This is a genomic window from Pseudomonas sp. GD03944, from assembly GCF_029839275.1.
GTDB lineage: Bacteria > Pseudomonadota > Gammaproteobacteria > Pseudomonadales > Pseudomonadaceae > Aquipseudomonas.
On the sequence record NZ_JAOCAH010000004.1, the window covers coordinates 283,302 to 329,802 of the forward strand.

At 64.2% G+C, this 46,501-nt stretch carries 45 protein-coding genes (1 of these 45 running past the window's edge); 22 read left to right on the forward strand and 23 right to left on the reverse strand.

Translation table 11 applies throughout. The annotated features are described in order from the left end of the window. The 11 genes from N5C28_RS09470 to N5C28_RS09520 form a co-directional block, all read right to left on the reverse strand. Positions 1 to 334, reverse strand: the 5' portion of a protein-coding gene (locus tag N5C28_RS09470; protein WP_279821834.1) for a multifunctional CCA addition/repair protein. The gene continues 899 nt to the left of window position 1, outside the view; only the first 334 of its 1,233 coding nucleotides appear in the window; it begins with the start codon at positions 332 to 334; the stop codon falls past the left edge of the window. 112 nt (positions 335 to 446) lie between these two features. Continuing rightward, on the reverse strand, positions 447 to 2,027 hold the full coding sequence (locus tag N5C28_RS09475; protein ID WP_279821835.1) for a SpoVR family protein: 1,581 nt from the start codon (positions 2,025 to 2,027) through the stop codon (positions 447 to 449). Beyond that, positions 2,024 to 3,295: a YeaH/YhbH family protein gene (locus tag N5C28_RS09480; protein WP_279821836.1), complete on the reverse strand. Its 1,272-nt coding sequence runs from the start codon at positions 3,293 to 3,295 to the stop codon at positions 2,024 to 2,026. Before N5C28_RS09480 ends, N5C28_RS09475 begins: the two co-directional genes overlap by 4 nt. Before the next feature lie 77 nt (positions 3,296 to 3,372). Further along, positions 3,373 to 5,295 carry a PrkA family serine protein kinase gene (locus N5C28_RS09485; RefSeq protein ID WP_279821837.1) on the reverse strand — a complete coding sequence of 641 codons (1,923 nt, stop codon included), beginning with the start codon at positions 5,293 to 5,295 and terminating at the stop codon, positions 3,373 to 3,375. A 281-nt stretch (positions 5,296 to 5,576) separates the two neighbouring features. Beyond that, entirely contained in the window at positions 5,577 to 5,906 is a 330-nt protein-coding gene (gene glpE, locus N5C28_RS09490; protein WP_279821838.1) for a thiosulfate sulfurtransferase GlpE, read from the reverse strand. Continuing rightward, positions 5,903 to 6,727 carry a symmetrical bis(5'-nucleosyl)-tetraphosphatase gene (locus N5C28_RS09495; RefSeq protein ID WP_279821839.1) on the reverse strand — a complete coding sequence of 275 codons (825 nt, stop codon included), beginning with the start codon at positions 6,725 to 6,727 and terminating at the stop codon, positions 5,903 to 5,905. The genes glpE and N5C28_RS09495 overlap by 4 nt, the downstream gene beginning before the upstream one ends. After that, positions 6,727 to 7,107, reverse strand: a complete 381-nt coding sequence (gene apaG / locus N5C28_RS09500; protein ID WP_279821840.1) for a Co2+/Mg2+ efflux protein ApaG — start codon at positions 7,105 to 7,107, stop codon at positions 6,727 to 6,729. The genes N5C28_RS09495 and apaG overlap by 1 nt, the downstream gene beginning before the upstream one ends. A gap of 30 nt (positions 7,108 to 7,137) precedes the next feature. Then, positions 7,138 to 7,950 (reverse strand): 16S rRNA (adenine(1518)-N(6)/adenine(1519)-N(6))-dimethyltransferase RsmA, encoded by an 813-nt coding sequence (rsmA, locus tag N5C28_RS09505; protein ID WP_279821841.1) that lies wholly within the window; start codon positions 7,948 to 7,950, stop codon positions 7,138 to 7,140. 120 nt (positions 7,951 to 8,070) lie between these two features. After that, positions 8,071 to 9,069, reverse strand: a complete 999-nt coding sequence (pdxA, locus tag N5C28_RS09510; RefSeq protein WP_279821843.1) for a 4-hydroxythreonine-4-phosphate dehydrogenase PdxA — start codon at positions 9,067 to 9,069, stop codon at positions 8,071 to 8,073. Between the two features lie 102 nt (positions 9,070 to 9,171). Then, a complete protein-coding gene (locus tag N5C28_RS09515; protein ID WP_279821844.1) occupies positions 9,172 to 10,464 on the reverse strand; it encodes a peptidylprolyl isomerase in 1,293 nt (430 codons plus the stop codon). After that, complete coding sequence (locus N5C28_RS09520) at positions 10,445 to 13,231, reverse strand: LPS-assembly protein LptD (RefSeq protein ID WP_279821845.1); 2,787 nt, start codon at positions 13,229 to 13,231, stop codon at positions 10,445 to 10,447. Before N5C28_RS09520 ends, N5C28_RS09515 begins: the two co-directional genes overlap by 20 nt. 125 nt (positions 13,232 to 13,356) lie before the next feature. Here N5C28_RS09520 and N5C28_RS09525 point away from each other — a divergent pair, with 125 nt between their 5' ends. From N5C28_RS09525 to N5C28_RS09535, 3 genes are read left to right on the forward strand one after another with little or no spacing between them, the layout of a single operon-like run. Then, positions 13,357 to 14,382, forward strand: a complete 1,026-nt coding sequence (locus N5C28_RS09525) for a phosphotransferase (protein ID WP_279821846.1) — start codon at positions 13,357 to 13,359, stop codon at positions 14,380 to 14,382. Further along, on the forward strand, positions 14,379 to 15,050 hold the full coding sequence (murU, locus tag N5C28_RS09530) for an N-acetylmuramate alpha-1-phosphate uridylyltransferase MurU (protein ID WP_279821847.1): 672 nt from the start codon (positions 14,379 to 14,381) through the stop codon (positions 15,048 to 15,050). Before N5C28_RS09525 ends, murU begins: the two co-directional genes overlap by 4 nt. A gap of 1 nt (position 15,051) precedes the next feature. Continuing rightward, positions 15,052 to 15,813, forward strand: a complete 762-nt coding sequence (locus N5C28_RS09535; RefSeq protein ID WP_279821848.1) for a DnaJ domain-containing protein — start codon at positions 15,052 to 15,054, stop codon at positions 15,811 to 15,813. Between the two features lie 4 nt (positions 15,814 to 15,817). Here N5C28_RS09535 and N5C28_RS09540 read toward each other — a convergent pair whose 3' ends face one another. Next, positions 15,818 to 16,837 (reverse strand): alpha/beta hydrolase family protein, encoded by a 1,020-nt coding sequence (locus N5C28_RS09540; RefSeq protein WP_279821849.1) that lies wholly within the window; start codon positions 16,835 to 16,837, stop codon positions 15,818 to 15,820. A 144-nt stretch (positions 16,838 to 16,981) separates the two neighbouring features. On the opposite strand from N5C28_RS09540, the gene N5C28_RS09545 reads away from it, so the two are divergent. The 12 genes from N5C28_RS09545 (at position 16,982) to trpC (ending at position 30,158) form a co-directional block, all read left to right on the forward strand. Beyond that, positions 16,982 to 19,366, forward strand: a complete 2,385-nt coding sequence (locus N5C28_RS09545) for a PAS domain S-box protein (protein ID WP_279821850.1) — start codon at positions 16,982 to 16,984, stop codon at positions 19,364 to 19,366. Between the two features lie 37 nt (positions 19,367 to 19,403). Further along, positions 19,404 to 20,033: a response regulator transcription factor gene (locus tag N5C28_RS09550; RefSeq protein ID WP_279821851.1), complete on the forward strand. Its 630-nt coding sequence runs from the start codon at positions 19,404 to 19,406 to the stop codon at positions 20,031 to 20,033. Positions 20,034 to 20,162: 129 nt separating this feature from the next. Continuing rightward, positions 20,163 to 21,287 carry an ABC transporter ATP-binding protein gene (locus N5C28_RS09555; RefSeq protein WP_279821853.1) on the forward strand — a complete coding sequence of 375 codons (1,125 nt, stop codon included), beginning with the start codon at positions 20,163 to 20,165 and terminating at the stop codon, positions 21,285 to 21,287. Between the two features lie 41 nt (positions 21,288 to 21,328). Beyond that, positions 21,329 to 22,363, forward strand: a complete 1,035-nt coding sequence (locus N5C28_RS09560) for an ABC transporter substrate-binding protein (RefSeq protein ID WP_279821854.1) — start codon at positions 21,329 to 21,331, stop codon at positions 22,361 to 22,363. A gap of 68 nt (positions 22,364 to 22,431) precedes the next feature. Beyond that, positions 22,432 to 23,679, forward strand: coding sequence for an ABC transporter permease (locus tag N5C28_RS09565; protein WP_279821856.1), 1,248 nt, complete (start codon positions 22,432 to 22,434; stop codon positions 23,677 to 23,679). 15 nt (positions 23,680 to 23,694) lie between these two features. After that, positions 23,695 to 24,522, forward strand: a complete 828-nt coding sequence (locus N5C28_RS09570) for an ABC transporter permease (protein WP_279821858.1) — start codon at positions 23,695 to 23,697, stop codon at positions 24,520 to 24,522. A gap of 71 nt (positions 24,523 to 24,593) precedes the next feature. Then, positions 24,594 to 25,262 carry a ribulose-phosphate 3-epimerase gene (gene rpe / locus N5C28_RS09575; RefSeq protein ID WP_279821860.1) on the forward strand — a complete coding sequence of 223 codons (669 nt, stop codon included), beginning with the start codon at positions 24,594 to 24,596 and terminating at the stop codon, positions 25,260 to 25,262. Positions 25,263 to 25,264: 2 nt separating this feature from the next. Continuing rightward, on the forward strand, positions 25,265 to 25,954 hold the full coding sequence (locus tag N5C28_RS09580) for a phosphoglycolate phosphatase (RefSeq protein WP_279821861.1): 690 nt from the start codon (positions 25,265 to 25,267) through the stop codon (positions 25,952 to 25,954). A 235-nt stretch (positions 25,955 to 26,189) separates the two neighbouring features. Next, positions 26,190 to 27,674, forward strand: a complete 1,485-nt coding sequence (gene trpE, locus N5C28_RS09585; protein WP_279821863.1) for an anthranilate synthase component I — start codon at positions 26,190 to 26,192, stop codon at positions 27,672 to 27,674. A gap of 11 nt (positions 27,675 to 27,685) precedes the next feature. Beyond that, positions 27,686 to 28,282, forward strand: coding sequence for an aminodeoxychorismate/anthranilate synthase component II (locus N5C28_RS09590; RefSeq protein WP_279821864.1), 597 nt, complete (start codon positions 27,686 to 27,688; stop codon positions 28,280 to 28,282). Next, the gene (gene trpD, locus N5C28_RS09595) at positions 28,279 to 29,325 is read left to right on the forward strand and encodes an anthranilate phosphoribosyltransferase (protein WP_279821865.1); all 1,047 of its coding nucleotides are present in this window, start codon (positions 28,279 to 28,281) and stop codon (positions 29,323 to 29,325) included. The genes N5C28_RS09590 and trpD overlap by 4 nt, the downstream gene beginning before the upstream one ends. Further along, the gene (trpC, locus tag N5C28_RS09600; RefSeq protein ID WP_279821866.1) at positions 29,322 to 30,158 is read left to right on the forward strand and encodes an indole-3-glycerol phosphate synthase TrpC; all 837 of its coding nucleotides are present in this window, start codon (positions 29,322 to 29,324) and stop codon (positions 30,156 to 30,158) included. The genes trpD and trpC overlap by 4 nt, the downstream gene beginning before the upstream one ends. Positions 30,159 to 30,210: 52 nt before the next feature. Here trpC and crp read toward each other — a convergent pair whose 3' ends face one another. After that, entirely contained in the window at positions 30,211 to 30,855 is a 645-nt protein-coding gene (crp, locus tag N5C28_RS09605; RefSeq protein ID WP_279821867.1) for a cAMP-activated global transcriptional regulator CRP, read from the reverse strand. A gap of 239 nt (positions 30,856 to 31,094) precedes the next feature. Here crp and N5C28_RS09610 point away from each other — a divergent pair, with 239 nt between their 5' ends. Further along, positions 31,095 to 31,523 carry an OsmC family protein gene (locus N5C28_RS09610; protein WP_279821868.1) on the forward strand — a complete coding sequence of 143 codons (429 nt, stop codon included), beginning with the start codon at positions 31,095 to 31,097 and terminating at the stop codon, positions 31,521 to 31,523. Positions 31,524 to 31,601: 78 nt separating this feature from the next. On the opposite strand, the gene coq7 is transcribed toward N5C28_RS09610, so the two are convergent. The 3 genes from coq7 to N5C28_RS09625 form a co-directional block, all read right to left on the reverse strand. Further along, positions 31,602 to 32,249 carry a 2-polyprenyl-3-methyl-6-methoxy-1,4-benzoquinone monooxygenase gene (coq7, locus tag N5C28_RS09615; RefSeq protein ID WP_279821869.1) on the reverse strand — a complete coding sequence of 216 codons (648 nt, stop codon included), beginning with the start codon at positions 32,247 to 32,249 and terminating at the stop codon, positions 31,602 to 31,604. Between the two features lie 92 nt (positions 32,250 to 32,341). Further along, positions 32,342 to 33,157, reverse strand: a complete 816-nt coding sequence (locus N5C28_RS09620) for a formylglycine-generating enzyme family protein (protein ID WP_279821870.1) — start codon at positions 33,155 to 33,157, stop codon at positions 32,342 to 32,344. After that, positions 33,157 to 33,495: a histidine triad nucleotide-binding protein gene (locus N5C28_RS09625; protein WP_279821871.1), complete on the reverse strand. Its 339-nt coding sequence runs from the start codon at positions 33,493 to 33,495 to the stop codon at positions 33,157 to 33,159. The genes N5C28_RS09620 and N5C28_RS09625 overlap by 1 nt, the downstream gene beginning before the upstream one ends. Positions 33,496 to 33,572: 77 nt before the next feature. Here N5C28_RS09625 and N5C28_RS09630 point away from each other — a divergent pair, with 77 nt between their 5' ends. Beyond that, positions 33,573 to 35,054 carry an AAA family ATPase gene (locus N5C28_RS09630; protein WP_279821872.1) on the forward strand — a complete coding sequence of 494 codons (1,482 nt, stop codon included), beginning with the start codon at positions 33,573 to 33,575 and terminating at the stop codon, positions 35,052 to 35,054. 1 nt (position 35,055) lies between these two features. Here the strand turns inward: N5C28_RS09630 and N5C28_RS09635 are convergent, their stop codons facing one another. From N5C28_RS09635 to hemJ, 5 genes are all read right to left on the reverse strand, one after another. After that, the gene (locus N5C28_RS09635; protein WP_279821873.1) at positions 35,056 to 35,847 is read right to left on the reverse strand and encodes an SDR family oxidoreductase; all 792 of its coding nucleotides are present in this window, start codon (positions 35,845 to 35,847) and stop codon (positions 35,056 to 35,058) included. An 87-nt stretch (positions 35,848 to 35,934) separates the two neighbouring features. After that, the gene (locus N5C28_RS09640) at positions 35,935 to 36,930 is read right to left on the reverse strand and encodes a DUF805 domain-containing protein (RefSeq protein ID WP_279821874.1); all 996 of its coding nucleotides are present in this window, start codon (positions 36,928 to 36,930) and stop codon (positions 35,935 to 35,937) included. A 101-nt stretch (positions 36,931 to 37,031) separates the two neighbouring features. Next, on the reverse strand, positions 37,032 to 38,294 hold the full coding sequence (locus tag N5C28_RS09645; protein WP_279821875.1) for an alanine racemase: 1,263 nt from the start codon (positions 38,292 to 38,294) through the stop codon (positions 37,032 to 37,034). After that, entirely contained in the window at positions 38,291 to 39,253 is a 963-nt protein-coding gene (locus N5C28_RS09650; protein WP_279821876.1) for a nitronate monooxygenase family protein, read from the reverse strand. Before N5C28_RS09650 ends, N5C28_RS09645 begins: the two co-directional genes overlap by 4 nt. Positions 39,254 to 39,280: 27 nt before the next feature. Continuing rightward, entirely contained in the window at positions 39,281 to 39,709 is a 429-nt protein-coding gene (hemJ, locus tag N5C28_RS09655; RefSeq protein ID WP_279821877.1) for a protoporphyrinogen oxidase HemJ, read from the reverse strand. Positions 39,710 to 39,840: 131 nt separating this feature from the next. Here hemJ and argC point away from each other — a divergent pair, with 131 nt between their 5' ends. The 4 genes from argC to erpA all read left to right on the forward strand — a co-directional run bounded on the left by argC (position 39,841) and on the right by erpA (position 42,455). Further along, complete coding sequence (argC, locus tag N5C28_RS09660) at positions 39,841 to 40,875, forward strand: N-acetyl-gamma-glutamyl-phosphate reductase (RefSeq protein WP_279821878.1); 1,035 nt, start codon at positions 39,841 to 39,843, stop codon at positions 40,873 to 40,875. A gap of 125 nt (positions 40,876 to 41,000) precedes the next feature. Continuing rightward, the gene (locus N5C28_RS09665) at positions 41,001 to 41,606 is read left to right on the forward strand and encodes a DUF6776 family protein (protein ID WP_279821879.1); all 606 of its coding nucleotides are present in this window, start codon (positions 41,001 to 41,003) and stop codon (positions 41,604 to 41,606) included. Positions 41,607 to 41,615: 9 nt separating this feature from the next. Then, the gene (locus tag N5C28_RS09670) at positions 41,616 to 42,026 is read left to right on the forward strand and encodes a polymer-forming cytoskeletal protein (protein WP_279821880.1); all 411 of its coding nucleotides are present in this window, start codon (positions 41,616 to 41,618) and stop codon (positions 42,024 to 42,026) included. A 78-nt stretch (positions 42,027 to 42,104) separates the two neighbouring features. Further along, a complete protein-coding gene (gene erpA / locus N5C28_RS09675; RefSeq protein WP_279821881.1) occupies positions 42,105 to 42,455 on the forward strand; it encodes an iron-sulfur cluster insertion protein ErpA in 351 nt (116 codons plus the stop codon). A 55-nt stretch (positions 42,456 to 42,510) separates the two neighbouring features. Here the strand turns inward: erpA and N5C28_RS09680 are convergent, their stop codons facing one another. Both N5C28_RS09680 and N5C28_RS09685 read right to left on the reverse strand, forming a co-directional pair. Next, the gene (locus N5C28_RS09680; protein WP_279821883.1) at positions 42,511 to 43,602 is read right to left on the reverse strand and encodes an anhydro-N-acetylmuramic acid kinase; all 1,092 of its coding nucleotides are present in this window, start codon (positions 43,600 to 43,602) and stop codon (positions 42,511 to 42,513) included. 5 nt (positions 43,603 to 43,607) lie between these two features. Beyond that, positions 43,608 to 45,041: a peptidoglycan DD-metalloendopeptidase family protein gene (locus N5C28_RS09685; protein WP_279821885.1), complete on the reverse strand. Its 1,434-nt coding sequence runs from the start codon at positions 45,039 to 45,041 to the stop codon at positions 43,608 to 43,610. Between the two features lie 213 nt (positions 45,042 to 45,254). Between N5C28_RS09685 and tyrS the strand changes: the two genes are divergently transcribed. Next, positions 45,255 to 46,454, forward strand: coding sequence for a tyrosine--tRNA ligase (gene tyrS, locus N5C28_RS09690; protein ID WP_279821887.1), 1,200 nt, complete (start codon positions 45,255 to 45,257; stop codon positions 46,452 to 46,454). Positions 46,455 to 46,501: the final 47 nt, after the last annotated feature.

Below are 46,501 nucleotides of genomic sequence, written 5' to 3' on the forward strand. Positions count from 1 at the left end.
CGCCATAGGGGTCGACCAGGTTGCCGTGGTCGTCCTCGGCGATGGCGTTCACCGTCAGGTCGCGGCGGATCAGGTCGTCTTCCAGGGTCACGTCCGGGCTGGCGTAGAAGGTGAAGCCGCCGTAGCCGCGTCCGCTTTTTCGCTCGGTGCGTGCCAGCGCGTATTCTTCGCCGGTTTTCGGGTGCAGAAACACCGGAAAGTCGGCGCCCACCGGGCGAAAGCCCTGCGCCAGCATGTCTTCGGCGCTGGCGCCCACCACGACCCAGTCGACTTCCGTCACGGGTCTGTCCAACAGGCGATCGCGTACCGCGCCGCCCACCTTGTAAATCTTCATGCGTACCTCCGTTGCCGCAAAGGATAACGGTTGTCCGGCGCTCAGGGAAAAGGCGTGTGCGGCGCCGCCAGGGCGAACGGGTAGCTCGGCCCTGGCATGCTGGCGGTAGGGGTCAGATAGGCGGGATGATCAGGTCCAGGCGAGGGTAGTCACCGTCCGGTTCGCTGTCGCCCTTGGGCGGAACGTGCTGGGTGCTGATCAGTTGTTCGCCCTGCAGGGTTTCCAGGTGGATATCGAAGCCCCACAGGCGGTGCAGGTGTTTCAGTACTTCTTCGGTGGAGCCGCCCAGTGGCTTGCGATCGTGCTGCTGGTGGCGCAGCGTCAATGAGCGGTCGCCCCGGCGGTCGATGCTCCAGATCTGCACGTTGGGTTCACGGTTGCCCAGGTTGTACTGCGCGGCCAGCAGCTCGCGGATGGTGCGGTAGCCCGGCTCGTCGTGGATGGCCGGCACCACCAGTTCGTCCTTCTGGTCGTCGTCGAGAATGCTGAACAGCTTGAGGTCGCGGATCACCTGGGGCGACAGGTACTGCAGGATGAAACTCTCGTCCTTGAAGCTCTTCATGGCGAACTTGATGGTGGACAGCCAGTCGCTGCCGGCGATGTCAGGGAACCAGCGGCGGTCCTCCTCGGTGGGGTTTTCGCAGATGCGCCGGATGTCCCGGTACATGGCGAAGCCCAGGGTGTAGGGGTTGATGCCGCTGTAGTACGGGCTGTCGAACGGCGGCTGATACACCACGCTGGTGTGCGACTGGAGAAACTCCATCATGAAGCCGTCGGTCACCAGGCCTTCGTCGTACAGGTCGTTCATCAGGGTGTAGTGCCAGAACGTCGCCCAGCCCTCGTTCATCACCTGGGTCTGGCGCTGCGGGTAGAAGTACTGGGCGATCTTGCGCACGATGCGGATGATCTCGCGCTGCCAGGGTTCCAGCAGTGGCGCGTGTTTCTCCAGAAAGTACAGGATGTTTTCCTGGGGCTCGGCGGGGAAGCGCTTGTTATCGGCATCGCCGCCCTTGCTGGCACCCTTGGGAATGGTGCGCCAGAGGTCGTTGATCTGCCGCTGCAGGTGTTCCTCGCGCTCCTTCTGGCGCCGGCGTTCTTCTTCTGCCGAGATCGGGTAAGGGCGCTTGTAGCGGTCGACCCCATAGTTCATCAGGGCGTGGCAGGAATCGAGCAGATCTTCCACGGCGTCGATGCCGTGGCGCTCCTCGCATTGCATGATGTACTGCTTGGCGAATACCAGGTAATCGATGATCGAGCTGGCGTCGGTCCAGGTGCGGAACAGGTAGTTGCCCTTGAAGAAGCTGTTGTGGCCATAGCAGGCGTGGGCGATGACCAGCGCCTGCATGCAGATGGTGTTCTCTTCCATCAGGTAGGCGATGCACGGATCGGAGTTGATCACGATCTCGTAGGCCAGGCCCATCTGTCCGCGCTTGTAGTTCTTTTCCGTGCTGAGGAAGTGCTTGCCGTAGGACCAGTGGTGATAACCCAGGGGCATGCCCACCGAGGCATAGGCGTCCATCATCTGCTCGGCGGTGATGACCTCGATCTGGTTCGGGTAGGTGTCCAGCGCGTAGCGCTCGGCGAGGCGGCTGATTTCCTTGTCGTAGGAACGGATCAGGTCGAAGGTCCACTCCGAACCGGTGGAGATCGGCTGGCGTTTCCTGTCGCGCGATGCACTTTCATGGGAAGTCATGTCACGAGCCTCCGCTGGAACAGTTCGCGGAACACCGGGTAGATATCGCCGGCCGACACCAGTTGCTGCTGGGCGAAGGTGTCGGAAAACGCCTCGGCCACCTGTTCGTACTCGAACCACAGGGCCTGGTGTTCGCGCGGGGTGATCTCGACGTAGGTGAAGTACTGCACGAACGGCATGATCTGATTGATCAATATATCCCTGCACACGGGGGAGTCATCGTTCCAGTTGTCGCCATCCGACGCCTGGGCGGCATAGATATTCCACTCGTTGATCGGGTAACGCTCGGCCATGATCTCCTGCATCATTTTCAGGGCGCTGGAGACGATGGTGCCGCCGGTTTCCCGGGAGTAGAAGAACTCCTCCTCGTCCACTTCCCGGGCGCTGGTGTGGTGGCGGATGAATACCACTTCGATCTTGTCGTAGTTCCGCTTGAGGAACAGGTACAGCAGGATGAAGAAGCGCTTGGCGATGTCCTTGGTGGCCTGGGTCATTGAGCCGGACACGTCCATCAGGCAGAACATCACCGCCTTGGAGCTGGGATTCGGTTGTTTGACCAGCAGGTTGTACTTGAGGTCGAAGGTGTCGAGGAACGGCACGCGGTTGATGCGTGCGTGCAGCCGGCTGATTTCTGCTTCCAGCGCCTGAATGTCGCCGAAGTTGTCCGGTTCTTCGCGCTTCAGCCGCTCCAGTTCGGCCTGGGCGGCCTTGAGCTTGGCGCGGCTGCTGCCGGACAGGGCGATGCGCCGGGCATGGGCCGAGCGCAGGGTGCGGATGATGTTGATGCGCGACGGGTTGCCTTCGCTGCTGATGCCGGCGCGCACGGTCTTGAAGGTGTCGGCGCCGGTCAGGTGGCGTTTCACCAGGTTGGGCAGTTCCAGCTCCTCGAACATGAAATCGAGGAACTCTTCCTGGGTGATCTGGAACACGAACTCGTCCATGCCTTCGCCGGAGTTGCTCGCCTTGCCGGCGCCCTTGCCCGCGCCACCGCCCTGGGGCCGGGGAATGCGTTCGCCTGCGGTGAATTCCTTGTTGCCGGGGTGGACGATGGTCTGCTTGCCGCCACGGCCGTGGTGCAGCACCGGTTCGTCGATGTCGCGGCCGGGAATGCTGATCTGTTCGCCGTGTTCCATGTCGGTGATGGAACGGCGGCTGACCGCGTCTTCCACGGCCTTCTTGATGTGATCACGGTAACGCCGCAGGAAGCGCTGGCGATTCACCGTGCTCTTGTTCTTGCCGTTCAGACGCCGGTCGATCACATAGCTCATAGGCTCCTCCGGGGAACTGCAAGCTCAGGCCGCCCCGGCGCAGGGCGCAAGGGCGGCGTGGCGCTCAGCTGCCTGCGTTATTGAGACTTGCGGACCCGCAGGTACCACTCGGACAGCAGGCGCACCTGCTTCTCGGTGTAGCCGCGCTCGACCATGCGTTTGACGAAGTCGTTGTGCTTCTGCTGATCCTCCTTGCTGGCCTTGGCGTTGAAGCTGATGACGGGCAGCAGGTCCTCGGTGTTGGAGAACATTTTCTTCTCGATGACCACGCGCAGTTTTTCGTAGCTGAGCCAGGTCGGGTTCTTGCCATTGTTGTTGGCGCGTGCGCGCAACACGAAGTTGACGATCTCGTTGCGGAAGTCCTTGGGATTGCTGATGCCGGCGGGCTTCTCGATCTTTTCCAGCTCTTCGTTCAGCGCCACGCGGTTGAGGATTTCCCCGGTTTCCGGGTCCCGGTATTCCTGGTCCTGGATCCAGAAATCGGCGTACAGCACGTAGCGGTCGAAGATGTTCTGCCCGTATTCGCTGTAGGACTCCAGGTAGGCGGTCTGGATTTCCTTGCCGATGAACTCGATGTAGCGCGGCGCCAGGTATTCCTTGATGAAGCGCAGGTAGCGCTCGCGGATTTCCGCCGGGAACTGTTCCTGCTCGATCTGCTGTTCCAGCACATACAGCAGGTGCACCGGGTTGGCGGCGACCTCGTGGGGGTCGAAGTTGAACACCTTGGACAGGATCTTGAAGGCGAAGCGTGTGGACAGGCCGTTCATGCCTTCATCGACCCCCGCCGAGTCGCGGTATTCCTGGATCGACTTGGCCTTGGGATCGGTGTCTTTGAGGTTTTCGCCGTCGTAGACCCGCATTTTCGAATAGATGTTGGAGTTTTCCGGTTCCTTCAGGCGCGACAACACCGAGAACTGGGCGAGCATCTTCAGGGTGTCCGGCGCGCAGTGGGCCTTGGACAGCGAACTGTTGATCAGCAACTTGTCGTAGATCTTCACCTCATCGGTCACGCGCAGGCAGTACGGCACCTTGACGATGTAGATGCGGTCGATGAACGCCTCGTTGTTCTTGTTGTTGCGGAAGCTGTGCCATTCCGATTCGTTCGAGTGGGCCAGCAGGATGCCGCTGTAGGGAATGGCACCCAAACCTTCGGTGCTGTTGTAGTTGCCTTCCTGGGTGGCGGTGAGCAGCGGGTGCAGGACCTTGATAGGGGCCTTGAACATCTCGACGAATTCCATCAGGCCCTGGTTGGCCCGGCACAGCGCGCCCGAGTAGCTGTAGGCGTCGGCGTCGTTCTGCGGGAATTCTTCCAGCTTGCGGATATCCACCTTGCCGACCAGTGCGGAGATGTCCTGGTTGTTCTCGTCGCCCGGCTCGGTCTTGGCCACGGCGATCTGGTTGAGGATCGAGGGGTAGAGCTTGACCACCCGGAACTGGCTGATGTCACCGCCGAATTCGGCCAGGCGCTTGGTGGCCCAGGGCGACATGATGCTGTTCAGGTAGCGCTGCGGGATGCCGTATTCCTCCTCGAGGATGGCGCCGTCCTCGGCCACGTTGAACAGGCCGAGGGGCGATTCGAACACCGGCGAACCCTTGATGGCGTAGAAGGGTACTTTTTCCATCAGGTGCTTGAGCTTTTCCGCCAGGGAGGATTTGCCGCCCCCCACCGGGCCGAGGAGGTAGAGGATCTGCTTCTTCTCTTCCAGGCCCTGGGCCGCATGGCGGAAGTAGGAAACGATCTGGTCGATGCACTCTTCCATGCCATGGAAGTCGGCGAAGGCCGGGTAACGGCGAATGACCTTGTTGGAGAAGATCCGCGACAGGCGGGAGTTGGCCGAGGTGTCGAGCAGTTCCGGTTCGCCAATGGCCATCAGCAGGCGCTCGGCCGCCGAGGCATAGGCGCTGCGATCCTGTTTGCACAGTTCCAGGTACTCCTGCAGGGAGCACTCTTCCTGGCGTGTCGCCTCGAAACGTTGTTGGAAGTGACTGAAAATGCTCATGACTTCACCTCGCTCGATGCTGAGAGTCGGCTCGGGATCGGTCGGGCGGGTGCTGGGCAGCCCCGGTATGCAGCCACCGGGATGAGTCCCCCGAACACCTAAAGGTCGTTGCCGATGGCCCGAATGCCGGTTATCCGGCTCTACCGTGGTTTTGGATGGCCTGAGCTAAAGGATAGTTCGTTATCGGGAGGGTCAAGGCGGGATCAACGATAACTTGATGTTACCGCCGAACGGTAGAGAGCGGCAGGCCAGAGCTGGTGCGGCCTGCCGGGGGAGAAAATTTATTCGTCGCCGCCCTGGGCGGTTTCCTGGGGGTAGGTGGCGCGCCACAGCTCGAAACCGCCGTCCAGGCTGTAGACCTCGGTGAAGCCCTGGCCGACCAGGTACGCCGCTGCGCTCTGGCTGGAGTTGCCGTGGTAGCAGGAGACGATGAGCGGCGCATCGAGATCGGCCTTGGCGATGAAGTCCACCAGGGAGTGGTTGTCCAGGTGCTGGGAATTGGCGATATGGCCGAGTGCAAAGCTCTGCGGGTCGCGGATGTCGACGACCACGGCGCCCTGTTCACGCAGGGCCTGGGCCTGTTCCGGGGAAATGCGTTTGAACTCGCTCATGCGGGATCCTCGTTGCATTCGCAGCGGTGGCGTTCACCGCTGTCGACGTTCAGTAGTGTCATGGCGCCGCCCCACACGCAGCCGGTGTCGAGGGCGAACAGGCCGGGTTCTTCGCACTGGCCTTCCAGGGCCGCCCAGTGGCCGAAGATGATCTTCTGGCCGCGGGTCTTGCGCTGTTTGTGGCTGAACCAGGGCGCGTAGCCGGGTGGTGCGCTGCCCAGGCCTTCCTTGCTTTTCAGGTCAAGGGTGCCATCGGCCTTGCAGAAGCGCATGCGGGTGAAGTAGTTGGTGATGACCCGCAGCCGCGTGACGCCGGTCAGGTCCTTGTCCCACAGCGCCGGTTCATTACCGTACATGCCGTCGAGGAACAAGGGGAAGCGGGCGTCATCACGCAACGCTTCTTCGACTTCGGCCGCCCGGCGCAGGGCCTTGGAAATCGACCATTGCGGGGCGATGCCGGCGTGCACCAGGGCAATGTCGCGCTGTTCATCGTAATGCATGAGTTTCTGTCGGCGCAGCCAGTCGAGCAGGTCGGCCCGGTCCGGGGCGTCGAGGATCGGCTGCAGGGTGTCGGCTTTTTTCAGGCGTTCGATGTTGTGCGCGGCGGCGAGCAGGTGCAGGTCATGGTTGCCCAGCACGCAGGTCACGGCCTCGCGCATGCCATAGAGAAAACGCAGGGTGCCCAGCGAGTCCGGTCCACGGTTAACCAGGTCGCCGACCAGCCACAGGCGGTCACGGGCCGGGTCGAATTCAACGCGCTCCAGCAGGCATTGCAACGGTTTCAGGCAACCTTGCAGGTCGCCGACGGCATAGGTTGCCATCAGTGCAGGGAGCCCGGTACGGCGAGACGGAAGGGGGCGATCTCGGCCTCGAAGCGCTTACCGTCCTCGGCCAGCATCTGGTAACTGCCCTGCATGGTGCCCACGCGGCTGCTCAGCACTGTGCCGCTACTGTAGTTATGGCTCTGCCCGGCGGCGATCAAGGGCTGCTGGCCGACCACGCCGGCGCCGCGGACCTCTTGCACTCGGCCGTCACCGTCGGTGATCAGCCAGTGGCGCGACAGCAGTTTGGCCGGCAACTGGCCGTTATTGGCGATGGTCACGGTGTAGGCAAAGGCGAAGCGGTTCTGCTCCGGCTGCGACTGTTCCGGCAGGTAGCGGGTGGTGACGGTGACGTCGACCTGGTAACGAGGATCTGACATGCGCAAGCACTCGGTTAGCATTCGGCCAGTTTAGCTGGGCTCGTTCTGGACGGGCTGGTCCGCCAGCTGATCGGCCAGACGGACGAAGGCAGCCAGGTCCAGCTGTTCGGGGCGCAGGCTGCCATCTACGCCGGCGGCTTCGATGGCGCTGGCCGGCATCAGGGCCTTGAGCGTATTGCGCAGGGTCTTGCGGCGCTGGTTGAACGCCTCGCGCACCACGCGCTCGAGCAGGCGGTGATCCTTGGCCGGGTGCGGCAGGACCTCGTGCGGCACCAGGCGAACGATCGCCGAGTCGACCTTGGGTGGCGGGTTGAAGGCGCCAGGACCGACGTTGAACAGGTGCTCGACCCGACAGTGGTACTGCACCATGATCGACAGGCGACCCCAGTCGCCACCGCCAGGGCCGGCGGCCAACCGCTCGACCACTTCCTTCTGCAGCATGAAGTGCATGTCGCGGATCAGGGCGGCGTTGTCCAGCAGGTGGAAAATCAGCGGCGTGGAGATGTTGTAGGGCAGGTTGCCCACCACGCGCAGGCTGTGGGGCGCCGCTTCCAGCCGGTTGAAGTCGAACTTCAGGGCGTCGCCCTGGTTCAGGCGAAAGCGTGGCTCGCTACCGAACTTGGCCTGCAGGATGGGGATCAGGTCGAGGTCGAGCTCAATCACGTCGAGTTGCGCGCCGCTGCCCAGCAGCCCCTCGGTCAGGGCGCCCTGGCCCGGTCCGATTTCCAGGATGCGTTCGCCCTCGCGGGCATGGACCGCACGCAGGATGCGGTGGATCACGCCCGCGTCATGCAGGAAGTTCTGGCCGAAGCGCTTGCGCGCACGGTGCTGGTATTCGGACATAAGCGGCTCCACGCTTCAAGCCGCACGCTCAAAGCAAATAAAAGAGCGGCAGTTTAACAGTATTGTCACCCTAACCCGAGTGCCGGAGCGGCTTCCGGCAACGGGCAGGGCCTGCTGGGATCAGGTGCGGGCCTGGCTGGTGGCCATTTCGTAGGCCGTTTCCAGGGCGACCTGCAGGCTGCCGCAATCGATCTTGCCGCTGCCCGCCAGGTCCAGAGCGGTGCCGTGGTCCACCGAGGTGCGGATGATGGGCAGGCCCAAGGTCACGTTGACCGCGGCGCCAAAGCCTTTGTACTTGAGCACTGGCAGGCCCTGGTCGTGGTACATCGCCAGCACGGCGTCGCAGTGGTCGAGGTGCTTGGGAGTGAAGAGGGTGTCGGCGGGCAGCGGGCCGATCAGATCGATGCCCTCCGCTCGGAGCAGGTCCAGGGTCGGCTCGATGACGTCGATCTCCTCGTGGCCCAGGTGGCCGCCTTCACCGGCATGGGGGTTGAGCCCGCAGACGAGGATGCGCGGACGCTCCAGGCCAAACTTGTCGCGCAGGTCGTTGTGCAGAATGCGCGTGACCCGGGACAGGCGCTCCGCCGTGATGGCGGCGGCCACGTCTTTGAGGGGCAGGTGGGTGGTCACCAGCGCCACCCGCAGGCCACGGGTGGCGAGCATCATCACCACTTGTTCGGTGTGGGTCAGATCGGCGAGAAACTCGGTATGGCCGGAAAAGACGATGCCTGCGTCGTTGATCACGCCCTTGTGCACCGGCGCGGTGATCATGCCGGCGAAATCGCCGTCCAGGCAGCCTTGCCCGGCGCGAGTCAGCGTCTGCAGGACGTAGGCGGCGTTGGCCTGATTCAGCTCGCCCGGGGCCACCTTACCGGCAAGGGGGGTGTCCCACACGTACAGCTGACTTGGCTCTGCAGGCTTTTCCGGCCAGTCAGTCGGGTCGGTGGCGATCAGTTCGATAGCCAGGCCCAGTTGCTGGGCGCGTTCGGCCAGCAATGCCCGGCTGGCGACGGCGATGATCGTGTGCGGGTGGGCCTGTCGAGCCAGCAGCAGGCTCAGGTCAGGGCCGATACCAGCGGGCTCGCCGGGGGTCAGGGCGAAACGGAGGGGGGCGGTCATGGCAGCTGTTCTCACGGTTCAGGCGTTATAGCGTAGGCGTTAACGAAAAAGCCCGGCGCTGCAGGTGCAGGACGCCGGGCTTCGAAGTGCAGCCAAGAACGATCAGATCTTGGTTTCGACGTAGGCTTCGTCGCGGATCTGACGCAGCCAGGCCTGCAGTTCTTCATCGTACTTGCGGTTGCGCAGCAGGTTCATGGCCTGTTGCTCGCGGAACTGCACGCTGCTGTCGGTTGCACGGCGGCCCATGACCTGCAGGACGTGCCAGCCGAACGGGCTCTGGAAGGGCTTGGACACTTCACCGCTCGGGGTGTTGTTCATCACTTCGCGGAACTCGGGCACCAAGGCTTCCGGGTCGATCCAGCTCAGTGTGCCGCCGTTCAGTGCAGAGCCCGGGTCTTCCGAGAAGCTCTTCGCCAGCTCGGCAAAATCTTCGCCAGCCTGGATGCGGTCGTAGAGGCGCTCGGCCAGACGCTTGGTTTCGGCGTCGCTGCGAATTTCGCTCGGCTTGATCAGGATATGACGGACGTTGACCTCGTCACGTACCTGGGTACCGCCGCCGCGTTTTTCCAGCAGCTTCAGCATGATGAAGCCGCCAGGGGTGCGCATCGGCTCGGTCACCTGGCCCACTTCCAGGGCACTGATCATCGCGTCGAAGGGTGGTGGCAACTGGGCGGCCTTGCGCCAGCCCATCTCGCCGCCTTCCAGCGCGGTTTCACTGGCCGAACTGGTGATGGCCAGCTGGGCGAAGTCTGCACCTTGCTCCAACTGCTGGTAGATGTCCTGGGCCTGGCGGCCGGCGGTCTGGATGGCGTCCGGGGACGCGCCTTCCTGAACCGGGATGAGGATGTTGGCCAGGCGGAACTCTTCGGAGAGCTGCATCTTGCCCAGGTCAGAGGCGAGGAAGTTCTTCACTTCCTGATCGGTGACCTGGATACGCTCGGCGACGCGACGCTGGCGCACGCGGCTGATGATCATCTCGCGGCGCACCTGGTCGCGGGCTTCGACATAGGAAAGGCCGTCCTGGGCCAGTGCCGCGCGGAACTGCTCGATGCTCATGCCATTGCGCTGGGCAATGGTGCCGATGGCCTGGTTCAGCTCTTCATCGGTGATGCGAATGCCGGAGCGTTCGCCGATCTGCAGCTGGATGTTCTCGACGATCAGGCGTTCCAGCACCTGCTGGGTCAGCACGCCTTCAGGTGGCAGGGCAGCGCCCCGCTTGGCGATGGTCTGCTGGACTTCGCGCATGCGCGCGTCCAGCTGACTCTGCATGATCACATCACTGTCGACGATGGCCACGACGCGGTTGAGCGGTCGTACCTCGGCGTGTGCCAGGGTACCCAGGAACAGTGCGCCCAACAGCAGGGGGCGCACGCAATCAGAAAGCTTTGTCTTCACGTTCACGATAACCTTGAATGCCTTGGTCGAGGAAAGTCTCGACGTTGCTGCCTGTCACGCCGCCCAGGCCCTTGAGCACGATCTGCAGGAAGATACCGCGATCCGGCTCGTCGTTGCGCGATGGGTTGAGGCTGACTTCGTCGTAGTCGACCCAGTAGCGGTTGATCAGGCGCAGTTTCCAGCAGCAGCTGTCGTACTCGAAGCCACCGAAGGCTTCCAGAGTACGGTTGCGTGCGTAGTCATACTGCCAGCGGGAGACCACGCTCCACTGCGGCACGATTGGCCAGATGACCGAGAAGTCGTGCTGGCTGATCTTGTAGTAGTCCTTGATGTAGTTCGGGTTCTGCGAACCGTCAGCCAATGTCGGACTGCCGTAATCCGGGTTGGACGTCCAGGTACCGGTGTCCTGGTCGTAGCGGATGGTGTCGTTGCGGTAGCGATAACCGACGTTGACCACCTTGTTCGGGTTGTCTTCCGGCTGGTAGTGGAACATTGCGCTACCCGAACGGGTGCGGTGGGTATCCGGGTCCCAGTTGAATTCGGAGCTCAGGCGCCAGTCGCGGTTGAAGCGATACAGGTACTGCATCGCGTACGGCGACTGCGACGCCTGGGACTCCTCGCGAAGGCGGTAATCGATACCTGGCATCTGCACCTTGCGGTCTTCGAAATAGAAGGCCTGGCCGATGCTGAAGCGCTGGCGCTCGAAGCCGTTGGCTTCGAACCAGCGGTTGGTGATGCCCAGCGACAGGCGGTTCTCGTCACCGATGCGGTCCTTGCCCGAGAAGCGGTTTTCGCGGAACAGCGACGCGTAGTTGAACAGGCTCTCGCCGGTATCGAAGACCGGAATGTCTGTCTGGTCTTCCTCGGGCACATAGAGGTAGAACAGGCGCGGTTCCAGGGTCTGACGGTAGTTATTGCCGAACAGCTGTGTCTCGCGGTCGAAGTACAGGCCGCTGTCCAGGCTGAACATGCCGACGCTGCGGCTCTGGCTGCTGCTGTAGTCCTGCTCGGCGAGCAGCGTGGCTTTGCCCTGCTGGTCGAGGTCGAGATCGTAGTTGGTCTGCAGGTACTTGACCTTCGGCGTGACGAAGCCCCAGCTCCAGTTGAACGGCATGCTGACTGCCGGCTCCAGGTGCAGCCGGTCGCCGTTGGCGCGGTCCAGGCCCTGTACGCGGGTGTCGTACCAGGACTGTTCGACGATGCCGTCTTCATTGATGAAGTTGCCGTCACGCAGGTCGCGGTCGAAGCGGACCAGTTCGGTCTGGTAGCTGAAGTTCAGGCCGCCCGGCTGGAAGGGCAGGGCGCCGTCGAGGGTGATCTGCGGCAACCGGTTGTACGGAGTGATGTCGGTGATATTGGCCAGCTCGTACGCATGCGCATTCAAACGTGCGGTGTAGCTGTCGCCCCGGTAGGTCAGGGTACCGCGCTGGTCGACATAATCGGTGCCGCCAATACCCAGGTCGGTGCTCAGGTCCTGGAAGTAGTAGGGATCGCTGATGTCGGTGTAGTCGACCTCGGTCATCAGGCGCGAGTCCAGACCACCTTTGTGCTGCCAGCTGTACATCCAGCGCTGGTCCTTGTAATCGGACTGCAGCTTGCGGTCGTCGTTGCTGTCGTCGAGGTAGGCGGCGCCGAACTGGCCTTCGCTGCTCTTGGTCAGGTAACGGAATTCGCCTTCCATCAACAGGCCGCGGTCCGCCATGTAGGTCGGGTACAGCGTGGCGTCGTAGTTGGGCGCCAGGTTGAAGTAGTACGGCGTCTGCAGGGTGAAGCCGTTGTCGCTCGAGGAACCGATGCTGGGCGGCAGGAAGCCGGACTGGCGACGGTCGTCGATCGGGAAATAGATGTACGGGGTGTAGAACACCGGGAAATCTTTGACCCGCAGGGTCACGTTGGTCGCGGTACCGAAACCGGTTGCCGGGTTCAGGGTGACGTTGTTGCCCTTCAGGTGCCAGGCGTTGCTGCCCGGTTCGCACGTGGTGTAGGTGCCGTCTTTCAGGCGGATGATCGCGGTTTCTTCGCGCTTGGCGTAGAGCGCGCTGCCGCGCACGCGGCTGGTGTGCAGCACGTACTCGGCGTTGTCGACGCGGGCTTCACCGTTGTCCAGTTGCAGCTCGGCCTTGTCGCCCACCACCAGCATGCCCTGGTCGCGCAGGCGGACGTTGCCGATCAGCTCGCCGCGGTTTTCCGCTTGCAGCAGGTTGGCCTCGTCGGCCTCGACCTGCATGCCGGCCTGGCGCAGGACCACATCGCCGGCCAGCGTGGCGACCTGTTCTTCCTGCTGATAGCGCGACGCCTTGGCCGAAACGAACATCGGCGCTTCGCTCATCGGGGTCTTGTCGTTCATGCCCGGGCGCGTCGGCTCGACATAGGCACCGGCGCAATAGGGGCCGGTCTCGGCCAATTGGGCGGCGGTCAATTGCTCGCGCGGAACCCAGTCCAGATGGCTATAGTCGGCACTGCGCGAGGCCAGAGCCTTGCCACCGCTTTCGGTGACCAAGGTGGTTTTGGCAACCTTGCTCTCGCTGCTGCTGGCAGCAGTCGTACCGGCAGGGGAGCTGATGCTGGTGCCGCTGTGCACCGGGCGGGCTGGAAGCGCAGCACCGCTGGTCTTGGGCGCGCAGGCCCAACCCCCGGTGTCCGATGCCCGGCAGTCGAACTGCTCGGCTGCTACAGCGAATTGACCGGCGAGAGGCTGAAGGGCCAACAGGCCGCCAGTTACCAGAAGTGGGAATTTTTTACGAAACGCGGGGTATTTTACTGCCATCTTATTTTTCCGGGCTTCCTGCGCGCCATTGGCCCAGGGGCCGCACGCCACTCGATGGGCTGAAAAAGATGCTGGATAATAAAGCATGACCCGCGCAACGGCTAGCGCCGTCGGAGACCCTTGTAATGCCTGATGAAGATGTACGCCTGCAACGCCTCGTTAATTGGCTCGATTCATTGCTACCGGCCCTGTTCGAAACGCGCGGCTGGGGCGCCGTGCCGGCCGCCACGCTGACGCCCGCCAGCAGCGACGCGAGCTTTCGCCGCTATTTTCGCTGGCAGGCCGGCGAGCGCAGCCTGATCGTGATGGACGCGCCACCGCCCCAGGAGGACTGCCGCCCCTTCGTCAAAGTGGCCAATCTGCTGGCGGAAGCCGCGATCAACGTGCCCGAGATCCTGGCGGCTGACCTGGAAAACGGCTACCTGTTGCTCAACGACCTCGGGCGCCAGACCTACCTGGACGTGATCGATGCGCAGAACGCCGATGCGCTGTTCGCCGATGCGATCCAGGCGTTGCTGGCCTTCCAGCGACTGCCCATGACTACGCCCATGCCGAGCTACGACGACGCCTTGCTGCGTCGCGAGCTGCAGCTGTTTCCCGAGTGGTACGTGCAGCGCCACCTGGGTGTGACCTTCGATGCCCGGCAGCAGGAGGCCTGGCAGCGCGTCAGTCAGCTGCTGATCGACAGTGCCCTGGCCCAGCCCAAGGTGCTGGTGCACCGCGATTTCATGCCGCGCAACCTGATGCTCAGCACACCCAACCCGGGGGTGCTGGACTTCCAGGATGCGGTGTACGGCCCGGTGACCTATGACATCACCAGCCTGTTCAAGGATGCCTTCCTGGGTTGGCCCGAGGCGCGGGTGCAGGACTGGCTCACCGGTTACTGGCAGCAGGCCCGTGCCGCTGGTATTCCGGTGCAGGCGGAGCTGCAGGACTTCCTGCGCGCCAGCGACCTGATGGGGGTCCAGCGCCACCTGAAAGTGATCGGCATCTTCGCCCGCATCTGTCACCGGGACGGCAAGCCCAAGTACCTGGGCGATGTGCCACGCTTCTTCACCTATATAGAAGCCGTGCTGGCGCGCCGCCCGGAACTGGCTGAGCTGGCGGAGCTGTTCGCCAGTCTGCCCCGTGAAGCGGCGGTGCCGGCATGAAAGCGATGATCCTGGCGGCCGGCAAGGGTGAGCGTCTGCGGCCCCTGACGCTGCACACGCCCAAGCCCCTGGTGCGCGCGGCCGGTGTGCCCCTGATCGAGTACCACATCCGGGCGCTGGCCGCGGCGGGTTTCCGGGAGCTGGTGATCAACCATGCCTGGCTGGGCCAGCAGATCGAAGACTACCTGGGGGACGGCGCGCGCTTCGGTGTTTCGATCCGCTATTCGGCGGAAGGCGAGCCCCTGGAAACCGGCGGCGGGATTTTTCGCGCGCTGCCGCTGCTGGGCGATGAGCCGTTCCTGGTGGTCAATGGTGACATCTATTGCGACTACCCCTTCGCTCGCGCCCAGCAACCGCTTAACGGGCTGGCCCACTTGGTGCTGGTCGACAACCCCGCCCATCACCCGGACGGTGATTTCAAGCTGCGACAGGGGCAGGTCAGCGATGCCGACGGGGAGGGCGGTTGCCTGACCTACAGTGGCATTGCCGTGCTCTCGCCGGCGCTGTTCGCAGGGTGCCAACCCGGTGCGTTCAAGCTGGCGCCGCTGTTGCGCCAGGCCATGGCTGACAACCGCGTCAGCGGCGAGCGTTTCGATGGGCACTGGATCGATGTCGGCACCCACGAGCGCCTGGCCGAGGTCGAGCAGTTGATCGGGCAGGGGCGCTGAGATGATCTGGCCGGCTACTGTGCTGGGTGCCGTGGCGGGGTGGGCGGCGGCGAGCATTCCCGGCGCGCTGCTCGGCGGCCTGCTGGGGCAGGTGCTCGACCGGCGGCTGCGCCTGCACAGCTGGTCGGCGCTGTGGCAGCGGCTGGGGCTGCAGCAGCCGGACAGCTCGGACGACATGCTGCTGTTCGTGCTGCTGGGACGCCTGGCCAAGTGCGAGGGGCGGGTGCTGCCGGTGCACATCGAGCAGGCACGCTCGGAAATGCAGCGCCTGGGGTTGGGCGATGCGGACCGCCAACGGGCGATCGACGCGTTCTCTCGCGGCAAGACCGGACGTGACAGCCTGCGTGCGCCCTTGCGGCGGCAGCGCCTGCAGAGCGAAGCGCTGCTGCGTGCCTGCTGGCGCATGGCCTGGGTCGACGGGCGGGTCGGCCAGGTCGAGCAGGAGTTGATCCTGCTGTGGGGGAAATGGCTAGGCGTATCGCCCGCGGCCCAGGCGCAGCTGAATGCGGCCTACGCCCCGAAGCAGGGTCCGATGGCCTCCACCGGCGGCAGTTATGAGCAGGCGCTGCGCTTGCTGGGCGTGGCGGCGGACAGCGAGCCAGCACAGATCAAACGTGCCTATCGCCGCCTGTTGAGCCGGCATCACCCGGACAAGCTGGCCGGCAGTGGGGCCGGCGCGGAGCGCGTGCGCGAAGCCACGGAAAAAACCCGCGAACTGCACAATGCCTATGGTGTGATCCGCCAGCGCCGCGGCTTCCGCTGAGGTATCAGCCGGCCGGCGCTCCGGCCGCTGGCGCGGAGGGGGCTGCTTTCTTGAGCTGTGTATCGAGCCAGCCGCGAATGCGCCGATAGACCTGTTCCTGCTCGACCTCGGGGTTGTCGGGCAGTGCCTTCATCCCGATCTGGGTATAGGCCGGGTGCTTCTGCCGCTTGCCCGCCTGCATGCGCAGCAGTGCGGCGGAACGGTCTGCCGCCTGATCCTTGAAGTAGAAATCGCCGGTGGGCAGTTGCAAGCCCGGGATCAGTTCATCCAGCTCCGGTGCGAATCCCGTTGGCCGTTCGGCCGCGACCAGCAGAAGATGCCGTACGCCGTCTGGCTTGTGTTCGGCCAGGTAGCGTGCCGCCCAGTAGGCACCGCTGCCGTGGCCGAGCAGGACGATGGTCTTGGCCTGGCGCTGTTCGGCGAAGGCGATGCCGGCGGCAATGCGGGCCAGCACGCGCTGGGTATGGGCGGCGCGCTGTGCGTCGGTCTGTGCTTTCGCGGCTTCTTCCGGTGCCACTGGCATGGCTGCCGTGGCTTCTTCGGTGCTGGGCGTCGGGGCTTCCCCATCTGCCTGAGGCGCCGCGGGTTCGCCGGGGGCGGCGGGGGCGGTTTCGTCGATCGGGGGGCGGACCGGCAGCAGCTCGCCCTGGGGGTCGGGCAGGGTCAGGCTGAGGCTGTGCCAGCCGTTGTCCGGCAGCTTGCGGCGCAGCGGGCCGATGCTCTGTGGCCAGTCGGCGCTCTCATCGTCGCCGGGCAACAGGATCACCGCGCCATTCGCGTCGCCGACGTTTGCCGGCAGCCACAGGGCCAGGAACTGATCACCGCCGGCGTCGAGCATCTGTTGCTCGCGCAGCGCCAGTTGTCGCTCCAGGGCCCGGGCATCCACCTGGCTGCGTTCGTCCAGCGGTGGCCGCACGGGCACTTCGGCCGCGGGCGGGGTTTCTTCCGCCTGCACCGGCAGGGCGCAGGCCAGCAGCAGGGCCAGAGGGAAACGGAAAGGAGTCGAGCGGCAGGCCCTGGGCATCAATGCATTCCTGGCAGGGGGACGTGCGTTCAGCCTACTGGCTCGCCGCCGATTTGTCAGGCGGACCCTTGGCAACGCCACGGGTGGCTGGAGTAATGTAGCAGGCATCCCTGTTTGAGCCCCTGAGCGCGGTGGTCCCTGAGCATGATGCGTTCGTTGAATGTTCTCCTGCTGCTCGTGTGCCTGTCGCCCCTGTGCTGGGCCGGAACTGCCGGCCGCTCTAGTTTGTTCACTGCAGAGCAGGAGGCCTGGCTCGCTGCCCATTCGACGCTGCGGGTCGGGGTGGTCCTGCAGCCGCCCTTCGCTCAGTCCGATCGCCGTCAGCAGGGCCTGTCAGGTGCCAGCATCGAGCTGATGGAGCACCTGGCCCGCCAACTGCGGGTGCAACTGGTGTGGACCGCGTTCCAGAACCAGACCGCACTCGAGGAGGCGCTCAACGCCAGGGCCATCGACCTGGCACCCGGTCTGACCCAGACCCCCGCCGGGCTGCGCGTGGCGCTGTTCTCCGATCCCTATTTGCGCATCCCTCATCTGTTGGTGGGCGTTCGCAGCGCCACGGGCAGCGTCGACCTGGAGCAGGTGGACGGCACGGTGCCGATTGCGGTGGCGGGCAGTGAGGCGGTGCTGGGCTACCTGCGCAGCAGCTTCGCGCAATTGAACGTGCAGGCGGTGGAGTCGCCACGCGAGGCCATGCGCCGGGTGCAGGAGCAGCGGGCCGGGTACGCCGTGGTGGACCAGGCCCAGCTCAGTCGCCTGTCGCGGGAGGCCGAGTTCGCCGACATGGCGATCGTCGGCGACATCGGTCTGCCGCAACTGTTGCGGGTCGCGTCGCGCCGCGACTGGCCGGTGCTGGCCAGTGTGGTGGATATCGGCCTGCGGGCGATCGCCCCGCGGGACCTGGAGCAGCTGCATGAGCGCTGGTTGCAGCCGGGCTATGCCGCGCCTCCGGTTTCCGTCGGTTTCTGGAAAAGCCTGTGCGTGTTCCTGGCGCTGCTGTTCCTGGCCTGCCTGGCGCTGTTGCTGACGGTGCGCCGGCAGCGCGACACCCTGGAGTTCCGCCTGCTGGCCGCACGGCATGAAATCGAACTGCGGGAAACCGCCAAGGACGCCCTGCGCCTGGCGCAGTTCTCCATCGACCACAGCACGGTGGGTATTCTCTGGGTCAACTGGGACAGTCACGTGCGCTATGCCAACCGGGCGGCGGAGCGAATGCTCGGCTACCTGCCGGGCACGGTGGTCGATCGCCCCTTGCGCGATTTCGAGCCGCGCCTGGACATGGACCGCTGGCTCAACCTGTGGCGGCATGCCCGCCAGGGCGACGACGGGCCGCTGAGTTTCGAGACCGAGTGCCAGCGAGCCGATGGCAGGTTGCTGCCGGTGGACGTGTCGCTGAGCTTTCTGCGCTACCGCGAGACCGAATACCTGGTGGTGTTCGTCACCGACGTCACCGAGCGGCGCCGCGCCCTGGCGGCATTGCGTGAGAGCGAGGCGCGCCTGCAGGGCATCGCCGCCAACGTGCCGGGACTGGTGTTCCGCCTGGAGCGGCCGCAGCCGAACCAGCCGGTGGACTTCGCCTTCATCAGCGAAGGCAGCGAGAACCTGGTGGGCTATACGGCGGCGACCCTGCTGGCCCCGGATCGCGGGCTGCGCAGCCTGGTGCACCCGGATGACAAGGCCAGCTACCACCGCACCCAGGACCAGGCGCTGCTCAGCGACAGTGACTGGCACTGGCAGGGGCGGATCCTGACTAACTCCGGCGAGCAGCGCTGGGCCGATATCAAGGCGATCGCGCGACGGCTCGAGGGCGGTCAAGTGGTCTGGGACGGCATCGTCTGGGACATCAGCCAGAACAAGCGCATCGAGCTCGAACTGGCTGAATCCCGTGCCCAACTGCGCGACCTGTCCGCCCACCTGGAAAGCGTGCGCGAGGAAGAGAAGGCGCGTATCGCCCGGGAAGTGCACGACGAATTGGGGCAGGTGCTCACCGTGCTCAAGCTGGAAACCTCGATGTGCGAGCTGAGCTATTCGGCCCTCGACCCTGGCCTGGGCGAGCGCCTGGGCAACATGAAGCGCTTGATCGCCCAGTTGTTCCAGCTGGTGCGCGACGTGGCCAGTGCCCTGCGTCCGCCGATCCTGGATGCCGGCCTGGCGTCGGCCATCGAGTGGCAGGCCCAGCGTTTCGAAGCGCGGACCCAGATCCCTTGCCTGGTCGAGGTGCCGGATGAATTGCCGGAGCTGCCCGACGGGCAGGCCATCGGGCTGTTCCGGGTGTTGCAGGAAGCCCTGACCAATGTGATCCGCCATGCCGGTGCGCACACGGTGGAGCTGCGCCTGGAACGCAGCAATGCCATGCTGTGCCTGAGCATCGTCGACGATGGGCGCGGTTTCACGCCCGAGGCTGTCGGCATGCAGTCGTTCGGGCTGGTGGGCATGCGCGAGCGGGTGCTGATGCTGGGCGGAACCCTGGCGATCGACAGCCGCCCCGGGGAAGGCACCACCCTGACGGTCACGGTGCCGCTGGACAGTTGAGCCGCGCGGTTGAGAACCGCCGGCAAGGAGACCCTGATTGATTCGTGTACTGGTTGCCGAAGACCACACCATCGTTCGTGAAGGTATCAAGCAATTGATCGGCCTGGCCAAGGACCTGCAGGTGGTGGGGGAGGCGAGCAATGGCGAGCAGTTGCTCGACACCCTGCGCCACACGCCCTGCGAGGTAGTGCTGCTGGACATCTCCATGCCCGGGGTGAATGGGCTGGAGGCGATTCCGCGCATCCGCGCCCTCAACCAGCCGCCGGCGATCCTGGTGCTGTCGATGCACGACGAGGCGCAGATGGCGGCCCGGGCGCTCAAGGTCGGCGCAGCCGGCTACGCCACCAAGGACAGCGACCCGGCGCTGCTGCTGACGGCGATTCGCAAGGTCGCCTCGGGCGGGCGCTACATTGACCCGGAGCTGGCGGACCGCATGGTGTTCGAGGTCGGCCTGACCGATTCGCGCCCGCCCCATGCCTTGCTCTCCGAACGTGAGTTCTCGGTGTTCGAGCGCCTGGTACAGGGTGCCAACGTCAACGAGATCGCCCAGCAGTTGGCGCTCAGCAGCAAGACCATCAGCACCCACAAGGCGCGCTTGATGCAGAAGCTCAACCTGCATTCGGTGGCCGACCTGGTGCGCTATGCCCTGGAGCACAAGTTGCTGTGATCCTGTAGGGCGATCCCTACACGCGGTCGTCCGATGCGCTGATGACAATCTCTCCTGCCCCCCGATTTGCGCCGCTTGCAGCTTTGCCTAGCCTGTAATCACTGATTACAAGAATCGAGGGTGTGGGGCATGGGCGAGGTGAGTTCAACCGCCACGGCGGACAATGTGCTGGTCAGCTTCCGTGGCGTGCAGAAGAGCTATGACGGCGAGTCGCTGATCGTCAAGAACCTCAATCTGGACATCCGCAAGGGCGAGTTCCTCACCCTGCTCGGGCCGTCCGGCTCCGGCAAGACCACCAGCCTGATGATGCTGGCCGGTTTCGAGACCCCCACCAGCGGCGAGATCCAGCTGGCGGGGCGCTCCATCAACAACGTACCGCCGCACAAGCGCGACATCGGCATGGTGTTCCAGAACTACGCACTGTTCCCGCACATGACCGTGGCCGAGAACCTGGCGTTTCCCCTGTCCGTGCGGGGCATGGGCAAGACCGACGTCAGCGAGCGGGTGAAGCGTGCCCTGACCATGGTCCAGCTCGACGCCTTCGCCAACCGCTACCCCGGCCAGCTGTCCGGCGGCCAACAGCAGCGCGTGGCCCTGGCCCGGGCCCTGGTGTTCGAACCGCAACTGGTGCTGATGGACGAGCCCCTGGGCGCACTGGACAAGCAATTGCGCGAACACATGCAGATGGAGATCAAGCACCTGCACAAGCGTCTGGGCGTGACGGTGGTGTACGTCACCCACGACCAGGGCGAAGCGCTGACCATGTCCGACCGCGTGGCGGTGTTCCACCAGGGCGAAATCCAGCAGATCGCCGACCCGCGCACGCTCTACGAAGCGCCCTGCAACACCTTCGTCGCCAACTTCATCGGTGAGAACAACCGCCTCAATGGCCGCCTGCTCAGCCGTGACGGCGAGCGCTGCGTGGTCGGCCTGCCCCGCGGGGAAAAGGTCGAGGCGCTGGCGGTCAATGTCGGTCAGCCTGGCGAGCCGGTGACCCTCTCGGTGCGCCCCGAGCGCGTGAGCCTGAACGGCTCCAGCGAGAGCTGCTGCAACCGCTTTTCCGGGCGGGTCGCCGAATTCATCTACCTCGGCGACCACGTGCGGGTGCGCCTGGAGGTCTGCGGCATGACCGACTTCTTCGTCAAACAGCCCATCGCCGAACTCGACCCTGCCCTGGCGGTGGGGGACGTGGTGCCCATCGGTTGGCAGGTCGAGCATGTGCGCGCACTCGACCCCTTGCTGGACAGTCATTGATCGCGCTTAACCAACGAAGCCACAGTGGAGCAAAAACAACAATGAAAAAATACCTCGCATTCCCCGTGCTGACCCTGGCCATGGCTTGCGCCGTGCCGGCGATGGCGGCCGACCTGACGGTGATCTCCTTCGGCGGCGCGAACAAGGCCGCCCAGGTCAAGGCGTTCTACGAGCCGTGGGAAGCCAACGGTAGCGGCAAGATCATCGCGGGCGAATACAACGGCGAGATGGCGCGGGTAAAAGCCATGGTCGACACCAACAGCGTGTCCTGGAACCTGGTGGAAGTGGAATCGCCGGAACTGGCGCGCGGCTGTGACGAAGGCATGTTCGAAGAGCTCGACCCGGCCCAGTTCGGCAACGCCGACGACTTCGTCGAAGGGGCGATCCAGCCGTGCGGCGTGGGCTTCTTCGTCTGGTCCACGGTGCTGGCCTACAACGCCGACAAACTCGCCAGCGCGCCGACGGGCTGGGCGGATTTCTGGGACACCCAGAAATTCCCCGGCAAGCGTGGCCTGCGCAAAGGCGCCAAGTACACCCTGGAATTCGCCCTGATGGCCGATGGCGTGGCGCCGAAGGACGTGTACAGCGTGCTGGCCACCAAGGAAGGCCAGGACCGCGCCTTCGCCAAGCTCGACCAGATCAAGCCGAGCATCCAGTGGTGGGAAGCGGGCGCCCAGCCGCCGCAGTTCCTGGCTTCCGGTGACGTGGTGATGAGTTCGGCCTACAACGGGCGGATCGCCGCGGTGCAGGGCGAAAGCAACCTGCAGGTGGTGTGGAACGGTGGCATCTACGACTTCGACGCCTGGGCGATCCCGAAGGGCGCCAAGGACCAGGATGCCGCGCAGAAATTCATCGCCTTCTCCGTGACGCCGGAGCAGCAGAAGATCTACTCGCAGAACATCGCCTACGGCCCGGCCAACAAGAAGGCGGTCGAACTGCTTGATCCGAAGCTGCTGAAGGACATGCCGACCACGCCGGAAAACATCGCCAACCAGGTGGCCATGGACGTGACCTTCTGGGCGGACTACGGCGAGCAGCTGGAACAGCGCTTCAACGCCTGGGCCGCGCGTAACTGACCCCCTCGGCAAGGCCCCTCTCCCGTGCCGGGGGAGGGGATGTTTTCCTCGTTTTCGCGGAGTTCGCTATGGCCATCGCAGTGCCCCAGTCCGAGGTCACCGGCCCCACCCTGAAACAGCGCCTGGCCAGAGCCGAGCGGGTCAACCGCCTGAAAGCCCAGGCCCTGATCCTGCCGCTGCTGGTGTTCCTGGTGCTGGTGTTCCTGGTCCCGATCATCGCCCTGCTCAACAAGAGCGTGGACAACCCGGAAGTCGTGGGCAGCATGCCGCGCACGGTCGAGGCGATCACCCTGTGGGATGGCAAGGGCCTGCCCGATGAGCCGGTCTACCACGCCCTGGCGCTGGACCTGGCCGATGCACGCCGCAACCAGACCATCGGCGACCTGTCCAAACGCATGAATATGGAGCTGGCCGGCTACCGCAGCCTGATGGCCAAGACCGGCCGCGCGCTGCCGTTCAAGAGCGAGCCCGAATCTTATAAAGGCGCGCTGGAAAGCCTGGATGAACGCTGGGGCGACCCCGCCTATTGGCAGGTGATTCGCCGCAACGCCAGCAGCATCACCCCCTATTACCTGCTGGCGGCGCTGGACCACCGGATCGACGACCTGGGCGAGCTGGCCTCGGCCACGCCGGACCAGGCGATCTACCTGGACATCTTTGCACGCACCTTCTGGATGGGCCTGGTGATCACCGCCATCTGCCTGGTGCTGGCGTACCCACTGGCGTACCTGCTGGCCACGCTGCCGACCCGGCAGAGCAACCTGCTCATGATCCTGGTGCTGCTGCCGTTCTGGACCTCCATCCTGGTACGGGTCGCGGCCTGGATCGTGCTGCTGCAGTCCAGCGGCCTGATCAACAGCGCGCTGCTCGGCCTGGGGATCATCGATAAGCCCCTGCAACTGGTGTTCAACCGCACCGGGGTGTACATCTCCATGGTGCACATCATGCTGCCGTTCATGATCCTGCCGATCTACAGCGTGATGAAGGGCATCTCGCCCACCTACATGCGGGCCGCCATCTCCCTGGGCTGTCACCCGTTCGCCAGCTTCTGGCGGGTGTACTTCCCGCAGACCCTGGCCGGTGTCAGCGCCGGCTGCCTGCTGGTGTTCATCCTGTCCATCGGCTACTACATCACCCCCGCGCTGCTGGGCAGTCCGGGCGATCAGATGGTCAGCTACTTCGTGGCCTTCTACACCAACACCTCGATCAACTGGGGCATGGCCACGGCGCTCGGCGGGCTGCTGCTGTTCGCCACGCTGGTGCTGTACGTGGTCTACAGCTGGCTGGTCGGTGCAAGCCGACTGCGTCTGGGATAACAGGAGATTCATCCGATGCTCAGTCCTTACATGTCCCCCATCGAGCGCGTCTGGCACTACACCCTGCGCACGATCTGCGTGCTGGTGCTGCTGTTCCTGATCCTGCCGGTGCTGGTGATCATTCCGCTGTCGTTCAACGCCGGGACCTTCCTGGTCTATCCGATCGAGTCGTTCTCCCTGCGCTGGTACGAAGACTTCTTCGGTTCGGCCAGTTGGATGCGCGCCCTGAAGAACAGCCTGATCGTCGCCCCGGCGGCGACGATACTGGCCATGGTGCTGGGGACCCTGGCCGCCATCGGCCTGACCCGTGGCGAGTTCCGCGGCAAGGCGCTGGTCATGAGCCTGCTGATTTCGCCGATGGTGGTGCCGGTGGTCATCGTCGGTGTGGCCAGCTACCTGTTCTTCGCGCCCCTGGGCATGGGCAACAGCTACCTGTCGCTGATCCTGGTGCACGCGGTGCTCGGCGTGCCGTTCGTCATCATCACCGTGTCGGCGACCCTGCAGGGCTTCAATTACAACCTGGTGCGCGCGGCGGCCAGCCTGGGCGCCTCGCCGCTCACGGCGTTCCGCCGGGTGACCCTGCCGCTGATCGCGCCGGGGGTGATCAGCGGGGCGCTGTTCGCCTTCGCCACCTCCTTCGATGAAGTGGTGGTGACCTTGTTTCTCGCCGGCCCCGAGCAGGTGACCCTGCCCCGGCAGATGTTCAGCGGCATTCGCGAGAACCTCAGCCCGACCATCGCTGCGGCGGCGACCCTGCTGATCGGCTTCTCGGTGGTCCTGCTGCTGACCCTGGAATGGCTGCGCGGGCGCAGCGAGAAGATGCGCACCGCCGTGCCGGAGTGAGGTGCAAGACCGGTGGCCGCAGTCAGGCTACAATGCGCGCCACCGTGATCACCGCCCCTCAGAGGTTCGCCATGCAACCCTTCGCCATCGCCCCGTCGATCCTGTCCGCTGACTTCGCCCGCCTGGGTGAGGAAGTGGACAACGTGCTCGCCGCAGGCGCGGACATCGTTCACTTCGACGTGATGGACAACCACTACGTGCCCAACCTGACCATCGGCCCGATGGTCTGCTCGGCACTGCGCAAGTACGGCATCACTGCGCCCATCGACGCGCACCTGATGGTCAAGCCGGTGGACCGCATCATCGGTGACTTCATCGAAGCCGGCGCCTCGTACATCACCTTCCACCCGGAGGCTTCCGAGCACGTCGACCGCTCCCTGCAACTGATCAAGAGCGGTGGCGCCAAGGCCGGCCTGGTGTTCAACCCGGCCACGCCGCTGGACGTGCTGAAGTACGTGATGGACAAGGTCGACATGATCCTGCTGATGAGCGTGAACCCCGGCTTCGGCGGGCAGAAGTTCATCCCCGGCACCCTCGATAAGCTGCGCGAGGCCCGTGCCCTGATCGACGCCAGCGGTCGTGAGATTCGCCTGGAAATCGATGGCGGGGTCAACGTGCAGAACATCCGCGAGATCGCCGCGGCCGGTGCGGACACCTTCGTCGCCGGCTCGGCGATCTTCAACCAGCCCGACTACAAGGCGGTCATCGACGCCATGCGTGCCGAACTGGCCCGGGTGTGAGCATGACGCCTCTGCAGCGCCTGTTCGACGGGCAGCTGCCGCGCCTGGTGATGTTCGACCTGGACGGCACGCTGGTCGACTCGGTGCCTGACCTCGCCGCCGCGGTGGACAAGGCATTGCTGACGCTGGGACGCCCCGCCGCCGGTGTCGAGCGGGTACGCGACTGGGTCGGCAATGGGGCGCGGGTGCTGGTGCGCCGCGCCCTGGCGGGCAGCCTGCAGCACGAGCAGGTGGACGATGCCCTGGCGCGTGAGGCGCTGGAGCTGTTCATGGCGGCCTATGCCGAGAGCCACACACTGACCACGGTGTACCCGGGCGTGCCCGAAGTGCTGGATGCCTTGCAGCAGGGCGGCGTCGCCCTGGCGATCGTGACCAACAAACCGGAGCGTTTCGTGGCGCCCTTGCTCGATGAGAAGGGCCTGGGCGACTACTTCCGCTGGATCGTCGGCGGCGACACGCTGCCCCAGCAGAAACCGGACCCGGCGGCGCTGCTGCATGTGCTGGAGCTGGCGGGTATTCCCCGGTCACAGGCGCTGTTCGTCGGCGACTCGCGCAACGACGTGCTGGCCGCCAGGGCCGCCGGCGTCACCTGCGTGGCGCTGAGCTATGGTTACAACCACGGGCGGCCGATTGCGGAAGAGGAGCCGGCGCTGGTGCTCGATGACCTGCGGGCGTTGCTCGAGCCGGTATGAACATTGCACCGGGCCGGGTTGATTCGGCCCGGCGCCTGCGCTAGTGTGCCCTGACATTCCTCACCTCCGCCGAAGAGATCCCCGTGGTGGTTACCTGCAGACTCTGGCTCGAACGAGCCGGCATGAAAATCATCAAGGCCCTGGCCCGTTGGCGCTGGCGCCTCTGACCTGATTCTGGCCGCTCGGGCGGCACGTTTGCACACGACCGTTTTATCCTCATGCCACGAGGCTGATCATGACCCGCGAAGAATTCCTGCGTTTAGCCGATGCCGGCTATAACCGCATTCCTGTTGCCTGCGAAACCATTGCCGACTTCGACACCCCGCTGTCGATCTACCTGAAACTGGCCGACCAGCCCAATACCTACCTGCTCGAATCCGTGCAGGGAGGCGAGAAGTGGGGGCGTTATTCGATCATCGGCCTGCCGGCACGCACCGTGCTGCGTGCCTATGGCTCGCGGGTCAGCGTCAGCGTGGATGGCGTCGAGGTGGAGCAGCACGAGTGTGCCGATCCCCTGGCCTTCGTCGAGCAGTTCAAGGAACGCTACAAGGTGCCGACCCTGCCGGGTCTGCCACGTTTCAATGGCGGCCTGGTGGGCTACTTCGCCTACGACAGCGTGCGTTACGTGGAGCCGAAGCTGGCGGCCGGGGTCAATCCCGATCCGCTGGGCACCCCCGATATCCTGCTGATGGTCTCCGACGCGGTGGTGGTCTTCGACAACCTGGCCGGCAAGATGCACGCCATCGTGCTGGCCGACCCGGCTGATGGCCAAGCCTATGAACAGGGCCAGGCCCGTCTGCAGGACATCCTGCAGGCCCTGCGCCAGCCGATCACCCCGCGCCTGGGCGTGGACCTGAGCGTCCCGGCCGGTGCCGAGCCGGCGTTCCGTTCCAGCTTCAGCCGCGACGACTACGAGCGTTCGGTCAACGCCATCAAGGAATACATCCTGGCGGGCGACTGCATGCAGGTGGTGATTTCCCAGCGCATGTCGATTCCGTTCCAGGCTGCGCCGATCGACCTGTACCGCGCGTTGCGCTGCATCAATCCGACGCCGTACATGTACTTCTTCAACTTTGGCGACTTCCATGTGGTCGGTTCCTCCCCCGAGGTGCTGGTACGGGTCGAGGACAACCTGGTCACCGTTCGCCCCATCGCCGGCACCCGCCCGCGTGGCGCGACCGAAGAGGCCGACCTGGCGCTGGAAGAAGACCTGCTGTCGGACGCCAAGGAAGTCGCCGAGCACCTGATGCTGATCGACCTGGGCCGTAACGATGTGGGTCGAGTGTCGAGCACCGGCAGCGTCAAACTCACCGAGAAGATGGTGATCGAGCGCTATTCCAATGTCATGCACATCGTGTCCAACGTGACGGGACACCTCAAGGAAGGCCTGAGCGCCATGGACGCGCTGCGCGCGATCCTGCCGGCGGGCACCCTGTCCGGTGCACCGAAGATCCGTGCCATGGAAATCATCGACGAGCTGGAGCCGGTCAAGCGTGGCGTCTATGGCGGCGCGGTCGGCTACCTGGCCTGGAACGGCAACATGGACACCGCCATCGCCATTCGCACGGCGGTGATCAAGGACGGTGAGCTGCACGTGCAGGCCGGCGCGGGTATCGTCGCCGACTCGGTGCCGGCCCTGGAATGGGAAGAGACGCTGAACAAGCGCCGCGCCATGTTCCGCGCGGTTTCCCTGGCCGAACAGACCACGATCAAGCACTGAGGAGTCCCGCCATGCTTTTGATGATCGACAATTACGACTCCTTTACCTACAACGTGGTGCAGTACCTCGGCGAGCTGGGTGCGGACGTGCATGTGATCCGCAACGACGAGCTGAGCATCGCCGAGATCGACGCACTGAATCCCGAGCGCATCGTCGTCTCCCCGGGGCCGTGCACGCCGACCGAGGCCGGTGTGTCGCTGGAGGTGATCAACCATTTCGCCGGCAAGCTGCCGATCCTTGGCGTGTGCCTGGGGCACCAGAGCATCGGCCAGGCCTTCGGCGGTGACGTGGTGCGTGCGCGCAAGGTGATGCATGGCAAGACCAGCCCCGTGTTCCACGAGGACCTGGGTGTGTTCGCCGGGCTGAACCGACCCCTGACCGTGACCCGTTACCACTCGTTGGTGGTCAAGCTCGAAACCCTGCCGGACTGCCTGGAAGTCACCGCCTGGACCCAGCACGACGACGGTTCGGTGGACGAGATCATGGGCCTTCGCCACAAGACCCTGCATATCGAAGGGGTGCAGTTCCACCCCGAGTCCATCCTTACCGAGCAGGGCCACGAGCTCTTTGCCAACTTCCTCAAACAACAAGGAGGCGTGCGCCCATGAACATCAAGGAAGCCCTCAACCGCGTCGTCGCCCAGCTCGACCTCAGCACCGAGGAAATGCAGGACGTGATGCGCGAGATCATGACCGGGCAGTGCACTGACGCACAGATCGGCGCCTTCCTCATGGGCCTGCGCATGAAGAGCGAGACCATCGACGAGATCGTCGGCGCCGCGAAGATCATGCGTGAGCTGGCCTCACCGGTGCACATCGACGCGCCTCACCTGGTCGACACCTGCGGCACCGGTGGCGACGGCATGAACATCTTCAACGTTTCCACCGCCGCGGCCTTCGTCGTGGCCGCCGCCGGTGGCCGGGTGGCCAAGCACGGCAACCGCGCGGTGTCCGGCAAGAGCGGCAGTGCCGACCTGCTGGAAGCGGCGGGCGTCTACCTCAACCTCAAGCCCGAGCAGGTCGCGCGCTGTGTGGAATCCGTCGGTGTCGGCTTCATGTTCGCGCCGTCGCACCATGGCGCCATGAAGTACGCCATCGGCCCGCGCCGTGAACTGGGCCTGCGCACCATCTTCAACATGCTCGGCCCGATGACCAATCCGGCCGGGGTCAAGAACCAGGTGATCGGCGTGTTCAGTCAGGCGCTGTGCCGACCGATGGCCGAAGTGCTGCAGCGCCTCGGCAGTGAGCATGTGCTGGTGGTGCACGCCCAGGATGGCCTGGACGAAATCAGCCTGGCAGCGCCGACCTTCGTGGCGGAGCTCAAGGACGGTGTGGTCAGCGAGTACCGCATCCAGCCGGAAGATTTCGGCATCAAGAGCCAGAGCCTGATCGGCCTGACCGTCGACAACGCCGAGCAGTCGCTGGAACTGATCCGCGATGCGCTGGGTCGTCGCAAGACCGAAGCCGGGCAGAAGGCGGTCGATATCATCGTGCTCAACGCTGGCGCCGCGCTGTATGCGGCGGGCCACGCCAGCAGCCTCAAGGAAGGTATGCAGCTGGCCCACGACGCCCTGCACACCGGGCTGGCCCGTGAAAAGCTGGAAGAGCTGGTGTCCTTTACCGCGGTGTTCAAACAGGAGAACGAAGGGTGAGCATCCCAACCGTTTTGGAGAAGATTCTCGCCCGCAAGGCCGAGGAAGTGGCAGCGCGCCGTCAGATCGTCAGCCTGGCCGAAGTCGAACAGGAAGCACGGGCCGCCGATGCGCCGCGTGGCTTCGCCCAGGCGCTGCTGAACCAGGCTCGCAGCAAGCAGCCGGCCGTGATCGCCGAGATCAAGAAAGCCTCGCCGAGCAAGGGTGTGCTGCGGGAAGACTTCGACCCGGCCCAGATCGCCAGGAGCTACGAGGCCGGCGGTGCCACCTGCCTGTCGGTGCTCACCGACATCGATTTCTTCCAGGGCGCCGATCGTTACCTGCAGGAGGCGCGCAACGCCTGTTCGCTGCCGGTGATCCGCAAGGATTTCATGATCGATCCGTACCAGATCGTCGAAGCCCGTGCCCTGGGCGCCGACTGCGTGCTGCTGATCGTCTCGGCGCTGAGCGACGCGCAAATGGCCGAGCTGGCCGCGACCGCCAAGGCCTTCGACCTGGATGTGCTGGTCGAGGTGCACGACGGCGATGAGCTGGAGCGTGCGCTGAATACCCTGGACACGCCGCTGGTTGGGGTCAACAACCGCAACCTGCACAGCTTCGAGGTCAGCCTGGAAACCACGCTGGACCTGCTGCCGCGTATTCCGCGCGACCGTCTGGTGGTTACCGAGAGCGGCATTCTCAACAGGGCCGATGTCGAGCTGATGGAAATCAGCGAGGTGTATGCGTTCCTGGTGGGCGAAGCGTTCATGCGTGCAGAGAACCCGGGGGTGGAGCTCGAGCGTCTGTTTTTCCCGGAGCGCAAGCGCGGCATCACTCGCCCCGACGTGGACTGACTGTCGGGCACAAAAAAGCCGGCGCATGCGCCGGCTTTTTTGTGGGCGGTCATCAGCGGGTGCCGAATACCACCATGGTCTTGCCTTTGACGTGTACCAGGCCCTGTTCTTCCAGAGACTTGAGTACGCGACCGACCATTTCCCGGGAGCAGCCGACGATACGGCCGATTTCCTGACGGGTGATCTTGATCTGCATGCCATCCGGATGCGTCATGGCATCGGGTTGTTTGCACAGATCGAGCAGTGTGCGGGCAACGCGGCCTGTTACATCGAGGAAAGCAAGATCGCCGACTTTGCGCGTGGTATTACGCAAACGTTCAGCCATCTGGCTGCCTAATGCATAAAGTATGTCGGGATCTTGTTGAGTCAGTTCGCGGAACTTGGTGTAACTCAGTTCAGCAACTTCGCATTCTGTTTTAGCGCGAACCCAGGCGCTGCGTTCTTTCTCCGCGCCGTCCTTTTCGAAGAGTCCCATTTCGCCAAAGAAGTCGCCCGAGTTGAGGTAGGCGATGATCATTTCCCGGCCATCGTCGTCTTCGATCAGGATCGTGACCGACCCTTTTACGATGAAGAACAACGTTTCGCAGCGATCACCCGCATAGATGATGGTGCTCTTGGCCGTGTAACGGCGTCGATGGCAATGCGCGAGGAGTTTGTCTAGGTTCTTTATCTTTGGTGTAAGGGTAATAGCTACCATGCCTGAGTCCCGAATATAAAAAGGTGAGCCTTTATCCAACAGGCCGATTTTTTCTAGTTATGTTGTTATCCGGCCAAGTGTGCCAGTAATCCGACCCCAGCTTAACAGAGGCTTCATAACGCGGGGTGATTTTGAGACACGTGTTACATATCGAGTGGGAACTTTTTCTCGTATTGAGGGTTCGCGAGTTGCGAAAACCGCTGTGTTAAGCTGCCTGCCTTTTTACAGCGGAGGCGTATATGAAAGCGCGCATTCAGTGGGCGGGTGAAGCCATGTTCATCGGCGAATCCGGCAGTGGCCACGCGGTTGTGATGGATGGTCCCCCCGAAGCCGGCGGACGCAATCTGGGTGTCCGTCCGATGGAAATGTTGCTGATCGGGCTGGGCGGTTGCAGCAACTTCGACGTGGTCAGCATCCTGAAAAAATCCCGACAGGCGGTCGAGAGCTGCGAGGCATTTCTCGAGGCTGAACGGGCCACTGAAGACCCCAAGGTGTTCACCAAGATCCACCTGCACTTCGTGGTGAAGGGGCGCGGCCTGAAGGAAGCCCAGGTCAAGCGGGCGGTCGAACTCTCGGCGGAGAAGTATTGTTCGGCCTCGATCATGCTCGGTCGCGCCGGCGTCGAGATCACCCACGACTACGAGATCATCGAGCTGGGCGCTGCGTAAGCCGTCCCATCGATCGGCGCTCACGCGCCTGCACAAACAGAAAGGGCGCCGATTGGCGCCCTTTCTGTTTGGGGTGATTCAGATCCGGTAGGTGCTTTTGGTCATGACCTTGGACAGCAGGGTCATGCCGAACTTCACCGGCGCCGGAAAGCGCAGGCCACCGGCTTCGAGCGCGCTGGTGGAATGCTGTTCTTCGTCGATGCGCATCTGCTCGAGGATCGCCCGGGACTTTTCGTCATGCTCGGGAATCTGCTGCAGGTGTTCGTCGAGGTGTTTGACGACCTGGTCCTCGGTCGCGGCGACGAATCCCAGGCTGACCTTGTCGCTGATCATCCCGGCCACGGCGCCCACGCCAAAGGACAGGCCATAGAACAACGGGTTGAGCACGCTGGGATGGCTGCCCAGCTGGCGGATGCGCTGTTCGCACCAGGCCAGGTGGTCGATCTCTTCTTCAGCGGCGTGTTCCATGGCGGCGCGGATGTGCGGCAGCTTCGCCGTCAGTGCCTGCCCCTGGTAGAGCGCCTGGGCGCAGACTTCACCGGTGTGGTTGATGCGCATCAGGCCGGCGACGTGCCGCGTCTGCTGTTCATCGAGCTCGGTTTCCGGTCGTACCAGCGCCGGTGACGGGCGTCCCGGCTGGCCGCTGAACGGGAGCAGGGTGCGCAGCGCCGTGTCGGCTTGCAGCAGCAGGCGGTCGATGGGGGAGTAGTGGCGGTCACTGGCCATGAGCGGGCTCCGGTGAAATCAGTGAGGGGCAGTGTACCCCAATCGCCCCGGGCCGGCGTGCTCCGGCCTGGGGCGGCTTGTCGCAGGCGCCGTCACGGCAGTTCGCGTACGACCCGCAGCCCGAGGGCGTAGTCCTTGTGCTGCGGTTGCTTGAGGTCGCGCTGGCTGGTGCGCAGGTAGCTGGGGCCGCTGTTCCAGGCGCCGCCGCGAATCGCCCGGGGGCTGCTGTCCAGCAGGCCGGCGGCTTGCTGCTCGCTGCCATCGTAGGGTGAGGCGAACCGGGAGGCGGTCCATTCCCAGACGTTGCCGGCGGTGTCATGCAGGCCGAAGGCATTGGCGGGGAACTGGCCGACCAGTGCGGTCTTGTTCTGGATCAGCCGCTGGCTGGCGCAGCCGCGGCAATGGGCGCGGGGGCGATCTTCCGGGCTGTCGAGCGTATCGCCCCACCAGTAGTAGCCGGTGCTGCCGCCGCGCGCCGCGTATTCCCATTCCGCTTCGGTCGGCAGGCGATAGCGCTGGCCGGTGCTGGTCGACAGCCACTGGGTGTAGGCCTGGGCTTCGAGCCAGGACACGTGGATGACCGGGCGCCGGGACGACATGCCCCAGCCCTCGTTGTCCGGCATGGGGGTGGCAGTGGCCTCGGCATAGCGCTGCCAGTCGTCGAAGGTCACTTCGTGGCGGCCGATGGCGAAGGGCTTGTCGATGTCGATCTGCCGGGTGGGCCGCTCGTTGTGGTTGCCGCGTCCGGTGCTGTCACCCAGGACGAAACGCCCGGCAGGCACCACCACCAGTTCGGGGCCCTGGCCGCCACCGTCCAGTTCGTCATGGAACACACGGCCACTCTGTTGGGCCTGGCTCGACAGTGTGATCAGCAGCAACGCCGCGGCACTGGCCAGTTGACGTACCATCAGCCTGGCGGCCACGTCAGCTGGCGCTTGCCCAGTACGTGCATATGAATGTGGTAGACGGTCTGGCCACCCTGTTCATTGCAGTTCATCACCACGCGGAAGCCTTCCTCGCAGCCTTGCTCGCGCGCCAGGCGCTGGGCGGTGAAGAGGATGTGGCCGGCCAGGGCCTTGTCGTCTTCGGTGAGGTCGTTGAGGGTGGGGATGTGCCGCTTGGGGATGACCAGGAAGTGCACCGGCGCCTGGGGGCCGATATCGTGGAAGGCGATGACCTGATCGTCTTCGTAGAGCTTGCGCGCCGGGATGTCCCCGGCGACGATCTTGCAGAACAGACAGTCCATGGACGGTCTCCCGGCCTGTTGAAAGTGGCCAGAGTTTAACGGCGGGCGGCGATGCTTGGCCACAGCAAGGAGCGTGTGTGAAAAACGACATTCATGACCTAGGGCTGGTGCTCGATTCCAAGGTCAAGCTGATCCTGATCGAGTCCTGGGATGAGCCCCGGGTGCTGGAAACACTGACCGGATTGGCCGTGAAGCGCGGCCTGGGGCTGCACACCTGGTCGGTGACCGAGGGCTTGCAGCGTCTCGGGTTCGGTGGTGACGCCCTGGGGGAGGGCAAGACCCAGGAACCGGAGGCTGCCCTGCGCCTGATCAAGGCGGACCTGCAGCCCAACCTGTACGTGTTGTGCGACTTGCATCCGTTCCTGGTGGACAACCCCAGGCTGGTGCGTCTGCTCAAGGAAATCGCCATGCGCGACACCCTGCACGCGCCGACGGTGGTGCTGGTCTCCCACGCCTGCAAGTTGCCTGCGGAAGTGCAGCGTTTCTCGGCACGCTTCAGCCTGGCGCTGCCATCGGAAGACGAGTTGCTGGCCATCGTCCGTGAAGAGGCCAGCCGCTGGAGCGAGCGCAACCGCAATACCCGGGTGCGCACCGACAATCGCACCTTGCAGCAGGTGGTGAAGAACCTGCGCGGCCTCAGCCATGCCGAGGCTAGGGCGCTGGCGCGCAACGTCATTTGCGACGACGGCGCGATTACCCAGGAAGACCTGCCCGAACTGAACAAGACCAAGTTCCAGCTGCTCGACCTGGAAGGCGTCCTGAGCTTCGAATACGACACGGCACGGTTTGCCGATGTCGGTGGCCTGGCCAACCTCAAGCGCTGGCTGGCCGAGCGCCAGGGCGCGTTCCTCGATGGCAAGGGCGCGGACGTGCCCAAGGGCGTCCTGCTGGTGGGGGTACAGGGTGGCGGCAAAAGCCTGGCGGCCAAGGCCGTGGCCGGACTCTGGGGCTTGCCGCTGCTGCGCCTGGATTTCGCCTGCCTGTACAACAAGTTCTTCGGCGAGACCGAGCGCAACCTGCGTGATGCGCTGAAGCTGGCGGAGCAGATGGCGCCCTGTGTGCTGTGGATGGACGAGATCGAAAAGGGCATCGCCAGCGGCGACAACGACGGGGGCGTCAGCCAGCGGGTCCTCGGTACGCTGCTGACCTGGATGGCCGAGCGCCGGGCACCGGTGTTCATGGTCGCCACGGCGAACGTCATCGAGCGCCTGCCGCCGGAGCTGGTGCGCAAGGGGCGTTTCGATGAGCTGTTCTTCGTCGATCTGCCAGACGCGACCGTGCGCGCCGACATCTTTCGCATCCACCTCGCGCGGCGTGATCTGGACCCGCAGCTGTTCGATCTGCCGGCGTTGGCGGTGGCCAGCGAGGGGTTCACCGGTGCGGAAATCGAACAGGTGGTGGTCGGTGCGCTCTACGCGGCGCAGGCGCAGCAGCAGTCCGTCGATCAGCCGCTGGTGCTGCGCGGTTTGCAGAGCACGGCGCCCTTGTCGGTGGTCATGGCGGAAAATCTCGACGCCCTGCGGACATGGGCCAGCGGGCGTACGGTCAGCGCAGGATGATTCAGAGCGGGCGCAGGTAGCGCTTGTTGGCCCGGGCCGAGAGGCGGCGCATGAGCCAGCGGGGCAACAGGCGATGCAGGTTGGCGGCCAGCCTGTTGCGCCAGCCCGGGATGATCACCGCTCGGTTCTTCTCCAGGGCCCGCACGGTGTACAGCGCGACCTCTTCGGCGCTCATCAGCAGGTCGTTCTTTTCGAAGGGTTCCAGGCTCAGATGGGCCTTGCGGAAGAACGCGCTGCGGGTCAGCCCCGGGCACAGCACCGAGACCCCGACGCCGTAGGCCTTGAGTTCTTCGCGCAGGCCTTCGGAAAACTGCAGCACGTAGGCTTTGCTGGCGAAGTAGTTGCTCATCCCGGGGCCGGGATGAAAGCCGGCGACCGACGCCACGTTGAGAATCTGCCCGCTGCCCTGGCCGGCCATCACGGTGCCCACGGCGTGGCAGAGCCTGGCCAGGGCGAGGACGTTCACTTCGATCAGCTCCTGCTCACGACTCCAGTCCTGCGCCACGAAGTCCCCGGCGCTGCCCAGGCCCGCATTGTTCACCAGCAGGTCGATGGTGCGGCCACTCAGTTCCAGTTCATGCAGCAGCCCGGACACCTGCAGGGGTTCGCTGAGGTCGCAGACCAGGAACAGCACTTCGACGCCGAATCGTTGGGTCAGCTCGCAGGCGATGCTCTCCAATGCATCGCGCTGGCGGGCCACCAGAATCAGGTGACGACCGCGGCGCGCCAGGGCCTCGGCCAGTGCCAGTCCGATTCCGCTTGAGGCGCCAGTGACCAGGGCATAGCGAGGCATGAGGGTTTCTCCGTGACGGGTCTGCTTGGACCCCGCCTTTCACCGTGGGTTGCTCGGCGCATGGAAAAAACCGTGCGCCGAAACCGGTCATTTGGCGAGTTGGTTCAGGGTCTCCATATCCAGGCCGCTGAGCATGACCACCAGCATGGCGAAGCCACCCATCACCAGGGCGACGATACCCAGTACGACGAACACCAGGAACAGACCGGCGAGAATTTTCACAGACAGGGTATTCGGGGGCGGGGGCGGGCCGTAACGGTTGGCGGCCTTGGTGCCTGGCATGACCATCATCAGGAGGGCGAACACGAACTGTACGAACGGCACCAGGCTGAGCAGCAACAGCCAGCCGGTCCAGCCGATATCGTGGAGGCGCTGGACCCCCATCTGTACCCACACCACGATCAGACCGAGCACGATCAGCAACGTCAGGGCGCCGCCAACCACCGTAGAAATACTGGTCACGATTCCACTGATGCCCAGCAGGCCGATGTAGGCGAACAGGCTGGTCATGAACCAGGCCAGGTAGCGCAGCCGACCGATGCGTCCGCTGACGCTGAAGACTTTCAGCTCGCCAAACTCCGGCAGGTGTTCACCCACGTTTGCCTGGGGTGTCGCATAGGGGGAGACGGCTGCGGGGGCGGGCACGTTATCGGGCGTGGGCTCAGGGCTCTTTTCCGGGGCCGCGCTCGCCAGTTGGGCCTGCCGGGCCAGGAATTTTTCGATGATGATGCCGCATGCCTCGCAGCCCGGGGCCTTGTTTTGCTGGTGACCGCATTTGGGGCAGGTCATCGGCTCGGTGCTGACCGGAGCCGGTGTTTCAGCGATCTCGACCAGGCTCATGCTGGCCGCCAGGTCCGGTTCCTTGCGGGCGACGGCGCCGGCCCGCTGCAGGGCGATGAGGTACTGGTCGGCTTCGTTTTCCTGCAGGTCGCGCTTGATGGCGATGGGGTTGCCACTGAACAGGGTGTTGATGCGCGTGCGATCGCTCTTGAACAGGCGCGCCAGGTTGTCCTTGGCTGTTTCCAGTTCGACGTCGGGCATCAGTTCCCCATCGAAGACGACTTTGAAGCGGGGTTGGGTCATGGAGAGCGTCCTTGTCAGCGCCTGCGAATGGTGGCGTGCACAGACTAGCGGGCCTGCGGGCCGCTGAACAAGCGGCCTGGAGCACAAAGTGGGGGAAATCTTCAGGGGTGTTTGTGCGGCGCCCAGCTGCCGACGAAGCGCCCGTGGCGAAGCAGGCGCAACTCGTTGAACGCGGTCAGCACGCCCTCGGAGCGCTCGGGGCGCAGAAACACCCAGTCATCCACGCCCACGGCGGTGCGCTCGGAGCCGATCAGCCGCTCCTGGTTGGCGCTGCGCCCATAGAGCGAGTCGTAGCGCAGCCCGGCCGGCGACAAGGGTTTGGCAGGCCATTGCCCGCCGTAGATATATAGGGCGCGTTCGCGGTTGCGATCCCAGCGCTGCAGCAGGGGCTGGACGCCACCCAGGTAGGGCAGTGCACCGTCCTGGGCCTTCAGCACCGGGCTGGCGATGTACAGGGCTGGGCGGTGGGCGCCGAGCAGGCGGCTGTCGAAGTCGCCCGGCTTCAGCAATACCGAGCCAACGGCCACCTCGTTGAGCGGGGTGTCTTCGCGGGCATGCAGCGGGTAGGTCAGGCTGCCGGCGCCATTGAGCAGCGGCTCGCTCGGCCACAGATCGGTGAAACCCTGGGCCGTATCGATGAACGCCCGGTAGCGCGCCATGCTCTCGGCGAACGCGGAGGCCTGGCTCTGCCAAGGCGGCGTGTGGGCGACCTGCACCTCATAACCCATCAGGCCGCGCAGGACCAGTGAGGGCTTGTGCTCGCGCAGCCAGGTCAGGGCGGTGGCAAGCTGCGCCGAGTCGGGGAAACCGCCACGGGCCAGGCCGACGTCGATCTCCAGGGCGATCTGCAGCGGTTGGCCGAGGGCGCCGGCCAGCTGCGCATACTCGGCCAGCCGTTGCGGTGTGTCGACCAGCCAGGTGAGCTGGCGCGCCGGGTCGAAGGCGCTGTGCCCCAGTTGTTGGTAAAAGCTCAATGCGGCCTTGGCCGGCAACGGTTTGCCCAGCAGGAGGTCGGCGCGGGGGAAGGCCCGGGCCAGCTCGTTCAACTGGGGCTGGTGAAAGACCATGAAACGCTGGGTGCCGAGCTTTTCGGCCAGGTAGCCCAGCAGGCCGTTGGCGGCCAGTGACTTGGCCACCAGGCGAACCGGCAGCTTGCCGGCGAGACGACGAGCGAGCAGTTCGGTGTTGTGGTCGAGGGCGTCCATGTCGACCACCAACAGGGGGATGCCATTGCCCTCGCGCCGCAGCAATTGGTTGAGGGCGTCGAAGTAGGGGGCATGAGCCTGTCCCCGGTCCGACGGTCGCAACGCCCAACCGGCGATCAGCGCGGCGGCGCCCAGGCCGATCAGGCGTCGACGCTTCATCGTGACCAGCGTTGCTGCAACTGCTGCGTCTGCGCGTAGGCCTGTTGGTACTCACGGTCCAGGCGCGCCACCAGCTCTTCGACGCTCGGCAGGTCGCGAATGTCGCCCACGCCCTGGCCGGCGGACCATACGGTCTTCCAGGCTTTCGCTTCGTCGCTGATCGGCTTGAGCTTCTCGCCGTAGTTCACTTCGCCCTTGCTCTGCAGTTGCTTCAGGTCGTAGCCCGCTTGTTCCAGACTCTGGCGCATGAAGCTGGCAGGAACGCCGGAAACCGCCGGGGTGTGAATGATGTCGGCGGCCTTGGCGTCCACGAGCATCTGCTTGTAGGCCTCGGGGGCGTCGTTCTGCTGGGTGGCGATCAGGCGGGTGCCCATGTACGCCAGGTCCGCGCCCAGCAACTGGGCGGCGAGGATTTCGTGGCCGTGGTTGAGGCAGCCTGCCAGCAGCAGGGTCTTGTCGAAGAACTGGCGGATCTCCGCGACCAGGGCGAACGGGCTCCAGGTGCCGGCATGGCCACCGGCGCCCGCGGCCACGGCGATCAAGCCGTCGACACCCGCTTCCGCAGCCTTTTCCGCATGGCGGCGGGTGGTCACGTCGTGGAACACCAGGCCGCCATAGCTGTGTATCGCATCGACCACCTCTTTCACCGCGCCCAGGCTGGTGATGACGATGGGCACGCGCTTCTCGACGCAGATCGCCAGGTCGGCCTGCAGGCGAGGGTTGGTGCCGTGGACGATCAGGTTGACGGCATAAGGCGCCGACTGCTCATCCAGGCCCGCTTCGATCTCGTCCAGCCAGGCCCGGAAACCGCTGCTTTCACGCTGGTTGAGCGCGGGGAAGCTGCCGACGATGCCGCTGCGGCAGCAGGCCAGCACCAACTGCGGGTTGGACACCAGGAACATCGGGGCGGCGACGAGGGGCAGACGCAGGCGTTGTTCAAGCAGAGCAGGCAAGGACATGGCGACACCTTCGGGTTGGGGAGGGGATCAGAACGGCCGGACGACGACCAGGATGACGACGGCGAGCAACACCAGAACCGGCGCTTCGTTGAACCAGCGGTAGAACACATGGCTGCGTTGGTTCTCGCCACGGGCAAAGCGCTTCAGTTGCGCCCCGCAGACGTGGTGGTAGCCGATCAGCAGCAGCACCAGGGTGAGCTTGGCGTGCATCCAGCCCTGGCTGAAGTAGTAGCTCGGGTTCAGGCTCAGGAGCCAGGCGCCCAGGACCACGGTGAGGACCATCGAGGGGCCCATGATGCCGCGGTACAGCTTGCGCTCCATCACGCAGAAGCGCTCGCGGCTGATCGCGTCCTCGCTCATGGCGTGGTAGACGAACAGGCGCGGCAGGTAGAACAGGCCGGCGAACCAGCAGACCATGGCGATGATGTGGAAGGCCTTGAGCCACAGATAGAGCATGTTCGATCCCGGACGTGAAAAATGCCTCGATAGTAGTGACTGACGTCCCGTCCGTCATCACTGCGGTTGGCCGCTGGCCGATGCGGCTTTATCATCGGCAGCTTTCCAATGGCTTTTTCAAGGGGCAAGTGATGGTCAAGGTCGGAATCGTCGGTGGCACGGGTTACACCGGGGTCGAGCTGTTGCGTCTGCTGGCGCAGCATCCCCAGGCGCACGTCGCCGTCATCACCTCGCGCTCCGAGGCCGGCCTGCGTGTGGACGAGATGTACCCGAACCTGCGCGGTCACTACCCGGACCTGGCTTTCAGCGTGCCGGACGTCGCCACCCTGGGCGCCTGTGACGTGGTGTTCTTCGCCACGCCCCATGGCGTCGCCCATGCCCTGGCAGGCGAACTGCTGGCTGCCGGCACCAAGGTCATCGACCTGTCGGCCGACTTCCGCCTGCAGGATGCCGAGGAATGGGGCAAATGGTATGGCCAGCCGCATGGCGCCCCTGATCTGTTGCCGGAAGCGGTCTATGGCCTGCCAGAGGTCAACCGCGAAGCCATCAAGCAGGCGCGCCTGATTGCCGTGCCGGGCTGCTACCCGACCGCCGCCCAACTGGGCTTCCTGCCGCTGCTCGAAGCCGGGCTGGCCGACGCCTCGCGCCTGATCGCCGACTGCAAGTCCGGTGTCAGCGGTGCCGGTCGTGGTGCCAGTGTCGGTTCGCTGTTCAGCGAGGCCGGCGAGAGCATGAAAGCCTATGGCGTCAAAGGCCACCGTCACCTTCCGGAAATCCGCCAGGGCCTGCGCCGCGCCGCCAAGAGCGATGTCGGTCTGACCTTCGTGCCGCACCTGACCCCGATGATTCGCGGTATTCACGCCACCCTGTACGCGACCGTGGCGGATCAGTCGGCGGACCTGCAGGCGCTGTTCGAAAAACGCTATGCCAACGAGCCGTTCGTCGACGTAATGCCGGCCGGCAGCCACCCGGAAACCCGCAGCGTGCGTGGCGCCAACGTCTGCCGTATTGCGGTGCACCGGCCGCAGGGCGGTGATCTGGTGGTGGTGCTGTCGGTCATCGACAACCTGGTGAAAGGCGCGTCGGGCCAGGCGGTGCAGAACATGAACATCCTCTTCGGCCTGGATGAGCGCCTGGGTCTTTCCCACGCTGCCCTGCTGCCCTGATGTCGGGTTGGGAGGTCAGGCCGAGCGACCCGCGGCGGGCCAGGCGAGCGCGTCTGGCTGTTCTGTTGCTGGCACTGGCGGTCCCGGCCGCCTTCTTTGCAGGGAGCTGGTGGCAGGCGCGTGGCGTGCAGGTGCAATCGGACCATGACCAGCCACTCGAAACGCGTCTGAATACCCAGCAGCAGGAGCTGGACATGCTGCGCCAGCGCCTGGCGGTGGTCGGCAGTGGCGAGAAAGTGGCCCAGCAGGCCAACGAGCAGAGTCGTCAGACGATCAAGCTGCTGGAGGAGCAAGTCTTCAAGCTGCAACAGGACCTGGCGTTCTATAAGGGCGTGCTGGCGCCTGCCAGTCGTCGCGAAGGCCTGCGCATTCGCACCTTCGAGCTGCAGGCCACGGAGACGCCGCGGCTCTTCCGCTACAAGATCCTGCTCAGCCGCGTGGGCAAGGATGACAAGCCCCTGCAGGGGCAACTGCTGGTTTCAGTGGAGGGACGCCAAGGCAACAAGGCCGCGAGCCTCGAGCTGGCCGGCCTGACCCAGGGGCTCGCCGAGCCGCTGGAAGCCAAGGAAATCCCCTTCACGTTCAAACATTTCCAGGCGATTCCCGCGGGCGGGCGCTTCGCCGAGCTGAAGCTGCCGGAGGGTTTCGAGCCGCAGCAGATCAAGGTGCGGGCACAGGTTCAGGGCGAAAAGCCGTTGGAACGTACATTCAAATGGATCGACCAAGAGTGATAGTCCCGTATGTGGAGTAAAGAAAAGAGCAAGGCAGACCTTCAGCGTTTCACTGGAAAAACCAGTCTGATCGCCGCCGGGGCCGAATTGGCTGGTGATCTGCGCTTTCAGGGCGCGGTGCAAGTCGATGGTCGGATCAATGGCAACCTGCTGACCAGCGACGGTATGGTGCGTGTCAGTGTCGAAGGGCAGGTTGAAGGTGAGATTCGCGCCCCCCATATAGTCATCGATGGCGAAGTGATCGGTGACGTATATGCCGGTCAGCACCTCGAACTGGGCAGCCGGGCCCGCGTGCGCGGCAATCTCTACTATGGCTTGATGGAAATGGCCATGGGGGCGCAGATCGAAGGGCGCCTGTGTCATATCAAGGACGGTGCACGTCCACTTGAATTGCCCAATACGCTTGAAGCCGCAGAATAGTTGACCCCTTTTCTCGGGTAAGCGGATAATGCAGGGCCCCCACCGCAGTATGGCGCGTAGCGCCGGGAGATAGTCAGCATGAGCGTCGAAACCTTCACCCCCACCGCGTTGCTGTTTACGCAGGGTGCTGCCAGCAAGGTGAAGAGCCTGGTCGATGAAGAAGGCAACCCGCGCCTGAAGTTGCGCGTGTTCGTGACTGGAGGCGGTTGTTCCGGCTTCCAGTACGGCTTTACCTTCGATGAAGACGTGGCCGAAGATGACACCATCGTCGAGCGCGAGGGCGTGAGCCTGGTCGTCGATCCGATGAGCTTCCAGTACCTCGCCGGCGCCGAGGTGGACTATCAGGAAGGATTGGAAGGGTCGCGCTTCGTGATCAAGAACCCCAACGCCACCACCACCTGTGGTTGCGGGTCGTCCTTCTCGATCTGATACCGACCTGCTGTGCTGACAGAAACGCCGTGCCTTGTGCACGGCGTTTTCGTTTCTAGGCCGGGTAGATCGCGCCCAGCACCCGCAACCCGCGAGCGCCCGTCACGCTGGGTCTGTTGGCGGGGATGCCTTCCAGGCAGCAATGGGCCAGCCAGGCGAATGCCATGGCCTCCATCCAGTCGGCGGGAACGCCGTGGTCATCCGTGCTGCTGACGGTGCACCCCGGCAGGAGCTGCGACAGCCGCGCCATGAGCGCACAATTGCGGGCCCCGCCGCCACAGACCATCAATTCCCCGGTGTCCGCCTGGCTGTCGAGCAGAGCATTGGCGCAGGTGCGGGCGGTCAGCTCGAGCAGTGTGGCTTGCACGTCTTCAGGGGCGAAAGGCGGTAGAGACGCCAGTTGCTGTTCGAGCCAGGGCAGGTTGAAGAGTTCTCGGCCGGTGCTTTTCGGCCCCTGGGTCCGGAAGAAATCATCGCCAAGCAAGGCATCCAGCAGTGTGATCTGCAGCGTGCCGCTGGCCGCCCAGGCGCCATCCCGATCAAAGGTGGCATGCTGACGAGCCTGGATCCAGGCATCCATCAACACGTTGCCCGGGCCGCAATCGAAGCCCCTTACAGCCTGGCCGGGTGTCAGCAGGCTGAGGTTGCTGAAGCCGCCGATGTTCAGCACCGCGCGGCTTTGCCGTGCGTCGCCGAACAGGGCCTCGTGAAAGGCGGGGACCAACGGGGCGCCTTGCCCGCCAGCGGCTACATCGCGGCGGCGAAAATCACCGACCACAGTGATGCCGCTCAGCTCTGCCAGCAAGGCGGGGTTACCGATCTGCAGGGTGAAACCACGAGCGGGTTCGTGCCGGACGGTCTGGCCGTGGCTGCCGATGGCGCGGATGGCGTCAGGTGAGAGGTTCTGTTCTTTCAGTAGCGCCGCGATTCCCGAGGCTGCCAGCTGCACCCATTGCGCTTCGGCAATGGCGGCCCTGGCCAGTTCGTCATGCCCGGGGGCACAAAGAGCCAGCAGGTCGCCCCGCAGTGTGGCCGGCATGGGAATGTAGTGGGTCGCGAGGAGGGTCGTTGTGTCTGCCTGCTCTACCAGTGCGATATCCAGCCCGTCGAGGCTGGTGCCGGACATCACACCGAGATAGAGCGGCATGGCAATCAGCGCTTGTTGAGGGCGAGCAGGGTGGAACGTTCCTGGTCCATGCGTGCCATCAGGGGTTTGCTCTGTTGCATGAAGCGTTGTTTTTCGTTGCGCGCGATCGGATCGGCCATCGGCAGCTTCTGGCTCAGCGGATCCACGTGAGTGCCGTTGACCTGGAACTCATAGTGCAGGTGCGGACCGGTGGACAGGCCGGTGGTGCCGATGTAGCCGATGATCTGACCCTGCTTGACGTTGCTGCCGGTGCGCACGCCTTTGGCAAAGCCTTGCATGTGCGCATACAGCGTACGGTAGCGGCTACCGTGCTGGATGATCACGGTGTTGCCGTAACCGCCCTTGCGACCGGCCAGCGCGACTTTACCGTCGCCGGCGGCCTTGATCGGGGTGCCGCGCGGTGCGGCGTAGTCGACGCCCTTGTGTGCGCGGATCTTGTTCAGGATCGGGTGGCGGCGGCCGTTGGAGAAACGCGAGCTGATGCGGGCGAAGTCCACCGGCGTGCGGATGAACGCCTTGCGCATGCTGGTGCCGTCGGCGCTGTAGTAGCTGGTGTTGCCCTGCTTGTCGGTATAGCGCACCGCGGTGTAGGTCTTGCCGCGGTTGGTGAAGCGGGCCGACAGGATATTGCCGGTGCCGACGTGCCGATCTTCAATGACCTTCTTTTCGTAGATCACTTCGAATTCGTCACCCTCGCGGATGTCCATGGCGAAGTCGATGTCGTAGCCGAAGATGTTGGCCAGGTCCATGGTCAGGTTGTGCGACAGACCGGCGCGTTTTGCCGCGACGAACAGCGAGCTGTTGATGACGCCGTGAGCGTAGGCGTTGGTGACGTCCGGGGTCACCTCGTCACGCTTGAAGGTGTAACCCTTCTCGGTCTTGGTCAGGGTGATGCTTTCCAGGTCGCTGAGCTTGCTGTGCAGGCTTTCCAGCTGCCCTTCGGGGGAAAGTTTGAACTCAAGTGCCTGGCCGATTTTCAAACGACTCAGTTGCTTGGCTTCCTTGCTGCTGTTCAGCACTTCATGCAGCGTCGTGGCGCTGAGCCCAACCTTGGCGAATACCGTGGAAAGCGTATCGCCATTGGCGACATTGACGACTTTCTGGCTGGGGTCTTCTGGAGGGAGGTCGGTTGCGCTGACGGCGGCGTCTTGTTCTTGAGGAGTGGTGTCTTGCGAGGCGGTGTTCTGTTGGTCGTTCGGGGTTTCGATCTGGGCGAAAGGCGAGGGCTTGGCTTGCTCTTCGAGTGGTCGCAGGTCGTCTTTTTCCTGCAGGCTCAGCTCGGCCGCGTTATCCAGGTCCAGGTTCAGGTAGGTTTTTTGAGCTTCAACTTCGCGAGAGGGGAACACCAGAAGGGCCAGGCTGAGCAGGGCAGCGACACCGCTGGCGGCCAGAATATGGGTTTTGGGGTACAGCGGGGGCGCTTTAGTTGGAGAGGTCATAGGCGGCTTTTGACTTTGAAAAGATGAAAAGGAAAAGATGAAAAAAATGATGAATGTGCAGTAACTGTATAAAATATAACCAAAACGTGTGTGAGGCAACCCTTGGTCGAGGGTTGTGCGCCAGTCTGTGCGGTCGCTGGGCAAAACTTGTTATTTGTCTGCGATCTTGTATGGTTGGTTCCCTTTTGGTTTTGAGTGGTCGTGAGTCCTGTCATGAAGTCGGTCGAAGAGCAGCTGGCGCTGATCAAGCGTGGTGCGGAAGAGGTATTGGTTGAGTCCGAGCTGGTTGAAAAGCTCAAGCGTGGTCAGCCCTTGCGTATCAAGGCCGGCTTCGACCCGACGGCTCCTGACCTGCACCTGGGGCACACCGTCCTTATTAATAAGCTGCGCCAGTTCCAGGAGCTCGGCCATCAGGTGATCTTCCTGATCGGCGACTTCACCGGGATGATTGGTGACCCGAGCGGCAAGAGTGCGACGCGCCCGCCGCTGACGCGCGAGCAGGTTCTGGAGAATGCCGAGACCTACAAGTCTCAGGTGTTCAAGATCCTCGATCCGGCTAAGACCGAGGTGGCGTTCAACTCCACCTGGATGGACCAGATGGGGCCGGCGGATTTCATTCGCCTGACTTCCCAATACACCGTGGCGCGCATGCTCGAGCGCGACGATTTCAGCAAGCGCTATTCGACCAACCAGCCGATCGCCATCCATGAGTTCCTCTACCCGCTGGTCCAGGGGTACGACTCGGTCGCGTTGCGTGCGGATGTCGAGCTCGGCGGGACCGATCAGAAGTTCAACCTGCTCATGGGGCGCGAGTTGCAACGTTCCTACGGCCAGGCTTCGCAGTGCATCGTCACCATGCCGTTGCTCGAAGGCCTGGATGGTGTGAAGAAGATGTCCAAGTCGCTGGGCAACTACGTCGGCATCCAGGAAGCACCGGGTGTCATGTACGGCAAGCTGGTCTCCATTCCCGATGCGCTCATGTGGCGTTACTTCGAGCTGCTCAGCTTTCGCTCCATGGAAGAGATCGAGCAATTCAAGGTCGACGTGCAGCAGGGTGCCAACCCGCGTGATATCAAGATCAAGCTGGCCGAGGAAATTGTCGCGCGCTTCCATGGTGAAGAAGCGGCTGCCAGCGCTCACCGCTCTGCGGGCAATCGCATGAAGGATGGCGAGCTGCCGGAAGACCTGCCGGAGATTGAGCTCTCCTCCGCTGAAGATATGCCGATCGCTGCGCTGCTGAACCGTGCGGGGCTGGTGAAGAATGCTGCAGCCGCTCGTGACCTGCTGGGTTCTGGTGGTGTTCGTGTGGATGGCGAAGTGGTAGATCGCTCCTTCCTATATAAGGTAGGTGCTACCCACGTTTGCCAGGCCGGCAAGAAGGCATTCGCACGAATTACGCTAAAAGCTGAATAATCGGTTGACGAGGAATTCTGCGGGCCTATAATGCGCACCACTTCCGG

What these genes read in the sequence shown, in the direction of transcription:
- hemJ (WP_279821877.1), bottom strand. Translation starts at nt 39,709, where the DNA reads ATGCTCTATCTGTGGCTCAAGGCCTTCCACATCATCGCCATGGTCTGC.
- N5C28_RS09610 (WP_279821868.1), top strand. Translation starts at nt 31,095, where the DNA reads ATGAAAGCGCGCATTCAGTGGGCGGGTGAAGCCATGTTCATCGGCGAA.
- crp (WP_279821867.1), bottom strand. Translation starts at nt 30,855, where the DNA reads ATGGTAGCTATTACCCTTACACCAAAGATAAAGAACCTAGACAAACTC.
- argC (WP_279821878.1), top strand. Translation starts at nt 39,841, where the DNA reads ATGGTCAAGGTCGGAATCGTCGGTGGCACGGGTTACACCGGGGTCGAG.
- trpD (WP_279821865.1), top strand. Translation starts at nt 28,279, where the DNA reads ATGAACATCAAGGAAGCCCTCAACCGCGTCGTCGCCCAGCTCGACCTC.
- N5C28_RS09565 (WP_279821856.1), top strand. Translation starts at nt 22,432, where the DNA reads ATGGCCATCGCAGTGCCCCAGTCCGAGGTCACCGGCCCCACCCTGAAA.
- tyrS (WP_279821887.1), top strand. Translation starts at nt 45,255, where the DNA reads ATGAAGTCGGTCGAAGAGCAGCTGGCGCTGATCAAGCGTGGTGCGGAA.
- erpA (WP_279821881.1), top strand. Translation starts at nt 42,105, where the DNA reads ATGAGCGTCGAAACCTTCACCCCCACCGCGTTGCTGTTTACGCAGGGT.
- N5C28_RS09580 (WP_279821861.1), top strand. Translation starts at nt 25,265, where the DNA reads ATGACGCCTCTGCAGCGCCTGTTCGACGGGCAGCTGCCGCGCCTGGTG.
- N5C28_RS09650 (WP_279821876.1), bottom strand. Translation starts at nt 39,253, where the DNA reads ATGTCCTTGCCTGCTCTGCTTGAACAACGCCTGCGTCTGCCCCTCGTC.
- N5C28_RS09480 (WP_279821836.1), bottom strand. Translation starts at nt 3,295, where the DNA reads ATGAGCTATGTGATCGACCGGCGTCTGAACGGCAAGAACAAGAGCACG.
- N5C28_RS09640 (WP_279821874.1), bottom strand. Translation starts at nt 36,930, where the DNA reads ATGACCCAACCCCGCTTCAAAGTCGTCTTCGATGGGGAACTGATGCCC.
- glpE (WP_279821838.1), bottom strand. Translation starts at nt 5,906, where the DNA reads ATGAGCGAGTTCAAACGCATTTCCCCGGAACAGGCCCAGGCCCTGCGT.
- N5C28_RS09555 (WP_279821853.1), top strand. Translation starts at nt 20,163, where the DNA reads ATGGGCGAGGTGAGTTCAACCGCCACGGCGGACAATGTGCTGGTCAGC.
- N5C28_RS09475 (WP_279821835.1), bottom strand. Translation starts at nt 2,027, where the DNA reads ATGACTTCCCATGAAAGTGCATCGCGCGACAGGAAACGCCAGCCGATC.
- N5C28_RS09485 (WP_279821837.1), bottom strand. Translation starts at nt 5,295, where the DNA reads ATGAGCATTTTCAGTCACTTCCAACAACGTTTCGAGGCGACACGCCAG.
- apaG (WP_279821840.1), bottom strand. Translation starts at nt 7,107, where the DNA reads ATGTCAGATCCTCGTTACCAGGTCGACGTCACCGTCACCACCCGCTAC.
- N5C28_RS09570 (WP_279821858.1), top strand. Translation starts at nt 23,695, where the DNA reads ATGCTCAGTCCTTACATGTCCCCCATCGAGCGCGTCTGGCACTACACC.
- N5C28_RS09680 (WP_279821883.1), bottom strand. Translation starts at nt 43,602, where the DNA reads ATGCCGCTCTATCTCGGTGTGATGTCCGGCACCAGCCTCGACGGGCTG.
- N5C28_RS09590 (WP_279821864.1), top strand. Translation starts at nt 27,686, where the DNA reads ATGCTTTTGATGATCGACAATTACGACTCCTTTACCTACAACGTGGTG.
- rsmA (WP_279821841.1), bottom strand. Translation starts at nt 7,950, where the DNA reads ATGTCCGAATACCAGCACCGTGCGCGCAAGCGCTTCGGCCAGAACTTC.
- N5C28_RS09540 (WP_279821849.1), bottom strand. Translation starts at nt 16,837, where the DNA reads ATGCCCAGGGCCTGCCGCTCGACTCCTTTCCGTTTCCCTCTGGCCCTG.
- N5C28_RS09535 (WP_279821848.1), top strand. Translation starts at nt 15,052, where the DNA reads ATGATCTGGCCGGCTACTGTGCTGGGTGCCGTGGCGGGGTGGGCGGCG.
- N5C28_RS09670 (WP_279821880.1), top strand. Translation starts at nt 41,616, where the DNA reads ATGTGGAGTAAAGAAAAGAGCAAGGCAGACCTTCAGCGTTTCACTGGA.
- N5C28_RS09560 (WP_279821854.1), top strand. Translation starts at nt 21,329, where the DNA reads ATGAAAAAATACCTCGCATTCCCCGTGCTGACCCTGGCCATGGCTTGC.
- rpe (WP_279821860.1), top strand. Translation starts at nt 24,594, where the DNA reads ATGCAACCCTTCGCCATCGCCCCGTCGATCCTGTCCGCTGACTTCGCC.
- N5C28_RS09645 (WP_279821875.1), bottom strand. Translation starts at nt 38,294, where the DNA reads ATGAAGCGTCGACGCCTGATCGGCCTGGGCGCCGCCGCGCTGATCGCC.
- N5C28_RS09525 (WP_279821846.1), top strand. Translation starts at nt 13,357, where the DNA reads ATGCCTGATGAAGATGTACGCCTGCAACGCCTCGTTAATTGGCTCGAT.
- N5C28_RS09635 (WP_279821873.1), bottom strand. Translation starts at nt 35,847, where the DNA reads ATGCCTCGCTATGCCCTGGTCACTGGCGCCTCAAGCGGAATCGGACTG.
- N5C28_RS09495 (WP_279821839.1), bottom strand. Translation starts at nt 6,727, where the DNA reads ATGGCAACCTATGCCGTCGGCGACCTGCAAGGTTGCCTGAAACCGTTG.
- pdxA (WP_279821843.1), bottom strand. Translation starts at nt 9,069, where the DNA reads ATGACCGCCCCCCTCCGTTTCGCCCTGACCCCCGGCGAGCCCGCTGGT.
- N5C28_RS09545 (WP_279821850.1), top strand. Translation starts at nt 16,982, where the DNA reads ATGATGCGTTCGTTGAATGTTCTCCTGCTGCTCGTGTGCCTGTCGCCC.
- coq7 (WP_279821869.1), bottom strand. Translation starts at nt 32,249, where the DNA reads ATGGCCAGTGACCGCCACTACTCCCCCATCGACCGCCTGCTGCTGCAA.
- N5C28_RS09685 (WP_279821885.1), bottom strand. Translation starts at nt 45,041, where the DNA reads ATGACCTCTCCAACTAAAGCGCCCCCGCTGTACCCCAAAACCCATATT.
- trpE (WP_279821863.1), top strand. Translation starts at nt 26,190, where the DNA reads ATGACCCGCGAAGAATTCCTGCGTTTAGCCGATGCCGGCTATAACCGC.
- N5C28_RS09620 (WP_279821870.1), bottom strand. Translation starts at nt 33,157, where the DNA reads ATGGTACGTCAACTGGCCAGTGCCGCGGCGTTGCTGCTGATCACACTG.
- N5C28_RS09625 (WP_279821871.1), bottom strand. Translation starts at nt 33,495, where the DNA reads ATGGACTGTCTGTTCTGCAAGATCGTCGCCGGGGACATCCCGGCGCGC.
- N5C28_RS09520 (WP_279821845.1), bottom strand. Translation starts at nt 13,231, where the DNA reads ATGGCAGTAAAATACCCCGCGTTTCGTAAAAAATTCCCACTTCTGGTA.
- murU (WP_279821847.1), top strand. Translation starts at nt 14,379, where the DNA reads ATGAAAGCGATGATCCTGGCGGCCGGCAAGGGTGAGCGTCTGCGGCCC.